The sequence below is a fragment of the Veillonella fallax genome, assembly GCF_020687175.1.
Classification (GTDB): domain Bacteria; phylum Bacillota; class Negativicutes; order Veillonellales; family Veillonellaceae; genus Veillonella; species Veillonella fallax.
Genome location: NZ_JAJEQD010000018.1, coordinates 1 through 42696, shown reverse-complemented (window position 1 = coordinate 42696; position 42696 = coordinate 1). Strand labels below are relative to the sequence as shown.

Genomic DNA, 42696 nt, shown 5'->3' with positions numbered 1-42696 from the left:
TTCCTTTTCTCTAAGAATTTTTACCAACCCCCAGTTTAACTGGGGGTTTAGTCATGCCTATTCGGCGTACAACAAAATGGATGCCCCCTGTAAAATACAGGGAAGCATCCATGTGTTTAGGCTAGTAAATAATATGTGTCCAGGAAAATGGGTACATATCACATAGCACGAGCTTTTTGTTACTTCATAGTAGGGAAGTTTTGTTTTTCATATTGTTGTTGATAAGCAGGTAGATTTCTTGTGTCTTCACCATAATTGAAGATCGTCTTAGTACGATATCCGCCTTGGGTAATGATAAGATCAATGGAGGATGGTACCTCTTGACCATTCTGTTGCAAATGGTTTACTAATTCTTGTAATGCTTCAACTTGTCGTAAAGAACCAGTCATATATTTGCCTTTGGATAGACCTGTATTTCTAATAACTTGGCCATTATATACTTGACCATTTTTATCTGTGTAATAGAAACGTACAGCCGCTTTATCTCCTGTAGGCACTGCTTTAATATAGATAGTCTTCCAATTCTTCTTAATCATCACTCTTGTAGCATCTGCTAACTTATTAGATAAACGTTGTGTCTCTTTATTGGTAGACTTGGATACACCATTAACCTGTTGAATTTCATCATTCATAGGCATTTCAATAGGTGATATTGCAGGATCTTGTTGTACCTTCTTCGCATCTGCAGGCTGAACCGCCAACACACCAACGGCCGCCATTACAGCTAATGTAGTAAGAGCAAATTTCTTCATTCTATCTCTCCTCATATGAGATTCCCTAAACAAATTATATTTTATACAATATATTATATTCACTTAGTGTATAATTTTCAAGTCAGTCTAACGTTTTAGAACTAGTATCCTTAATTACTTAGTTCCATCGCAACATAGAACCCCCTCTTAGACTTATAGTATAACTAAATCTATAGCCTAGTAAAAGAAAAGGCTTCAACCATTTCTTAGCGAAATATTTTCGTCGATGATTGGTTGAAGCCTTTATTTATATTCTATTAGTTACTGAAGTCTGTATCTACAATAGCAAATTGTACATAGTCAGGGCAGCGTTTTTGCATTTCTGCTTTAATTTTTTCTAATGTACCATGTGGATCTTCTTCGTCAAAGTCAAAGATAATATCGTAGTAGATAACTTTCTTCTCTTCGTGTACGTAAAAGGCATGTACTTGTACAACATGTGTATATAAGCTTACAACTTGGTCAAGAGCTTGTCTAATTTCAAGCACTTCCACACTTGGTTGGTTTTCAGCATAGACGCCAACGGTCATATTAATACCAAATTTTTTATAAAGATGAACAGCAATACCTTTTGTCAAAGGATGAATATCAGCCATAGTCATCGTATCTGGTACGGTAATATGTACAGAGCCAATTATTTCACCAGGTCCGTAGCTATTCAAAACCAAGTCATATACACCACCTACATTTGGATGTTGAGCGATGGTTTCTTTAATATCACGGATTAAGTTATCATCTGCACGAACACCAAGCAAGTGATTATACATTTCTTTTAAAATGTCATAAGCAGCTTTCAAAATCAAAACAGAAATCACTGCACCAACATAACCTTGAATATCAAAGTTAAAGAAGAATACTAAGCCTGCAGATACTAATGTGGCAAAGGTAATTACTGCATCAAAGAGCGCATCTATACCAGACGCTACAAGCGCATCAGATTTGTATTTCTCGCCTTGTGCCTTGATATAGCGGCCCATCACAACTTTCACCACAATAGCAACGGCGATGATAACGAGGCTTGGAATATCAAAGGTAGATACCTCAGGGTGAAGAATTTTATCAATAGATTCTTTAAGAGATCCGATACCTGCACCAAGGATGATGAAGGCAATTGCCATGGTAGTCATATATTCTATGCGACCATGTCCAAAAGGATGCTCCTTATCGGCCCCTTTAGCGGCTAATTTTGTACCAACGATGGTCAATACAGAGGACAATACATCCGTTAAGTTGTTCACCGCATCAAGGATGATAGCGATGGAGTTAGACGCAAGGCCTACAATCATTTTAAAGATAACGAGAACGACGTTACCTATAATACCTTTTATACTGGCAAGCGTAATTCCCCGATTACGTGCTGCACTATTTTCTTGCAAAATCATACTACACCTCTTACATTCATTTCACTAAGCTACAAATCGAAGCCTATCGATTTATCTATGTTCTTATTATAGCTTATCGATTATCATTTGTCATTATATTTTTTGAAAAATTTTTATAAAATCATTGTAATTACTGAATTATCAATAATTCTCAATTCTCAATTAGAATATTTGATGTATTATGACTTCACAATATATAGGACAGATATATTGTTAACAATAATATAATCAGATCAAATTACGCGGTAACCGTAATGCGTTCCCCTGTGCGCATATGTGTAAATACTACCTTCTGAGCCCGCAATTGGAAAGGCTGTCCTGTCGGTTGTGCACCGTATAATGTATCCCCTACAAGAGGGTGACCTATATGGCTGAAAGCTACACGAATTTGATGTGTTTTCCCTGTGTACAAACGAACTAAAACCTCAGTATATCCACATTTTGATGAGTTATGCACAGATTTGTCCACATTTACACCATGTTTATCCACATTTTGTAATTCTATATCCACATTTTCTTGAGCTATATCCACAGATTTTACCAACTTATGCACAGAGTTATCCACAGGCTGTGAAGAATGTCTACATAGGACGGAAAAATCGGTACGCGTTTCCTTCCCCTTTGGATTGACTTCATAATGAATACCATCAGTACTACGATCCATAGGTAATACTAAAGAGTCTTCATCAGCTTCTACAATACCTTCAACAGTGGCCATATACCACTTTTCAAAGGTATTATCGTCCATTTGCTGTTGATAAAGACTTTGGGCTAAACCGCTTTTAGCAATCACGATACAGCCCGTCGTATCTCTATCTAAGCGATTCAAGAAACGAACCTTCCGCTTAATACCATTCTCTTTAAAATAGTATGCTACACCATTAGCAAGAGATACTTGGTCTTTAGAGTTTACTGTCACACCAGCAGGCTTATCTACAATGAGGAGATCATCATCTTCATATAGGATATGTAGATCCATTTCAATTGGTTCGTAATCGATTTTTTCCTTCGCCATAGCAATCCAAATCTCGTCACATTCGGAGATAACATCCTTTGGCGTCGCCTTATGTCCGTTGATATGGATTAGTTTTTCCTCAAATAGCTTGACTAAGGACTTACGAGGATATCGAGTATCTAGTACTGCACCAAGTGTAATATCTTGTTTCTCACTATGTGCAGCCTCTACATCTGCGGCATTGACAGTCCACAAAATATCATCTGGACGATGTGTTTTTCGCGCCATTAGTATCTCCTTTCTACGAGCTCAGGGTCTCGTGGCATGTAGTTCAGTAGCGAGCTCGGTTGAACAGCTCGGCCACGTATATTCGTTTGTTCAAAGGTAATAGTCAGCTCTTGTTTAGGTCGTGTAATAGCCACATAGAACAAGCGCTTTTCTTCATCTTCACGACCTTCTGCAATAGCAAAAGGACTTGGGAAGGTACCTTCGTTAAGGCCTGCCAAGAACACGTGGTCAAACTCGCTCCCCTTCGCTTGGTGAATGGTAATGATTGGAATGCGATCTTCATTGCGTACCTGTTGAGCAGGCTCACCGGCTGTGAGGGCCGCCATCTGCAAGATTTGATTTAATCGAGCCAAACCAGCTGGCCCTTCATAAGCAGCATCAAGTTTCTCCATGATGCGATATAGATCCCGTATATGCTCTACCTTCGCCGATTCCCCATGAGATTTGTAGTACTCTAGAACCCCCATTTGGTTCATAATGTACGCCAATAACTTCGTAGGCAATTCCGTATAGGCCTTTCTACGCAAGGTCGCCATTTGAGACGCAATATTGGTAAAAGCCGCTTTATATTTGTTAATCGCCACCATACGGCCTGTTGTGGTAGGCACGATATTTTCTTTCACCGCATAGATTAAAAGCTGTGCAGTGGCCAAGATATCGTCCATCGCATTGTGCGTAGGCTCATGATGGATAGGGAACTCGGATGCTAGGAAGCCCAATTTATGATTTGGCAAATTAGGGTAAAAACGACGATAAATATCTAAGGTATCATAAATCGCCTTGAACTGAGGATTTCCTAAATTATGACGTGCCAATTCGTTGGTAAAGATAGTCACATCATAATTTACATTGTGACCTACGATGATAGCACCCTTGGAGAATTCCTTAAAGGCTTGTAGCACCGTAGCTGGGTCTTCGCCGTGTTCTTGTAAATACGCATTGGAGAAGCCATGCACCTCTTCGGATTGTCCCACAGGCACACCGGGGTTGATAAAGCGTTCAAAGGACTCTAACACTTGTCCATTTTCATCGATACGAATGGCTGCAATTTGAATGATGCGGTCTTGGGACGTATCGGTACCAGTACTTTCCACGTCGTATACTACAACCTCATGATTCTCTAAGCCACTAACGAGCTTAGCATAAGGCTCGGCTTCAAAGATAGGCATATCCATAAAGTCCGTCAATTTCAAGCCTACTTGACGCGTCTCAGGGCTTTCAATAGCGGCGATACGAGCGTCACCAATACCCGCAACATAACGTTTAATAATGCGCTTAGCACTGACGGAGTCATTCGGGTTCATGAGCAGTTTGAAGTAAGCCATAACGTCCTTAATTTCTTGGCGTCTAAAGAATTTAAACTCGTCAATAATCATGAAGTGACGGCGTTCCTCTTCAGGTTTTTCATTATTAAGTCGTTCAAAGGAGTCACTCAGCCGCTGTGCCTTTTTATTATCCCGTACTAAAACGCCAATGTTAGCATCCTTTGGCAAGGCACAGATGGCTTCGTAAATATATCGGCCCTCAAGATAGCTATTTTTACAACCTTTAATAAGAACGGGCTTGCCCTTTCTTTCACTATTGGCACGTGGCAATTCAGTATAGATAGAGCCTACAAGATCAGGAAACATATTCTGCAATGTTTTGAAAGCCATCGTAAAGAGCGTCCAGTTAGAACGGTAGTTTTCATAGAAGATAATTTTTAAAGGCTTGAAATCCGCATCAAACTGTTTGAGCAAGCGGAATGGATTGGACCCACGCCATTCGTATATGGTTTGGAAATAATCACCACATAAGAGAACGTGATTACCTTCCCAGAGCATTTCTAATACCTTATACTCTAGTACGCCCGTATCTTGCATTTCATCTACAGAGATATAACTGTAACGACTGCGCCAGCGCTCACGAACTACAGGATCTTGGAAGAGGCGATGAACACCGCAGATGAGGTCCGTAAAATCTAGACCATGTACAGAGGCTAAGCTTTCATCATAAGCAGCAATCCATTCGTGACCATGGTTCAAGAAATCATGGAGTTCACTATACAAAACATTGCCAAAACTAGAGAACTGTTGTTCAATTGCGGCACGTTGTTCCTTCTGCAAGCGCTCTATAGTTCGTTTATAATCGCCTACGAGATCATCAGAATAGAACCCATACAAGGAACGATATTCTTTTACCATGCCGATGATGTTGGCAAAGGACATTTCTCGCAACTTACCTGGACGATACGGTTCAGACAATTCCTTGCAATCCTCTTCATCAAAGATCGTTACATCCGTATACAAGGTTTCATTGCGCTTCCCCTCTTGTTGGAGTACGAAAAAGCAAAAGCTGTGGAATGTACTAATCTCCACAGCCTTTGCAGGACTGCCTACGAGCGATTGAATGCGGTCTTTCATCTCGTTTGCTGCCTTGTTCGTAAAGGTCATGCACAAGATATTCTCCGCCTTCGCATAGCCGCCCTCGATGAGGTGAGCCACTCGATAAGCAAGTGTATTCGTTTTTCCCGTCCCAGCGGACGCTAACAAGAGGATATTCTGTTCAACTTCATCAATAACGCGTTGTTGTTCACGATTGATAAGCATGAGGTCCTCCTATTTTAAAAAGCCGTACCATCCGGCAGCAATGAGCATTGGAATAGGGCCTAGAATTGCTGTTAAAGCCCATACGCCCAAACCAATATCCATAGGAATATTGAGGATATGAACGCATACTAAATACGTCAAAATACCAGTTACTGCATTCATAGCCACTCGCTTAATGGTGAAAAATGCTACTTTGAAAGCAATGTAGGCTACAGCAACGGATACAACCGCCGATATAATCGGTGATGCTAATAAAGCTCCCATATTATCCTTTCATTTCTTGGCGGTTCACTACAGCACCGCCTAATGTTAATTCATCGGCATATTCGATATCGCCACCCACAGGCACACCACGGGCAATACGCGTTACCTTAATGCCACTTGGGCTTAACAAGCGCGCCAAATACAGAGCGGTCGCTTCCCCTTCTACATCCGGGTCTGTAGCGAGGATAACCTCTTGAACGACACCATCGCGAAGGCGAGCAATCAATTCTTTTACGCGAATATCGTCAGCACCGATGCCCTCCATAGGGGACAAGGCGCCTTCCAATACGTGATATAAGCCCTTATAGTCACCACTGCGCTCGATAGCAATAACATCGCGAGATGTTTCAACGACCATAATCGTCGTTTGATCGCGATTAGGATTACTACAGAATTCACAAGGATCTTGAGCTGATAAGTTAAAGCAAATAGAACAGTGACGCGTAGCCCCCTTCGCTTCTACGATGGTTTCCACGAGACGGTCTACCTCTTCCTTCGGCATTTCTACCAAATGATAGGCCAAGCGTCTAGCCGACTTGGAGCCGATACCCGGCAAGCGGCGCAGCTGCTCTACGAGCCGTTCTAAAGCGTTTGTCATTTAGAATAAACCTGTTGGCAAGTTAAGACCACCAGTGACTTTGCCCATTTCTTGAGCCAAGAGGTCGTCTACTTTTTTGCTAGCTTCGTTTACAGCAGCCATTACTAAATCTTCTAACATTTCTACGTCTTCAGGATCAACTGCAGTTGGGTTCAATTTCAAAGACTCGATAATTTTTTCACCGTTCATTACAACTGTTACAGCACCGCCACCAACGGAAGCCTCTACTGTACGAGTTTTTAATTCTTCTTGCATTTTCTTCATATCTGCTTGCATTTTTTGAACTTTTTTCATCATGCCAGCCATATTGCCCATACCTTTACCAAACATTGTAATTCCTCCTTTTAGGACCTTGTCCTTACTAACTGTCTATGCTCATAACTCTAACATGCGACATAGATTTTAACATATGTGTCACCTAAAGGTCTTAGGACCAACAGGTATACTCAAAAATTTATTCTTCGATGACCTCGACAATAATGTCATGGTCTTCAGATAATTTCTCTAATGTTTCTGCCAAGAGAGGATTGTTCCGCTCCTCTTCTGTCATATGCTCTGGATCCCATGCGTATTCACGAGCTACCGTAACACTATCGATGGGTGTTACTTCAATAGGTACTTGTGAAAGCACAGTCTGATCATCACTTTGTGGGGTTCCCTGTTGTTCGCCCCCATCAGACTTTGGGACAGCTTCTACCTCAATATGGGCACCGCTATCCATAGGGCGTTCTAAGACCTCCCCATCTTCGCTAATAACAGTGACACTATCTAACGGATGTGGTGGCATATCATCTAAGGATGATACATAAGCTTCCTCCATATCGTCTACAGGCACATCATCAAAGGAATGAACAGGAATATCATCACCTTCAATAGAACCTGCTAGCGACTCGATAGGGATTTCTCCATCTGGAACTGATCCGGACGGACTGCCATCAAAGGATGTAATCGGCACATCTCCGCCAGATGTTTGACCTTCTACGGAAGCAACTGTTGTACCTGTATTCGTACTACTGCTAGCAGCATTGGTACCGCCCGTCTTCTTCGCTAAGAATGCCAAAGCCGCCGCCTTTGCTGCATCTACCGCTGCAGAATCAGGTTTACTAGATTGTTCTTCAGTAGTTGAACCGCCAACCTGCGCAGTAGGTTGTTGAGCTTGTGACGCACTACTACCTTGAGCGCTATTAGCTCCTGCTGAACTATTTCCCACTGATGCATTGTTAGTGCCTTGTGGTGCTGATGGATTTGTTAAATCCATTTGCGTCGGCTGGCCACCAGAGGTCTTCTGTACGTCAACCATCGGTTCTGGTGGACGTTGCGGCGCTTTTACTTGGTGCTGCGTCGTACTGCCAGAGGCCTTTTTATAATCTTTGTAAACTTGTGTAAGAGCGTCTACGATTTCCACATGTACTGGATAGCCCAGTGTATAGGTGAAAGCATCCGCCGCTTCCGCTAAGTTTACTTCATTGGTCATTACATTGAGGTGCAATGTATTTTTGAAGGCCATAACCGCCTTGCTTTGGTCTACGTAGACAAGCTGACCTTGACCGATAACGGTGGAGGTCATATTCCGATTGCTGTCCTTCAAGTATTTAATGACATTAGACTGTATATTTCGATACTCTTGAGCAGACAAGATTTGATCACTAATGATAGCTTGCGTGCTAATGCCTTTTTTACCACGACCTTTGGCTTGATTTCTAGCAGGTCGTTCTGGTGCACTACTTGTAGTTGGTGGTGGTGCCATACCAACGCCGCCCATTGGAGGCGGAGCCATACCTACTCCATTCATAGGAGGCGGTGTGCTACCTGGTAATCCCATCGGTGGAGGTGTCATGCCTACACCACTTGGAGGAGGCACTGTACCAACAGTAGTATTTTGAGCACTACTCAAAGGAGTACTCTGTGCAGTAGCCGTATTGTCTACAGGAACAAAGCTATTTGCATAGCCGCTAGGCGGACCAAATGCATTGGCACCATAAGCAGGCGTAGAAGCCACTGGACCTCGTTGTTCTAATTGAGCCATGCGGTTCAATAAGTCGTTTCGTTCAGATCGTTCTGAAGACTCTAATGCATACACACGGTCTTCTAAGCTTTCATCAACAGAGCCTAATTTAGCACAAAGCACTAAAAGGCCCATTTCGATGATGGTTCGTGGATTATCCACCTGTTTCGCATCATTCATAATGGATTGAGCACTGCGCACATATTGGTTAAGCTCATTAAAATCGATACTTTCAGCTTGAGCTAAAAACTCATCTTTAAAGGCATCATATACCTTGAGCTCATCCGCATCAGGAGCGACCTTGCCAACGAGCAAGGCACGTACGTGCTGAATGAGGGCTTCCATAATCTGCGTTGCATCGCGACCTTCTGATAACGCATCGTGAATATAGGACAGTAATTTGGGGCCATCCCCATTACGTAAGGCATCTAAGAAATGAATGATCCATTCCTTGCTAACAAGGCCAATCAATTCCTCTACGACTTGAGGTGTAATAGTACCTGTAGCCATACCGGCACATTGGTCTAATATACTCAACGCATCACGCAAACCGCCGTCTGCATGAACTGCGATAAGCTGTGCCGCTGCAGGATCTAAGCCAAAGCCTTCTTGTTCCGCTACATAGGATAAGCGCTGAGCGATATCGTCAGACGTAATCCGTCTAAAGGTGTATCGCTGACAGCGAGATACGATGGTAACAGGTAACTTTTCAATCTCTGTAGTAGCGAAGATAAACATAACATGAGCCGGTGGCTCTTCGATAGTTTTTAAGAGTGCATTCCACGCTTCGGTCGTAAGCATGTGCGCTTCGTCGATGATGAATACCTTTTTACGCCCTTCAACTGGCATGAATTTAACGCTTTCACGAAGGGCACGGACCTCATCGATACCACGATTGGATGCAGCATCGATCTCAAGAACGTCCATGGACTGACCGCTCAAAATCGATTTACAAGCACTACACTCGTTACAAGGATGATCCGTTGGCCCATGCTCACAGTTGATAGCGCGTGCAAAAATCTTGGCCATACTCGTCTTACCAGTCCCTCGCGGACCAGCAAACAAATACGCATGAGCCACCTTGTCCTCGCGGATAGCGCGCATCAACGTATCCGATACTTGATGCTGACCAACCACATCGGTAAAGGTCTGCGGACGGTACTTACGATATAACGCAATATATGCCATTGGAACACCCCCTTTTTCCGAAAATTACAATACTTTATTATACCATATTCAGGAAATTCTGACTTCCTTAATAAAGTTCTTTCCCCAATACGAAAGTAATATATTTACTTATAAATAATGCTGATATTGCCTAGTCAAAATTTCATCATATGGTTCACAATAAAACATCGTATAGTTCAAAATAAAGTATCATTTATCCTAAATTAGACATAAAAAAAGCGGCCCCATAGGCCGCCTTGCAATATTCGATCACGACAGCCCCCGGGTTCCCCGTGGCACATGAAGGTTACCGCTTAGTGCTGCTACCTCTCAGTCCTGACACGATTCACAGGCCCCCATTGCACAGGCCCGAGAACTGCCATGATCCAATATTGCAATACAAATATTATACATGAAAATACCTCTATAGTCAAAGCTATAGAGGCATTTCATATGTCTTATCTAAAGGATACAGTTAGATTAGAAATTATTTTGCATATTTTTCTTTGAATGCAGCTAATTGAGCTTCTTCCAAGGATAAACCTTGTTCTTTATAGCGTTCAATAGCAGCATGCATTTCTTCGTATGCTACAGGTACAACTTTTGTAAATCTGTTTACAAAGTTATTCCAGTTTTCAAGGATGTGACGGCCTTTAGCGGAATTAGTGTGCAATACATGTTGTTCTACTAATTCTTTAATGCGTTTAAGGTCATCATTATTAGCAGGGCGTAATTCTACGAGGCCTGTATTTACATAGCGTTCATCGCAATCGAGGATGTATGCATAGCCACCAGACATACCTGCTGCGAAGTTACGGCCGATTTTACCGAGTACAAGAACTTCGCCACCAGTCATGTATTCACAACCATGGTCACCTAAGCCTTCCACAACAGCAGTGATACCACTGTTACGAACAGCGAAACGTTCACCAGCTACACCATTGATGTAGGCTATACCAGATGTAGCACCGTAGAAGGCAACGTTACCGATAAGGATGTTTTCGTCCGCTTCGAAAATGGATTTCTTAGGCGGATATACAGTGATTGTACCACCGGACAAGCCTTTACCGAGGTAATCATTCGCATCACCTTCAAGTTCTAATGTCATGCCTTTAGGAATGAAAGCACCAAAGGATTGACCTGCAGAGCCTTCAAAGTTCAACTTGATTGTGTTATCTGGCAAACCGCTTTCACCATAACGACGTGTCACCTCAGAACCAACCAAGGTACCTACAACACGGTTAATGTTGTTGATAGCCAATTTAGCGCGAATTGGTTTTTGGTCCTCAATGGCAGGACGGCACATACGCAAGAGCTTGGACATATCCAATGTGCGTTCCAATTCATGATCTTGGTCAATCATGTGCATATGACCTACAGATGCATCGATGTATGGGTGGAACAATACGCGTTTAAGGTCAACGCGAGACAATTTGAAGTTATCGTCTTGAGATTTTTGACGAACGAGATCGATACGACCTACGAGTTCAGCTACGGAGCGAATGCCTAAGCGAGCCATGATTTCACGCAATTCACGAGCGATGAAGATCATCAAGTTTTCTACATACTCAGGTTTACCTGTGAAACGAGCACGCAATTTTTCGTCTTGTGTAGCAACGCCGTAAGGGCATGTGTTGAGGTTACATACACGAGCCATTTTACAGCCTACAGCAACGAGTGGCAATGTACCGAAACCGAATAACTCAGCACCAAGCATAGCAGCAACAGCTACGTCGAAACCAGTCATCAACTTGGAGTCTACTTCCAATTTAACGCGGTCACGCAATCTGTTGAGCATCAATGTTTGATGAGTTTCGGACAAACCTAATTCCCAAGGCACACCAGCGTATTTTACAGATGTACGACCTGCCGCACCTGTACCACCATCGTAACCAGAGATCAAGATATTATCTGCTTTTGCTTTTGCTACACCAGCAGCGATAGTACCAACGCCCGCTTCAGATGTTAATTTAACGGAAATACGAGCATCTTTGTTAACGCATTTCAAATCGTAAATCAACTCTGCCAAGTCTTCGATGGAGTAAATATCATGATGTGGTGGTGGGGATACGAGCTCTACGCCTGGAGTGGAGTGACGAGCTTTTGCAATTTCAGGGTATACTTTTTTACCTGGTAATTGACCACCTTCACCTGGTTTCGCACCTTGTGCACATTTGATTTGCAATTCTTTTGCATGAATGAGGTAGTTTGCAGTTACACCAAAACGACCAGATGCAATTTGTTTTACTTCGGAATTCATGCTGTCCCCATTTGGTAATGGTTTGAAACGAGCTACGTCTTCGCCACCTTCACCAGAGTTAGATGTAGAACCTAAGCGGTTCATAGCGATAGCGATAGCTTCATGGGCCTCTTTACTAATGGCACCATAACTCATAGCGCCCGCTTTAAAGCGTTTTACGATGGATTCTTCAGGTTCAACCTCTTCGATAGGAATACCGCCACCTACAGGGTAGTTTAATTCCATTAAGGAACGCAATGTTACATGGTAATCGTTGCGGATCGCTTTAGAGTATTCTTTATATTTTGCATAATCGCCGTTGATAAGGGATTCTTGTAAAAGATCGATTGTTTTAGGATTGAATAAATGCTCTTCCCCATCTTTTACAGGACCATACCAACCACCTGGTTCGAGTACGGATTCATCGGATTTGAAAGCGCGGTCAAAACGAGCCAATGCTTCGTTGGCAACGCCTACAAGGCCAATACCGCCAATACGTGTTGGTGTATTTACAAAGAATTTATTGATGAAGTTTGTATTCAAGCCCAAGGCTTCAAAGATTTGTGCACCATGGTAAGAACGAACTGTGGAGATACCCATTTTGGACATAACCTTCATAATACCGCCTACAGCAGCTTTGATGTAGTTCTTTTCTGCTTGTTCTGGTGTAATATCACCAAGGCGTTTACGAGCTTGTAAATCGCGTACAGTTTCAAGAGCCAAGTATGGGTTGATAGCTGTTACGCCATAACCGATCAATGTACAGAAGTGATGTACTTCGCGAGGTTCACCAGATTCGAGGATAAGGCCGATTTCTGTACGCAATACTTTTCTGATTAAGTGATTGTGAACAGCTGCTACAGCCAATAATGCAGGAATTGGTGCATGATTTTCATCGACACCACGGTCAGACAAAATCAATACATTTTGCTCTGTACGTGCTGCTTCTTCTGCTTTTTCGCATAATTCATTTAATGCATCGCGCAAACCATCAGCACCCTTAGTTGGATCGAAGAGGATTGGCAATGTAACAGATTTCATGCGACGGCAATCAAGAGCCTTAATGGACGCCAATTCTTGGTTAGTAAGGATTGGTGTACGCATGGATAATGCATAGGTACCAGCTTTGTTAGGATCTGTTAAGTTACCAGAGTTACCAAGCATAACGCGTGTAGATGTAACCATTTCCTCACGAATGGAGTCGATTGGAGGATTTGTTACTTGCGCGAACATTTGCTTGAAGTAGCTGTATAACAATTGTGGTTTATCGGACAAGATAGCAAGTGGAGCATCGGCACCCATGGCACCTACAGGGTCTTTACCATCTTTTGCCATAGGCACGATCATACGTACAAGATCTTCTTGAGTATAACCAAAGGCTTGTTGATTTTTGAATAAATCTTCAACTTTTGGAACGTCTTTTTCATCAGCTTGAGTAATTTCAGACAAGTGAATAACGTGTTCTTTTACCCATTCATCATATGGCAATTCAGTAGCAACGCGTTGTTTGATTTCTTCATCGGAAATGATACGTTGTTCTTCAGTATCGATGAGAAGCATTTTGCCTGGTTCCAAACGACCTTTAGCGCGAATATTTTCAGCGTTTTCGTTGACTACACCTACTTCAGATGCCATGATAACACGGTCATCAGTTGTTACATAATAACGAGCAGGACGCAAACCATTACGGTCAAGTACGCCACCGATAACAGTACCATCTGTGAAGCCCATAGCTGCAGGACCATCCCATGGTTCCATCATGAAACTATTGAACTCATAGAAATCATGTTTTTCTTGGCTCATGAGATTGTTGCGTTCCCAAGGTTCAGGAATCATCATCATAATCGCATGAGGCAAGGAACGACCTGTCATGTGCAAGAATTCCAATGTGTTATCGAACATAGCGGAGTCAGAACCGCTGTCATCAACTACAGGGAATACTTTTTTAATATCTGGGAATAATGGAGATTCTGCTTTGCCTTCACGAGCATTAATCCAGTTTACGTTACCACGGATTGTGTTAATTTCACCGTTATGAACTAAGAAACGGTTAGGATGCGCCCGAGCCCAGCTTGGGAATGTATTCGTACTGAAACGGGAGTGAACCATAGCCAATGCAGATGTAAAGTCAAGGTCACTCAAATCAAGATAGAAGTCACGTAATTGACCAGGTGTCAACATACCTTTATATACGATTGTTTTAGAGGACAAGGATGCAATATAGAAATCGCTAGATAATTCCTTGCTCAATGGAACAATACGTTTTTCCGCTAATTTACGAATAATATATAATTTGCGTTCAAATTCTTTATTATTCGTTACGTCTGGGCCTTTGCCGATAAGGATTTGAATCATCCAAGGACGGATAGCAGCCGCTTCTTTACCAACCTTTGTACCATCTACTGGTACTTCACGCCAGCCGAGAACTACTTGACCTTCTTCACGTACCACCTCTTCAAAAATGCGTTTTTGCTCGTTACGGAGGCTTTCATATTTATGGGCAAATATCATACCTACGCCGTACTCACCAGCTGCAGGCAAGTTGATACCAAGCACTTCGCATTCGCGTTTAAAGAACTCATGAGGAATTTGTACCAAAATACCGGCACCATCCCCTGTGTCCTTATCGGCACCAGCACCACCACGGTGTTCAAGGCGCTCTAAAATACGCAAGCCATCATCGATAATATCGTGGGATTTTTTACCTTTAATATTAACGACAAAGCCCATGCCGCACGCATCCTTTTCAAATTGGCTGCTGTACATACCATTAGCTTCTAGTCTAGCTTGATCTAGACGTTGTTGCTCGATTGTGCTCTGATTCCTATCCATAACGTGCACTCCTTCATATCACTTGATCAATCCAAGCTCTGCGGCATCGTTCCGTTCGGTCTTGGTGAAAGTATAAACTATAAACTACTTCTAAAGAATCCATTCTGTAGTGATATTATCGGCTGTAACCGTCCATAACCTCATCTAAATTTTAAATTCTATAGAATTTTTGTCTATACATAGTATACTCCTGTCCACTGTGAATTGAAAATATAAAAAAAACATAGTCCATGACTTTAAGTCATAGACTATGCATTTTTATCACTATTGTTTTTTGTATACACGAATACACAATCATCAATTGAGCTTTTTTTGTTTTACGTGGCACGCTCTGTGACCACATCTAGCAATTGAGTTTTCTTTATTTTACGTGGCATGCTCTATGACCACATCATCATATAAATTATAATTGATAAAAATTAGAAAAGCAATTATTACTTTTCATGTCCAAAGTCATCCCCTACTTCACAGTTTACCGTTATAGGCTCGTCCTTACCATAGGGTACAAAGGTGAGTTCTGACGCATGTAAGCATTGACGTGTATAGGGTTTATTACGTGCCCCATACATGGCGTCGCCAACGATAGGATGTCCGATGTGTTCCATGTGCACGCGGATTTGATGTGTTCTACCGGTTAATAATTTAAACTTCAATAGCGTATGTTCGCCTTCGTGACCAAGAACGGTATATTCCGTTTGAGCCGGTTGACCAAATTCATCGATGACACGGCGATTATCAAATACTGGGTCAATACCAATAGGTTCATCAACTACGCCATCTTCGTTAATACAGCCTTCTACTAAGCCTGTGTAGATACGGTCGATACGACCAGCTTGTAATTCATCAGTGTAATATTGCTGAGCTTCCTTTGTTTTACCAAAGAGAATACAACCAGATGTGTCTCGGTCAAGACGATGTACAGGGCGCACCTTGTGAACTACACCTTTTTTCGCATAATACCCAGCCACATAGTTACTCAATGTACCAGATTTAGTTTGTCCCGCTGGATGAACAAGCATGAATGGAGCTTTATCAACCACCAAGGTATGAGCATCTTCGTAGAGAACTGTAATAGGACCTTTTTCTACATCAACGCCATAGTCCTTATCCTGTGGTAATTCCAAAGTTAATACATCACCCTTTTTGAGGGAGCGCTGGGAATGGGCTACACGGCTATTTACTTTCACCCGTTTCTTGCGGAACATCATTTGAATATCTCGAGAGGATAATGAAAAGCGTTCCTTTACATATTTAGAGACTGTCAATTCTGTTGGTTCTTTCACTGTATACGTTTTCCAGCTCATATTACCACCATTCGTTAATATATGTTTTTTGTTCAGGATAGAGAATATCGAAGAATTCTAGCCATTCTTCATTAGCTGAAAGTTTACCTTCAAAGGCAAGATCACGAGCAGTTAATGTGCCCATTAAAAGTTGGCTCAAAGCGCCGATTTCAACAGAAATATCTATGTCCCCATCTAATGTGTCAGACACCTTTTTAACAGTTGGTGTCAATGCACCGCCATATTGGACTTCATAGCACCCTTCATTCCACTCACAAAGGCTATCTTTCACACCAAAGGTCATTGTAATAGGCATCATCAAAGCCTCTGGGTTTACAGGAATGGATTCGAAGGCAGCTTTCACATCCACAATACGGCTCATCATGTACGGCATTGTGGAATGTCCGCTTTTACCATCTGGATAGAAGCGATAGTATGTATCGTGAAGGCCCTCATTCCAACGAATAGTAGTGCCTTGAGAACGGTGATTATAGAAGTAGTTCAACAATGCTCGTTGGGCACGACGTGTAATATAAACTAATTCAGAAACAGGAATTTCAGGTTGACCTAAGCGATATACCGCATAGCCTTCGATAACACCTTCATCATTGCGCACTACAGCGATATTCACGCCTTCCGCAAAGAAGCTGCCGAGCAAGCGTTTCCATTCCTTTTCACCGCGCTCTGCATAACCAGAAAGACGGGCTGTATATGTTTTATATACAGGATCAAGCAATGTCCATTGGTCAACGCTATTAAGTAAACCAAAGCTCAAGGATTTATCAGTCATAGGGCGCAAGTCTTCAAGAGACATAGTGTTCACCCATTGATGTGCATAGAGTTCCCAACCATATTGTTGGTAGAATGCAGCCTTGGAAGGCATTAAAATTGTCAATGCTTGACCGCGGTTGCGAAGTTCTTCAAGAGAAGCCTTTAACAACGCACCACCTACGCCACCACGACGAGCCGCTGGATGTGTGGCTACGCCAACCATATAGCTTGTAGGCAATACAGCACCACGAACATTGATATTATATTGACGCAAATGAACGGTACTCAATAATTGATCTTGTTCAAGGCCAACCATTGTATTTTCTGGTTCATAGCAATTTGTAAAGTAATATTGGAAGAATGGATCTTCCTTTGGTTCAAAGCAGTACGCCCATAGATTTTCCACATGTGGCGTATCTTGAGCTGTTGCAATTCTATATTCCATAAGTCTATCCTCGTTATAGTATAAAAACCACTTTCTATCTGTTGCATCGTATCGTATCGCCATGATAATACAACATATACAATCAAATAGATAGGCTAACACCTCTATTATAACAAAAATGAGCTATGAAGCGCATCGACTTCATAGCTCAGATTTTTATTTACCGCCTGTTGCATTATCTGCTTCATTAGCATATACTGCGTCATATTTTTCAGCAAAATGATCTGGATTGTAAGATTCTTTTGCTTGGCGAAGACCAGGCAAGCCCATGTCTTCTTCACGGTTGATGAATTCTACTTCGCTAAATTCATGACGAATGAATTCATTATTGATTGCTTGATACAAACCACGGATATCTGGATTTGCTTTTTCAATGTGAATCAACGCCATTTTATCATTCAATAATTCACCGATACTGAAAGCTTCAACGCGGCCAAACAATTTGATGGCGCCACCTTTAAGGCCTAGTGTTTCCCAATTATCGAATAATAAGTTAATAGCAACCAATTCATCTTCGATACCTTCTTCATGATGAGTTTCTACCCAAGATGCTGCTGTTTCGCGGCACAATGGAATGATATCTTCAGTGATTGGCATATATTCATAGTTAGAATATTGCATACGGAATTGATTCAAATGGTTTTTCTTTTGACGGAATTTCTTACCAGATAAATTGATAAGATCTTCAGACTTATAAATGTATTCGTAGTTATCGCGGTCAGGTGTAAATTCATAACGACCAGGACATAACTCTTCCATCCGTTCTTTTACAACTTTGCTAACACCTTTGAAACGGAATGGCAAATTGTTTTCTACGAACCATTCTTTAGCGCGCAATAAACCATCAAGGAACTTTGCATCTTTACCGGCAAATGGAGGCAATAGGAACGGTTCACGTTTACCGCCACCTTGGATGTACAATACGCCATTTTCCTCAGCCCAACGAATGCCATATGCATCTTGCCACATAAACAATGTAGTAAAGCAGTTATCAGATGCTTCGTAATGATGTTGTTCAAAATATTTATCGATTAATGGTTTATCTCTTAGTTCAAAACGTTTAAATTCTAAAATAATAATCCCTCCTATCAAATTCCTCGGTCGAGGTATTTACCATGGGTACCTATAACCACATGGTTCTTCATTATAATTTAACAGATTCGCCTAATTCAAAGTTTCCGTCGGTTGTAATTACCTTATCGCCTTCGTTTAGGCCTGAAATAATTGCTACATTATCGTCTTCTGTCATACCGACCTCAACGACACGTACGTCAACCGTATTATTTTCAGTCAATACATATACGTATTTGCCGTCTTGGTTTTCGCGAACCGCTTTGCTTGGTACAGTGAGCATCTTCGCTTTAATATCTGACTCGATGATGAGCGTATAGAACTCGCCAGCCTTGATAAGGCCTTTGTCATTGTTGAAAGTAGCTTTCACAAGAACACTTGGTACATTTTCTGGCTGTGTTACATCTACATAGGTCAATTCGCCAGGTAATTCTTGGTCGCCTACCTTGAGGAGTACCTTAATCCCCTTTTTAGCGTCAGGTGTGCCTAACTTCATCGCCGCATCACGAGGAATGCTAAGGGATGCTACCATCGGTGTAGATTGTTGAATCATCATGAATGGACGATCTGCAATCGCCATTTGACGGTCTTCATTGTAAATAGCTGTTACCGTACCAGCTATAGGCGCTACAATTGTAGATGCTGCCATTTGTGCAGATACTTGAGCGATTTGAGCCTCAATAGCCGCCGTATTAGCACCACCGCCGCCACCGCCAGTTGTTACTGTCGTAGTTTGTGGCTGAGACCGCTCTACAATGCGATCATATTCTTTTTGAGTAATCATGCCCGCTTCGCGCATCTTCTGAGCTTGTGCCAATTGAGCACTATCTACAGACGCTGCTGTCGTAGTTGTCACAGACGTCGCATAGGACTGAGCTGAGGCTTGCGCTAACTGACCTTGTAAGGATGCTAGCTGTTGCTGTAAAGCCGATGTATCTACAGTGGCCAAGACTTGACCTTGTTGTACTTGGTCGCCTACTTTCACAGCATATGCGACCTGCCCCGTCAACGTCGGCGTTACCGTCGCCTTATTGAGAGCTGTTACATTGGCGTCATTATGGATCTGCAGTGGCATATCCTTGTATGTTACATCAGCAACGGATACCGTTTTCGTACCGCAACCAGCGATGGCCAAGGCCATCATCACAACACCAAGCATAGCAACTACAGAATAAATTCGTTTTAATTTCATTCTGTCACTTCCTGTCATATTGATTTTTATCAATACCTTAGTATATCATAAAATCAATTAGAATTGTATGAAAGCTAATTCCTTTAATTAATGGATATAACGGAGGTTCTCATGGAAGAACGGATGGATTTTAGAATTTTAAATAACGGTAGCTTTATTCCCTCTATCGGTTATGGTACCTACAAAACAGGTAGCGAAGGAGAAACAGAACAAGCCGTAACTAATGCATTAAACGTAGGTTATCGATTACTCGATACAGCTGCCTACTACGGCAACGAAGAGGCCGTTGGCAGAGGTATCAAAGCATCTGGCGTTAAACGTACTGACATCGTTATTACCACAAAAATTTGGCATACCGACGCAGGCTACGATAATACGATGCGTGCTGTTGAAAGCTCCTTGAAAAAATTAGACACTAATTATATCGATATTATGCTCGTACATCAACCCCTTGGCGACTATTACGGTTCTTGGCGCGCCATGGAAGAGTTATACGACCAAAACGTATTGCGCGGGTTAGGCCTATCTAACTTTTACGAAGATCGCTTAATCGACTTGCTATATCACTGCAATGTGAAACCTGTGGTGAACCAAATTGAATGTCATCCATTCAACCAACGCCAATCTCTTATTCAATTGATGAGAAAGCATCAAGTAGTGGGCATGGCTTGGTCTCCATTCACCCGTGACCGCCAACCTATTTTTGACCATCCTATCATCAAAAGCTTGGCTGAAAAATACGGCGTGTCTAAACATCAAATCATCTTGCGTTGGCACATCCAACGTGGCATCATTCCATTGCCAAAGGCAAATAACGTAAGCCATATGGAGGCTAACTTTGATGTATTCGATTTCAAGCTCACAAACATCGATATGGACGTTATGGAACTATTAGACCAACAAGACTTCTTAGAAGATCACCATACAGCACCAGGTCTTGAACGACTATTACAACTTAAATAGTCCATACTAACTCCTATTTGTAGTTAGCATCAATTATAATACACACTACAACTATGATGACAAAGTAAATAAAACAATATATGTAAAAAACCACTTATATCGAAGTTAGATAGATATAAGTGGTTTATTTTATTTTGGTACATTAAATACGGCTTGTACTAGTATCATATAAATTACTGTACCGGCAGCAATCGATATGAGCATGTTACGCTTCCATAGATGTAATCCTACCGTAACGACTAATGCTATGAGCTCAGGGATACCATAAGGATATGCTAGAACGACAGTCTCTTTAAAGGTATATACAACGAGCATGCCCATAACGGCAGCCGGCAAAGCCTTACCTAAAAAAAGTACAAAATCTGGCGCCTTTTTTCCTGGTGGAAATACGAGGAAGGCACCAAAACGAGTAAGTAATGTACCGGCTACAACAATAGCAACGGTGATGACCATTTCTGTACTAGTCAAGATGTACACCTCCCCACTTATACGCAATATAGCAGGCTACTAGCATACAGCTCATAGATAAAAGCATAAAGAGCGATTTGCCTACCAATAAGAGCATAACTATCGCCATAGCGGCACCAGCTACGCCAAAGGCTCTTATCTTGTTATTTTTTGCGTTGAGCAGCATTTCAAGGAATACCACAATGAATAGACCTGGTAATACAAAATCGATGCCCCGTAAATCTACGGTGGCCAAGAGATTGCCAAACAGACCGCCTACAAAGGTACTAAATACCCAGAACACATAGTTAAGCCAAGACACGTGGAAGTAAAACCACTTTTCATCCACATCATCCGGTAACTTAGTAGCCATATTGATGGCAAAACTTTCATCACACATCCAAGCAACCGTAGGAAACCATTTCCAACCCATATGTACATACCGTTGTAGTGCAGATAGTCCATAAAAGAAATGGCGTCCATTAACGAACATGGTCAGTATAAACGCATTAATCGGATCAAATCCGGCCATCAACATGCCAATCGTCACAAACTCCATGGATCCTGCAAAAATGGTAGCCGCTAAAACCGGTGCCGTCCACCAAGGGAACCCTTGGCTCGTTGCATATAAACCAAATCCTAAACCTATGAAAAAGAAGCTGATACCCATAGGAACCATAATAGGAAATGCAAAGGAAAATGCACTTCGATTTTTTATTTCATTCATAGGGCTCGCCTCCTTTCCACATCACATACATTTAAAGTGTTAATGTCATTTATTATAAAGCACGCGTTAAAATTTCGCGAGCTACTTCTGGTGTTACATCACCTTTTTCACCAAGTCGTGTCATACCATGGTCTTCTAATTGTTTCACAATTTTATCAACGGCTTCAACGCCAAGACCATAATCTTTCAAATGGGTAGATACGCCAAGGGACTCGAAGAATTCACGAGTTTTTGCAATAGCCTTATCTGCTTTTTCCTCTTTTGTACCTTCTGTAATATGCCATACACGTGTAGCATATTGGGCCAATTTATCAAGCTTATCGGATTTTTTCACTTCTAACAACGCAGGTAATACAATAGCCAATGTGATGCCGTGGTCAAGATGGTAAGCCGCCGTTAACTCATGACCGATAAGATGTGTTGCCCAGTCTTGTGGCACGCCGGTACCGATCAAGCCGTTTAATGCCAAGGTAGAGGCCCACACGTGATTAGCGCGAATGTCGTAGTTTTCTGGATTTTCTACTGTTTCTTTGCCGATTTCAATCATAGTTTTCAAAATACCTTCACTAAAACGATCTTGAATACGGCCGTCTACAGGATATGTTAAATATTGCTCTGTGGTATGCACGAATGTATCGATAACGCCATTCTTAACTTGTTTTTCTGGCAATGTGAAAGTCAATGTTGGATCGAGCATAGAGAACTTAGGGAATACTAAGCTACTGAACACAGGGAATTTACCATTACCATAGGTAATAACAGCACCATTATTCATTTCAGAACCTGTGGCAGGTAGTGTCATAACGGTACCAAATGGTAATGGATTTGGTACCATTTCTACCGGAACCTCTGGAACACCAGCTTTCATAACCTCAATAACAGGGCCATCATAGGTAGCACCCATAACGATGAGCTTTGTAGCATCTACTACAGAACCACCACCTACTGCAAGGACGAAATCTACGCCATGTTCTTTAATGAAAGCAACGGCACGTTCACATGTTTCAAGAGATGGGTTTGGTTCAATGCCGCCGAATTGCTCAACCTTACGATTGCCAAGAGCTGCAACAATGCGGTCAATAAGACCACTGCGTACTGCAGAGCCACCACCATACGTAATGAGCACCTTTGCATCCTTTGGCACTAATGTATCTAATTCGCTCAAACGATCTTTACCGAATACAATATGTGTAGGATTATAAAAATCAAAGTTAAACATAGTGACCTCCTATGTATATCATATAAAACCTATAAATCTAATTGTACGAAATTTATATCTATTATATCATTTTTTCGATATTCTTAGATATACTACACCCCTTATCATTAGCGAGCTCATAAAAGCCATAGCTTTAATCTATAGCTAACCGATATCTTTTGCTCTATATACAAAATCCCATTCACATGATAGGATATATATATTATATGTATATAGAAAGGAATGTTCACATGAAATTAAAAAAATTTATTGCCCCTCTTCTCGTTGGCGTTCTAGCATTCGCCATCGCAGGTTGCGGCACAGATACAAATCAATCTAGCCAAGCACCAAAAGAAATTAAAATCGGTGCTACTGCAGGTCCTCACGCTCAAGTAGCTGAAGCAGTTGCAAAAGAAGCTAAAAAACAAGGTATCGACCTTAAAGTTGTAGAGTTCTCCGATTATGTAACACCAGATAAAGCTCTTGCTGATGGCGACATTCAATTGAATGCGTACCAACACGTGCCATTTATGGAAAACTTTAACAAACAAAATGGTTCCAACTTAGTAGCAATCGGTAAAACCCTTTTAGTGCGTATGGGATTATATAGTAATAGTGTACATAGCGTACAAGATGTACCTGAAGGCGCTACGGTTTCTATTCCAAATGACCCTACTAATGGTGGTCGTGCATTAGTATTATTAGCTAAAGCTGGATTAATTACGTTAAAAGATGGTGTCGGCTTCAAAGCAACTGTTGCAGATATCACATCTAACCCGAAAAATATAAAGATTCAAGAATTAGAAGCAGCTCAATTACCTCGTAGTCTAGATGATGTAACAATTGCAGTTATTCCAATGAATTATGTACAAAGTGCTGGCCTTAGTGTAGAAAAACAAGGCTTCTTCTTCGAATCAAAAGATGAACCACTAACAGTCATCGTACTTGCGGTACGTAGTGAAGACAAAGACAACGAAACTTACAAAAAAATTGCAGACATTTACAAATCTGATGCAATTAAACAATTCATCAACGATACTTTCAAAGGTAGCATTACATCTGCAAACTAACCAAAAGACCGACCTCAATACGAGGCCGGTCTTTTTGATAAACAATCTTTTATAGATCTATAAATACGACTATCACCATAACAAATGTAGTAACTACAGCAAAATATGTATAATGCCAAAAAGCGATACCCTAACTGTTTAGAGTATCGCTTTTATTTTATTCTTTAGTATCAATCACTATTATTAGTAATCAATCACTACTATTCTTCAGTATCGAATGTTACGTCCAATGGTTGGCGTTCCACGATGTTACGGTAACGAACCTTTGGATAGCCCATCAAGATACCACCAGCAATGATTTTATCCTCTGGTACACCTAATAGTTCCAATAGTGGTTTATACTCTGCTTCGCCTGCATGTTCAAAGAAGCCAGCCCAACAAGTGCCTAAACCTAATGTTGGTGCATACAACTCTGCATAAGACAAGCAGGAATGCCCGCTATCGTGAGTACGGTGAATATCTTTTTTAGAACCGATGGCCACTACTAACGCAGGCGCATCGCGCAAGATGTATTCCTTACCCTTATCGACCTCAGCTTGTGCTGCACGAGCATAAAGACGCATAATCGGCACAGTTTTCGCAGCCAAATGCATCCACTCAAGAACGAGATCTGCAATGCGACGCAACTTTTGTTTGTCCCGAATAACAATATAGGAAATACCTTGTGTATTTGTTGCTGTTGGAGCCATTCTTGCAACGTTTAAGACCTTGCGAATAAGCTCAGCAGGAACTGGTTTATTTTGATAATTACGAATAGAGCGACGGCTGCGTAAAAATAACTCAGCTTGCTCTGGCGTTAATTTTTGTTCTTTTGTGATATCGATTTGCTCTTTACGTGGTGTCATATCACTATCAAGAGCAAGCGTTGGGCATACGGAAATACAATGCCCACAGGAGATACAACCTCCCTTGCCAGTTACAGGCCCATTTTCGGACATCACTAGCAAGCCTGTTGGACAGTCAGCTACGCAAAGGCCGCATCGTGTACAGACTTCTGTATTGACGGTAAATAACATCTGATAAATCCTCCAAACACTACTATAAAGCCTATTATAACACAATCAATCAAGGGTTATCTAGGCAACATATGCTTTTCAAGGTTATTCTCCCTATTTTGATGGGGCCCCATTTCAGTTCTACAACCTAGTTAAAAAAGTACAAATATACTTGCTTGCTCCGTCCTTCGCAAAGTCGCTGCACAAGTATATTTGTACTTTTTTATAACTATATTCATAAAGGCGTCCCATCAAAATAGAACTACACACATAAAACACATAATACCTAGATAACCTGATTGATCTATATAAAAAGGCTTTAGACTAATGGCGCCACGCCCTCCATCTGGAAGAAGCTAGCCTGCGACTAGGCTTTATAGTAGTGGTGCCATGCCCACCGTAGAGGAAGGACTAGCCTGCGGCTAGTCCTTCCCTTCCCCTATCACATAAAAGCATATTGAGTAAAGATCAGATGTAGCTTGTGATGGGACTAGTTAATAGCAGACGCTCAAATAATAAAAAGAGGTCCCTATGCAGCGACTTTGCGAAGGACGGAGCAAAGAGGGACCTCTTTTTATTATTTATTGAGTTGTCGCAATCAAACGGGGACCCATCACAAGCGGAGAAGGAATTTACTCAAATGCTTTTATAAGTTCCATGTATTCCGCTTTGTGTGTCATTCTCCATGTACCAAAGTCTGGTTCTGGAGATTGGTTCAGAATGTTTGCCAAGGCTTCTAGGAATTCTGGAATTTTTGTGGCTACGATATTACCTGCCATTTTACCGAAGTTTTCGGAGCCCATGTGTTCTGAGCCACCGTCTACGAGGATAAAGGCTACGGTAGGTTTCTTGTCTACTAATTTTACAGCTCCGTGGAAACCAATTTCACCGATTTGGTGTGTACCACAGGAGTGTGGACAGCCCGAGATGTGTAGACGAGGTAGTTTACTTGTGTCTACCCCTTTTTCTTCAAGGTGTCCGAAGATATCTTTCAAAAGGCTATTAGAGTCTTGCATGCCGATTTGACATACTGTGGAGCCTACACAGGACACGGAACGACGGAAATCATTTTCAGCACTGTCGTCTGTTAACTCTGCGATTTTACGAGCCTCATCAGCAGTGAGGTTGATGAAGAACAATGCTTGGTCTGGCGCAATACGCGCTTCTACTTGATCAAGCGTTACAGCATAATCAAGAGCAGCCAATAGGTGTTCTACATTAGCATCGCCACCTGCCGGATGGTATTCTACGTAGTATAAACCTTCTTGTTTTTGACGGTGAATACGATCGTTTTCCACAGACTTATCACGCTTACCAGTTTTTGTAATTTCATAAGCATAGTCAGCTGGATTAATGGTTAATTGTTCCACTTCTTTCACCATCGCCAATGTTTCTTCATAGGTCTTGATGAAAGCTTCAGCTCCACCCATTTCCGCAGGCATATAGCGAGTACGAGCCTTGCCACGGTTTTTGAAATTTCCATGGTTAGCAAAGACCATAAGCATAGCTTTCACATGGTATAAAACATCCTCAGGCGCCACATCGTGCGCTACAGGAATACCAATACGAGGATTTGGGCCAATACCACCACAAGCGTATACATCAAAGGTATTGTGTTTCGTTAAATTGAAACCAAGGTCCTTGAACGTAGCATGCGGCGTACTATCAAAGCCATTATCGATACCCATTTTAAATTTGCGAGGAATTTTGATGTAGAACATTTGCTCTAGAAGGAACTCGCTAATAGCCGTTGCATATGGCGTAATATCTAAGGTTTCACGAGGATCAATACCGCGTAAAATACTAGCTACCACATTTGGATTGTCGCCACCAGCACCGCGGTTATAGATACCATGATCATAACATTCTTTATAGAGATTTAGAATTGTATCACCATCGAGGCCATGCATTTGCAAGCATTGGCCGGTAGTAAAATGTACGTGTTGTAAGTTATATTTACGGATAGAGTCAGCTAAGAACTGCATGTGCTGACGAGTCATGCGTCCCCCATTGAAGCGCCAACGGCTCATACCGGAGTTAGCACCGCGCTCAGCGTAACTACCATAGGCACCGGATTGCCCTTTATAGTCTGCAATAGACATTTCTTTCTTATAGAACTTATGCGTCATATCTTCAAACTTTGGATAATCTGCAATTAATCGATCTTTCAACTCTTGTGTAATCATATTAGTACCCTCTTGGCTTATATTTATTAAGCATAATACAGAACTTTTCATAGGCTAGTATACCATACACGCATACGTATGTTAGTAGCCAAGCTCACAATTTTAATATCAATTACAAATAATATGCTTTACAATCTGTAATAATAATTACTTTTAATAAGAGTCAAATCAGTATGGAGTAAATTTTAAAATAAAAAAGAACAGTCCGAAGACTGTTCTTTTCATATGATTAGTTCTGATTTTAATGACTATATTATAACGTCAATGTTTAGTACGAGAATTATACTCGACCTTCATTAGGGTTATTATATGCGTCTTTATCGATAGTACCCATAATCTTATCTACTACGAGAGCATTTGTTAAGGAACCAGATACGTTCAAGCATGTACGACCCATGTCGATCAATGGATCGATAGCAAGAATTGGGCTGATGGATGTGAAGTACGCACCAAGACCTGTACCGCTAAGGGATACAGATGCAGCCATTGTAGCTGTACCAGGAACGCCTGCGATACCAACAGAACCGATAGCAATAACGATAACGCTCATAATGTACATAGTCAAATCAAATGGAATACCCGCTACGTTAGAGATGTACACAACAACAAGCGCTGGGAACACGCCAGCACAACCTTGCATACCTGCAGTAGTACCGAAGGATGCTACTGTATTTGCTGTTGTAGCATTTACGCCAAGACGTTTTGTCAATGTTTCAACAGTTAATGGCAATACGCCCATAGAGGAACGGGATGTGAAAGCTAACAAGAGTGGAGCTTTTGCTTTTTTGAAGTATGTAAGCGGATTGTACCCGAAGCTAGCAATCAAGATAGCTTGAACAACGAACATAATCAAAAGACCAACATAAAGCAATACTACGAATAGGCCCATGTCTAAGATAGCTTGTAAGCCACGTGTTGCCAATGTAGATGCCAATAAAGCAACTACGCCGTACGGCATGAGACCAATGATGAAGTCTGCAACCCAGGAGATTAATTGGTGAAGTTCATCAAATAGTTTAGTAAAGATTTCCATGCTATTTGTGCCAGTTTTCTTCAACAAACGAGCAACACTGCCCAAGATGATTGCAAATACTACGATACCGATAACATTTGTTTCCGCTGCAGCTTGAATTGGGTTACTTGGAATCAACGCACGGAATGTATCAACCATCGGTTTGATTTCACGAATCTTTTTACCAGATTCAACAATATCAAAACCTTGTCCTAAACCAAAGGCATTTCCCAAGATAAGACCAACGATAGCAGCAACCGCTACCATGCCTAAATTTGTAGAAACCATGGCAACTACTAATTTCTTAAGGTTTGCACCTGCTTCCATGTGCAAGATAACATGTACAATGGAAATAAATACAATAGGAATAACAAGCATGCGGATCAAATCAATAAAGCCGCCACCCACAAGGGAGAACCACTTTGTACTTTCCTTGATGTAAACCACTTTAGATGGATCATCTGGGAAGCCTGCAATAATTTGAATAGCAATACCAAGTACGGCACCAACAATAGTACCAATAATAACGAGATTACCAAAGGATGTACCCTTGCGTTGCAAAGCATAAATACCGATTAACGCAAGTACAAACACTACGATAATACCGATACTTAATGGATTGCTTAGCATGAGGTAATCTGTAAAGAATGGAATATTCATAATACACCTCTTTTAATTCATATCACAATAATAGGTTATGAACTCAGTATATCATATATCGAAAAATTTACAAGTAAAATAATTCAAATTATATAAGTTTTTCTATGCGGATTCTGCAAGTTTTATAAATATGTTAATCTCCATAGATGTAGCGATACCTCTACCTTTTCAAGATACTCTATATCATAATAGAAAGTTACGCATATAAAAAGGTGACCTTCCATAGGAAGATCACCTTTAAGCTTATTTAGTTATAACACTACCTAGATGTAGAATTATCGCTTAACTAAAACATAAGTTACTTGGATAGGACCATGAGCACCATCTACAGTAACCAACTCAATATCAGCTGTACGGGATGGACCAGAAATCAAGCAGATATTTGTAGGGAATTTAGATGGATCGTTGTGATAACGTTCAGCCAAATGTTCCATTGTTTGAGTCATGCGTGGGTTGATTGTATCAGTGTACAATACAGCGATATGTGTAGTAGGCAACAAGCTGATAGCACGGCCAGATTCTTCACCAGACGCTTGTACTACAGTAGCAGTTTCAGCAATACCGCAATATGGGAATGTAATACCGATATCTGCATTGGCAGTATTGGAGATACATTCTTCACGGCCTTTAGCTGGATCCCATTGGAAGTATGTACGAGTGCCACCATTGTTAGCTGCATCTTGTTCAAATAATTCTTTTAATTTATATTCGTCTACTTCTGGAGTGCTTGGGAATACAACTTTACCATCGCCCCAGTCTTCGATCGCTGCCAAAATTGTTTCACCTAATTTATCAGGTGTAGTTTCAACGAATTTTGTACCAACACGTTGACATTGTTCCTTAAACATTGTCAAAATTTGATCTTTATTCAAATCTTTGAACATAGTTTCTTGAGGACCATGGCTGTAATCAAAACCCTCTACGAATGCAGGGCACATTTCTTGATCACGGCCTAATGCACGAGATAAACGTGCAATAAATTGTTTACGTTTAGCTTCATCCATTATTTTTTCTCCTTCTTCTTGTTCTTTTCATGTTCAGCATATAAGTCACGGAATTTTTTGAACTTCAATGTACCCATTTCTTTGGATTTAGTCCAGCCGTTCATAACTGGAACAGCTTGAGTCCATGTAGGCATATTGCCTTCTTTGTTACTAATTAAGTTCATACCGATAGCGCCAGCTTTTGTGCCAAGGTCGAATAATGTGGAGTTACCAAACATCTTAGCTGCTGCAGTAAAGATTGCTTCTTCTGCTTTTGGACGAGTTTTTTCGATGTCAGCCATAATATGACGGTGTTCCATCAATAATTCATGCAATGGAATAGCTACTGGACAGTTTTCTGTACATGCACCGCACAATGTAGACGCATATGGAAGATCGCCTGCTACTTCGTAACCTTTGAACAATGGTGTCAATACAGCACCCATTGGACCTGGATATACGGAGCCATAACCGTGACCAGAGATGTGACGGTATACAGGACAAATATTCATACATGCACCACAACGGATACAACGTAACATTTCTTGGAATGTACCACCTAAGATACCGGAACGACCGTTATCAATAATGATGATATGAGTTTCTTCAGGACCGTCTGCTTCACCAGCACGACCAGGGCCAGTCATCATGGAGAAGTAGTTGGAAATTTTAGCACCTACTGCAGAGCGGTTCAACATTTCCATCATAACGTCAAGAGCTTTGAAGTCAGGAACGATACGTTCTGTACCTAAGAAGATCAATTGAGTCTTAGGAATGGAGCTAGACATACGACCGTTACCTTCGTTGGAAACGATAGTACAAGTACCGGATGCCGCTACCGCAAAGTTACAACCATTAACACCTACGTCAGCTTTCAAGAAGCGCTCACGTACATAACCACGTACGAAGTGAGTCATTTCTGTAGGGTTTTCAGTACCAGTGTAACCTAATTTTTCAGCGAAAATTTCGCGGATTTTGTTACGTTCGAAGTGAAGGCCTGGTACAACGATATGAGATGGTGGGCTCACTGCTGTTTGCAAAATGAATTCAGCCAAGTCAGTTTCGTTTACTTCGATACCAGCTTCTTCAAGAACTTCGTTCAAACCAATTTCTTCAGTTAAGATAGTTTTGGATTTAACGATCATTTTAGCTTCGCGTTCACGAAGGATATCTAAAGCGATTTGAGTCGCTTCTTTATCGTCGAATGCAAAGTGAACTTTAGAACCAGCTTTTTCTGCGTTTTCAGCGAATTGGTTTACATAGTAATCCAAATTGTTAAGAACGTGATCACGAAGTTTAGCTGCTTCTGCGCGGAAATCTAACCATTCAGGAACGTCCGCAACTACTGTATTACGTTTATCATAAAACACGTCTTGTGCTTTTTTGATAGCTGCAACTTTGAAATCGTCAGCCAAACATTCTTTTATACGTGTTTTATAGGGGCGATTGTCATATATAAGTGCCATGTCGTCTCCTCCTTAACGGCAGTTTAAGATTTCAGCAATATGCATTACTTTGATACGGCGATCGATTTCGCCTTCTTTATGAAGACGGTCAAGCATACCAGCGATGTTCATCAAGCACGCTTGGTCAGAACCAGAAATAACGTTAGCACCTGTGCCAGCGATTTCCAAGGCTTTTTCGCGTGTCATAACTTCACTAATTTCAGGGTTCTTAACGGAGAATGTACCGCCGAAACCACAGCAACGGTCTGCACGTGGTAATTCAATCAAGTTGATATCTTTAACATTTCTAAGGAGTTTGAATGGAGGTTCTTTAATGCCCATCAAACGAGTTACGTGGCAAGATGTATGATATGTAACGGATTCGTTGAAACGAGCGCCCACATCTTCAACACCTAATACGTCAGTAATGAATTGAGTGAACTCATAAATTTTGCCGCTCAATTTTTCTGCACGTGCCAACCACTCAGGTTGATCTTTCAAGAAATGATGATATTCATCGCGGATTGCAAATGCGCAAGAGCCGGACATGCTGACTACATATTCAGCGTTCTCGAAGCATTCGATTGTGTTCTTAATTGCATCCATAGCTGCATCATTGTAACCAGAGTTAGTGAACATTTGGCCACAACATACTTGTTTCTTAGGCACTACGAGCTCGCAGCCTAATCTTTCAAGTACTTCTACACCAGCCATGCCTACATGTGGGTAGAACATGTCAATCAAACACTGTTGGAAAAGATGAATTTTCATATTATCGTCCTCGTCTTTTCTAGTACTTAACCTAATAAAAAATTTTGATATGTATGTGTTATGGCAAGAATTCTAGTGAAAGTTTTTCAATAATTTTCCGCCCGAAACATTACTTATGCTTTCAAATAAATATTCAAAAGCTTTATCGATATAATTATAAATTAATCATATAGAAAATGTCCAAAGGATTGCTATATTCGTATGTACCCTTTTATTTCCTATATCGTTATGACTTTTTGTAATAACAAATATTGAATTTTATCACATATGCTACGTTATTTATCAATTTTTCTTTTGAAAGCCACATAAAATCTGCATTTTGGGAATGTTTATCATTTCGCATATTTTAGAGTAACTTATATCGTAATTTACCTATAATTCATTGAATATTTATATAAACAACAGAGAAATAGCAAATTCATGTAATTTTTATCCTCATATATTACATTTTCTTATAGTAGAGTATAAATTTAAAAAGTGTTATAATTTATTTTATATAAGTATAGTTTGAAAGGAGCCTTTTCAATGAAACTAAATAAATTATCCTTATCCTTAGCTATTACATTAGCCCTCGGTTCCACATTCGGCATGGCTCACGCTGAAACAACTGCGGCTCATGTAAAATCTGAAATATCTGCTACAGCTAATAAAGCTGAAGTAGCTGCTAAAGCTGATGAACACCGTGTAGATACATCTGTTAAAAATGATGCTAAACGCGTAGATACTTCTGTAAAAAACGATGCTAAACGCGTTGATACATCTGTTAAAAATGACGCTAAACGCGTTGATACATCCGTAAAAAATGATGCTAAACATGGCACTACAGTTGTAAAACATGATGCAAAACATGCTAATACATCCGCTAAAGCCGATGCTAAGCGTGTAGATACATCTGTGAAAAACGATGCAAAACGTGTTGACACTTCTGTAAAAAATGACGCTAAACGCGTTGATACATCTGTTAAAAATAATGTAAAAGAAGATGCTGCTAAGGTAGAAGGTAAAAAAGCTGTAAAAGCTAAAGAAAACTTACCTGCTGGCGTTTACCCTGACACAAAAGATAACTGGGCTCGCGATGCTATCCAAGCAATGACACAAGCTGGTTACCTTTCTGGTTATGCTGATAATACATTCAAACCTAGTGCACAAATCACTCGTGAACAAGCTGCGGCTATTTACGGTAAAGTATTACAACATAACTTAAACGAACAAGAATTAGCTGATATTGTAACTAAAGAGGCCTCTACTTCTTACTCTGATGTAGAAGCAGATCGTTGGTCTAGCTCTGCTATCAAATTAGTAAGTGCTGCAGGCGTAATGGAAGGCACATCTAAAACAGCTTTCACACCTAGCAAAACTATGGACCGCGAACAATTCGTTGCTTCCGCAGCTAGCCTAGCTAAAAAATTGAATCTTTCCACACCTGTAAAAACAGAAAAAGTAACATTCAAAGACGAAGCTAGCATCTCCTCTGCTTACTTGGCAGATATCCAATACATGGCACAACGTGGCATCGTAGCATCTGGAGCAACTGAAAACTTCAACCCTAAACAACCTGTAACAAGAGCACAAGCGGCAACAATCTTGAACCGCATGCTTAATGGTGCTGGCCTTGCAACACCAAAACATACTACAACTGAAGCTAAAGCTGAAACAGCTGTAAAAGAAGATGTAAAAAAAGCTGATACAGCAGCAGAAAAAGATGCGTCCAAAGTAAGCAAAGATGCTAAAAAAGATGTAGCTAAAGCTGACAAAGCCGTAAAAGCTGATGCAAAAAAAGTTGAAAAAGACGTAAAAGGCAATAAAAATGCCGCAGTAGCTCAAAAAACTGAACCTACTCGCACAGTTCGCCCTGTTCGTCGCAGCACGTTAAAAGCACTTGATCAAAAACAACAAGCTGCTTTGGAAGATAAAGTATTTGCTGAATTGAATAAAACATACAAAACAGAAGATGCTTTCCAAGATTACGGTGTAATGTACTGGCGTGACAATCAATTGCACGTAGCATTGAAAACAGATAGCGATATTTCCACAGTTAAAGCAAACCTTGCAGCACGTGGTGATTCCACTGTAAATAACTACGTTGTAGTTGAACCATCCCAATACAGCCAAACTGAATACGATGCAATCGATGCGAACTTCCGCAACTATTACAACAAAAACGAAAAAGCTGGTACAATTCTAGCTACATTCCCAGATGTAGAAAACAACCAACTTTACGCTGTTGTAACAACTGCATCTAAAGCAACTCAACAAGGAATCTCAAAATTATTCGGTTCCAAAGTAAAAATGACAGTTAAACGCTAATCGGCGTTCACTCAACTAGCCAAGGCAGCGTATACGCTTAGTATTACGCTGCTTTGTTTATATCACTATGCATGCCTTATTATTCGCTATATAATGAATATAGATTTTATTGTTGGTGAAAGTTTATATTCTAGGCTATCTAGTCTTGGCCTTTACCATAATTAGGAAGGATTTTTATGTACAAGAATACCCCTTACCCATTACGTGCCCTTGTTCTTGGCACATTATTAGCCGCAACAAGTTTCGGTTTTGCTTCTGCAAATACTACAACTCATGCTCCTGCAACTACAGCAGCATCCACAAAGGTTGAAGCGCCTACAGTGGCCTCTACGCAAGCAGTTACTATAAACACAGCTGCTCCTAATATAGCAACAACTAAAGCAGAGGCTCATAAATTTGATGCCGCTAAAGCTGCTACACCTGTAGTTGTGAATACATCTATTGGTACGCCTCAAGACATTCAAAAAATCCGTGCCCACATCTTCTCTGATGTTCCTAGCGATTTTTGGGCTGCCAATTCTATCAGTACGGTAACAAAAGCAAATCTAATGAAAGGTTATTCTGACGGTACATTCCGACCTAATCAACCTATGACTCGTGAAGAAGTAGCTGCGCTCTTCAACAACATCACTGATGATGGTACAGCAGCATTCTTATCTAGCAAATTTAAAGATATTACATCCGATCGTTGGTCTGCCCTCGCTATCGAATCTGTAGCGCGTAAAAACATCATCAGCGGTTATGGCGATAACACATACAAACCAGAAAAATATATGTCTCGCCAAGAATTTGCAGTAGTAGCTGACAACTACATTCACTACTTAGGATACACAACAGAAGATCCAACAGCACTTGATAATATTGCTTATGGAGACCAAAAATTTGTAGCTCCTTGGGCTCAAGATGCAGTTCGTGAACTTGCATACCTGGGCTTCACAAACTACGCTCCTGGCACATTATTTAACCCTGAAAAATATGTAACCCGTGCTGAAGCAGCTGAAATTGCATATCGCATGACGCAAACAGAACAAGCTCTTGCGTTCCACAACACATTGTTCAAGCAACAAGTAGAAAGCAAAACAGCTACTATCATCGACAAAACATTAGGCTATGGCAACGACTTCACAAAATTCCGTCAAGACGGTGCCCTCTTCTGGGATGGTGGCAAGTTACATGCGACTTTAACAGATAAGAAAAAAGCAGAGGCTGTTGCTCATGCAATCTCTGAAGCGCAAGATCCACAACTTGAAAGTGCCCTTGTTGTATCTCAAGGCAAGTTAAATCAAGCACAACTTGAAGATTACCAATCTGACGCTATTGATTTATACAAAGCTAAAGAGCCAAAAGGTAATATCATTTCTATCCGTCCTAACGACGATACAAGCGCTCTTATCATTACAGCAGACTCCGTTCAAAAAGATACGGTGAAAGCTTTCAAAAAGAAATTCAAAAATAATGTAGTCGTAGAATTACCTCAACCTGAGACAGTAAAACCGGATGCAGCAATTCAATTCCCATTACCTCCACGCGTAAACTACTACGACACAACAAATAAATAATCTCAACGATAAAAAGCCGTGTAACTACACGGCTTTTTGTTTTACCCTCATTCCAATATCTTATAAACAAATTAGTAAGCTTATAAGATATTTCTCATTCAAATCTAAATAGTAATCGCCTTTTATATTTAATTGCTATAATACAAAAAAAGAACCGCCCCCGAAGGAGCGGTTCTTCTCACAATTAAACAGCTGTTACTATACACACATAATCGAATTCACACAGTTCGATTATTTTTTTGTTACATCATTTTGGCGGTCACGTAAGTTACCAACTGGTACATATACGGTACCTGCACTGTGGATTGTATCCACGTCTTGTTGTAAAACCATTACAACGGAATAATCATCAGTTGTGTAGAATTCAGTAGGCATTTTATCGATATTTACTTCGCCGCCTAATTGATTTTTCACATCTTGATTATTGTCGATAGCATTCACTAATTCTTTTTTATTAAGACCACCAAGGTCATACAAGGATAATTGACGACCTGTTGTAGTGTTGAATGTGAAGCCTTTTACATAGTTGACGCCATTAGCATCACGGTCACGCATTGTGTACGTATGGATCAATACACTGAAGATACCATTTTTATCTGTTTTAACATCGTAGTACATAACTACATTTGTTTTATCAGCTTCTTTGGCATTCAATTTTTCTACGTCATTTTGTACTTTAGCAACGTATTTTTTGATAGTGTTATTGATTGCTTTTTCTACAGTTGGGCTAACAGATTTAACTGTTGGGAACACTAGATCAAGATGATCTGTAGTAGATTCCACTGGAGATACAGCCACCTCTTTACGGTCCATATAGCGGTCCGCATTTGGTGCTACTACTTCAACTGCATTGCGATCAACTTTAGTTGCTACAGAGCGTAACGCACGGTTTTGCTCTGGTGTAGCAGTGCTAGAGATACGGTATGTTAAATCATTGCGATTTACTTTATTCGTATCAGCTTGCACTGTAGCAGTGTCTTTAGTTACAGGAATTTCGCTTGCTGCGAAGGATACTACTGGCAATGCAGCAGCCATCATGATGAGTACAGACTGTTTTAATTTCATTGTTTACCTCTTATTGTTGTTCTTGCTCAGCTTTCATTGCTAAAGCTTCTTCTTTATTGAATTTGTGAGTTACAACGCGGCGAACAAGGTATAAACCAGAGAAGATGAATGCAAGCAATCCTAACCATTGTGCTGTGCTTTCAAAATCAGGGCCTACTAGTTCAAGTGGAGATTCACCACCACCAGTTGTAACGGACAATACAATAATAACAGCTATGATTACACCAATCAAGCTTTCACCAACAATCAAACCAGAAGCGAAGAGAACGCCACGGCGGTTAGATTGTTCAACATCGTACTCAGCAAGTTCGCCAGCACGCATTTTAGCACGAGCTACTAGGTAACGACCTACGAAATAGCTAATGAAAGAACCTAAGATAAGAGGTACTTCCAATGTTGGAGGTAAGTAGATACCCATACCAACTGCCAATGGAGGCAATGTTAAAGAAGCTGTTGTGCTCTTAAGAATTAAGTTAACGATAATTGCTACTACGCCAACACCAACGCCGATCAAGATGTAGTTCCAATCCATGCTAGAACTAAAGATACCTTGAGCAATTGTAGTCATCAAAGTTGCTTGTGGAGCGGATAATGCAGCATTAGGATCCATTTCAGCACGTGGTAACGCACCTGTGAAGCCATATGCTTGGTAAAGCAAGTTAAGAACAGGAGCGATTGCAATCGCACCAGCTACGGAGCCAAGTAACAACGCAATTTGTTGACGCCAAGGTGTAGCACCAACGAGTTGACCTGTTTTCAAGTCTTGCAAGTTATCGTTAGAGATAGATGCAATCGCGATAACTACGGATGTCATGAAGATAGCCATAGCTGTAGCGAATTGTACGCCTGCTTCTGTAGCAAACAAGTTATTTTCAGAAGCGATGAAGTATACCACTAGAGAAGAAATAATAGTCGCCAAGATACCAATACCAGAGATTGGAGATGCAGATGTACCGATAAGGCCTGCCATGTAACCACATGCAGCAGCTACGAAGAAGCCGATTAGCAATGCTACGAGAACACCTACGATAACAAGTGTCCACATTAAGCCTGCGCTAATAGGTACTGCAGATACGAAGTCCCAGAATGTAAGAACTAAGCCTAAAAGGATAATACCGAATACGATAATAACAGATTTTGTGCTCATATCTGTATCCATACGATGCAATTCACGTTCAGAGGAACTGCTATTCATGGATTTAACAGAAATTTTCATACCTTCGATGATAGGTTTGATCAATGTAATCAAAGTCCAAATCGCTGCGATACCAATAGCACCAGCACCAATAAAACGAACTTTAGATTTCCAAACAGCCATTGCAAATTTAGCTGTAGCACCACCATCTGGAGCAAGCATGTTAGTCAAGTAAGGTACGAAGCCAGCCCAAGCGATGAGTACACCAACTAGGATAGCGATACCGGAAGCGATACCGATAAGGTAACCAGCACCTAACAACGCTGTAGAGAAGCCCAATGGAATTTGAGTAATACCTTTGGTACCTACAGGAAGCCAGAAGCTCATGCTGTCGCCAAGCACTTTGAAGCCATTCGCACAAAGACTGATAATACCAGCTACAAGACCACCGGATACGATATCTCCCATACCGGAGCTAGATTGAGGACCTTGGCCACCATTATGGGAACCAACCTTCAAGATTTCTGCTGCTGCACGGCCTTCTGGATATGGTAGATCACTATTTACTACCATAGCACGACGCAATGGGATAGTGAATAACACACCAAGGGAACCACCGCATGCGCAGAGCAAGAATGTTTGCCAGAATGGGAAGCCATTCCAATAACCAAGCATTAATAGACCTGGCAAGATAAAGATAATTGCGGACAAAGTACCGGCTGCAGAAGCCTGTGTTTGTACCATGTTGTTTTCAAGAACGTTAGAATCCTTGAAGAAACGTAAAATTGCCATTGAAATAATGGCTGCCGGAATGGATGACGAGAATGTCAAACCAACCTTCAAACCGAGATATACGTTAGATGCTGTAAAAATTACAGTAATCAATGCACCAAGTAGCATCCCACGTAGTGTCAGTTCCGGCAGATGAAGGTCATGGCTCATAAAGTCATGTTTCATAAGTACTTACCTCCTCTGTGAAACTAGAGCTTACAACATATAATAAGCTACTTCCATTTTATCGTGTTAAAGCGCTGATTTCAATATATATGCGATATTTATAATGTATACATGTTTCATTAGACCATTAACTATGTAGAAAAAGGCAACAGTCCAAAAGCCTCCAAAGCCACCTACCTCGCTACGCGGGGCCGCTAAGTCGTTTTTGGACTGTCGCCTTTTCCCTCTCAAATTAGCCCTCTATGAAACATGTATACAAATTAAATATAAATCATCGCATATATATTGGGAGAGGAGAAAAGGTGTATATGCACAAATCGCATATACACCTTTCCTCTATATGAAAATAGAAATCATTATCTTTTATTCTGTACAAATATACAGGATTTTATATAATTAAATTACCGACGATAAGGTCGGCATGTCTTTTAAGGAGGTTGTAAACATTATGGAAACAAGAATTGAATATGATTCAATGGGACCAGTCGAAGTCGACGCTAGACGAATTTACGGACCTCAAACGCAACGCTCGTTCAATAACTTTAAGATCGGTGACCACCGCATCCCTATTGAACAAATCAAAGCGCTTGCGCTTGTAAAAAAAGCATGTGCTTTAACCAATGCAAAATGTGGAGCAGTAACTGAGGAAAAAGCAAAACTCATCGCTCAAGTAGTAGATGAGATCGTAGATGGCAAATGGGATGATGAATTCCCATTAACAGTATTCCAAACAGGTTCTGGCACACAAACTAACATGAATGTGAACGAGGTAATCGCTCACCGGGCTAAACAATTAGATGAAAGCAACCCGCTCCATCCTAACGACGATGTAAACCGCGGCCAAAGTACAAACGATACATTCCCTACGGCAATGCATATCTGTGCGTACTTTGAAATTACTAAACGCGTAATTCCTGCATTGGACGGCCTTATCCAATCCTTTGAAAAATTGCAAGAAAAAGGTAAAGGCTTGCAAAAAGTTGGTCGTACTCATTTACAAGATGCTACTTTCATCATGGTGGACCAAGAAATCAGTGCCTTTGTAGACGGCCTAAAAACTGCCAAAGCTATGCTTGTTCAAAACGCTGACTACCTACTCGACGTAGCTCTCGGTGGCACTGCCGTTGGTACTGGTGTAAACACACCTAAAGGCTATCTAGATGTTATGGAAACTGTATTGCCAGAGGTAACAGGTGCTCCATTCCGCGTTAAGAATAACAAATTCCAAGGCCTATCTTTGAAAGATGCTTTCATGATGGCTCACGGTGCACTCAATACGTTGGCTACTACACTATTCAAAATCGCTAACGACGTCCGTTTCTTAGGATCTGGCCCTCGCTGCGGCTATGGCGAATGGCATCTTCCTGAAAATGAACCGGGCTCCTCCATCATGCCAGGCAAGGTAAATCCTACACAATGTGAAGCCTTGGCCATGGTATGCGCCCAAGTATTCGGTCATAATACGACTATGACACTCTGTGCAGGCAGCGGTGCGTTCCAATTGAACGTGTACATGCCTATCATGATCTATGATTTTGTTGAAAGCTGTCACCTCCTCTCAGACGCTATGAACTCTTTCACAACACACTGCATCGACGGCGTAGAATTTGTACCTGAAAAACTCAACTTCTTCGTAGAACAATCCCTCATGATTGCCACATCCTTAACACCATACATCGGCTACGACAAGAGCGCTAAGGTTGTAAAAGAAGCATACAAACGCGGCTGCTCTATCAAAGAAATCATCTTGGAAGAAAAACTTATGACTGAAGACGAATTTGCTGAAGCAGTTCGCATGAAATAAAATCTCTCTCATCTCTATGATATATCTGTAACATCCTCTCATACCTCAAATGAACGGAAAATAAAAGGACGTAATAGTCTTGAAATCTTCAATAATACTTATTACTGAAGAATAGACTATTACGTCCTTTTTGTTTTATATGTCTTATAGCAATATTTTATTTAATTTAATGAAATTCTATAATAATGTACCTTTAAAAGCATCATTTTAAGCATAAAATATACTCCAATCAAAAAAATACCTTATGCTATCCGCATTCATTATAATGATTTAAATATAATTCTATCCTCTTCACTAATTTGGCTCAGATCATCTTTTATAGATATAGATTTACCATAAATACGTTTTAAGTTATTAATGCTATCAATATCCTCTATTATACTAGCAGTATCATAAAATGAGTAATTGGGTATCTTTAAAATATCTGTACCTATTGGTGTTAATAAAACCCTAGTATAACCCGATTCCCCTTTTACATATAAATATGGAAATACAACCTTATGAGAAATTTTAGAAAATTCCAATCTAGTTTTATATGTGCTATCCTCTAGCATTCCACCAAATACAATTCGATAACGACCTAAACTATAAGAATCTACTAGTTCGGTATGTATCCCATAAAAATTTAAATAAATTATACTAAGTCCCACTAAAAAACATATGGCTAATATTTTATATATTGGAATCCTTATGTTATTCATGATATCTTACCTCATAAGTCTTATAGCTATTAATATCATAAAAAATACGATTAGAAAAACATATTTCATATTGAATAGATTATTAATCTCTCTAAATCCATTTCGCTTAAATGCTTGTATTAACAGCTTTACTTGTTTACGACTTAATATATATAAAATTATATGCAATACTATCCCCGCTAGTATTGCTGCTTTTAGATTTCCTTCGTATCCACCAGTTATCATTGAGCAGATAAGAGCTATATCCATAAGAATAATTGGAATAGTACATATAATAACTCTGTAGATAAAAAATTTACTATACATTAATCTGCACCTATAAAGTAGCCCTACAATATCAAATGCTTCAATCTAATCAATCATTCAGTTAAATATCATCCACAATAATATAGCTGTTATGAAATATAAATAATACCGAAAAACCTTTGCATTAGAATAGCTTTTTGAGGATTTAAGTTTAAATGTTGCAATGATTTCAACAATAACTAAGATACCCATATTTACATAGAGTAAACTAAGATAATCAACTAAATCGGGAATAAAAAATGTCTGCACTATAAGAAAGAGACTGACCGGAATCCCTAAACCTAAAAAAAGACCATATAGAGTTGGGAATTTCAACTCCATATTACTTTTTAATATATATAGAGTCTAAACAACCTATATAAATAATAAGCCAAAAGACCTATAGGTAAACCAATTTTATAAATAGACAACGACACCATTTTTTAATACACTCTCGTCATTAATCAACACAACTAAAAATTTTAACTCTAATATATCACAATTTTTATATAAGTTCATATAATCATAACCACCCGTAGAACGGGTGGTTTGCTCTGACCCTATAAGGGTCTTTCTCTAGTGGCGGCCCTCTAA

Annotated in this window: 30 protein-coding genes and 1 other RNA gene; 5 read left to right on the top strand and 26 right to left on the bottom strand. The window is 40.5% G+C overall.

Annotation, left to right across the window (positions count from 1 at the left end; translation table 11 throughout):
* Positions 1 to 179: 179 nt before the first annotated feature.
* From LKD20_RS08300 to LKD20_RS08235, 14 genes are all read right to left on the bottom strand, one after another.
* Positions 180 to 752: an immunity protein YezG family protein gene (locus LKD20_RS08300; protein WP_005385230.1), complete on the bottom strand. Its 573-nt coding sequence runs from the start codon at positions 750 to 752 to the stop codon at positions 180 to 182.
* Positions 753 to 1009: 257 nt separating this feature from the next.
* Positions 1010 to 2134 carry a cation diffusion facilitator family transporter gene (locus tag LKD20_RS08295; RefSeq protein ID WP_227721453.1) on the bottom strand — a complete coding sequence of 375 codons (1125 nt, stop codon included), beginning with the start codon at positions 2132 to 2134 and terminating at the stop codon, positions 1010 to 1012.
* Between the two features lie 238 nt (positions 2135 to 2372).
* Positions 2373 to 3377: an RluA family pseudouridine synthase gene (locus tag LKD20_RS08290; RefSeq protein ID WP_227721452.1), complete on the bottom strand. Its 1005-nt coding sequence runs from the start codon at positions 3375 to 3377 to the stop codon at positions 2373 to 2375.
* Positions 3377 to 5965, bottom strand: coding sequence for a 3'-5' exonuclease (locus LKD20_RS08285; RefSeq protein ID WP_227721451.1), 2589 nt, complete (start codon positions 5963 to 5965; stop codon positions 3377 to 3379). The genes LKD20_RS08290 and LKD20_RS08285 overlap by 1 nt, the downstream gene beginning before the upstream one ends.
* 9 nt (positions 5966 to 5974) lie before the next feature.
* On the bottom strand, positions 5975 to 6229 hold the full coding sequence (locus LKD20_RS08280; protein ID WP_005385224.1) for a hypothetical protein: 255 nt from the start codon (positions 6227 to 6229) through the stop codon (positions 5975 to 5977).
* A gap of 1 nt (position 6230) precedes the next feature.
* Entirely contained in the window at positions 6231 to 6827 is a 597-nt protein-coding gene (gene recR / locus LKD20_RS08275; protein ID WP_004694915.1) for a recombination mediator RecR, read from the bottom strand.
* Complete coding sequence (locus LKD20_RS08270; protein ID WP_008602262.1) at positions 6828 to 7157, bottom strand: YbaB/EbfC family nucleoid-associated protein; 330 nt, start codon at positions 7155 to 7157, stop codon at positions 6828 to 6830.
* Between the two features lie 124 nt (positions 7158 to 7281).
* Positions 7282 to 10020 (bottom strand): DNA polymerase III subunit gamma/tau, encoded by a 2739-nt coding sequence (dnaX, locus tag LKD20_RS08265; protein ID WP_227721450.1) that lies wholly within the window; start codon positions 10018 to 10020, stop codon positions 7282 to 7284.
* A gap of 255 nt (positions 10021 to 10275) precedes the next feature.
* Positions 10276 to 10375, bottom strand: an RNA gene (gene ffs / locus LKD20_RS08260) — signal recognition particle sRNA small type.
* Between the two features lie 111 nt (positions 10376 to 10486).
* Positions 10487 to 15070, bottom strand: a complete 4584-nt coding sequence (gene gltB, locus LKD20_RS08255; protein WP_227721449.1) for a glutamate synthase large subunit — start codon at positions 15068 to 15070, stop codon at positions 10487 to 10489.
* Between the two features lie 434 nt (positions 15071 to 15504).
* On the bottom strand, positions 15505 to 16374 hold the full coding sequence (locus tag LKD20_RS08250) for an RluA family pseudouridine synthase (RefSeq protein WP_129823375.1): 870 nt from the start codon (positions 16372 to 16374) through the stop codon (positions 15505 to 15507).
* Position 16375: 1 nt separating this feature from the next.
* Positions 16376 to 17569, bottom strand: coding sequence for a GNAT family N-acetyltransferase (locus LKD20_RS08245; RefSeq protein WP_227721448.1), 1194 nt, complete (start codon positions 17567 to 17569; stop codon positions 16376 to 16378).
* A gap of 156 nt (positions 17570 to 17725) precedes the next feature.
* On the bottom strand, positions 17726 to 18661 hold the full coding sequence (locus tag LKD20_RS08240) for a DUF2156 domain-containing protein (RefSeq protein WP_227721447.1): 936 nt from the start codon (positions 18659 to 18661) through the stop codon (positions 17726 to 17728).
* 52 nt (positions 18662 to 18713) lie between these two features.
* Positions 18714 to 19850 carry an efflux RND transporter periplasmic adaptor subunit gene (locus LKD20_RS08235; RefSeq protein WP_432049331.1) on the bottom strand — a complete coding sequence of 379 codons (1137 nt, stop codon included), beginning with the start codon at positions 19848 to 19850 and terminating at the stop codon, positions 18714 to 18716.
* Between the two features lie 93 nt (positions 19851 to 19943).
* Here LKD20_RS08235 and LKD20_RS08230 point away from each other — a divergent pair, with 93 nt between their 5' ends.
* Complete coding sequence (locus tag LKD20_RS08230; protein ID WP_227721445.1) at positions 19944 to 20795, top strand: aldo/keto reductase; 852 nt, start codon at positions 19944 to 19946, stop codon at positions 20793 to 20795.
* A gap of 129 nt (positions 20796 to 20924) precedes the next feature.
* Here LKD20_RS08230 and LKD20_RS08225 read toward each other — a convergent pair whose 3' ends face one another.
* The 3 genes from LKD20_RS08225 to LKD20_RS08215 all read right to left on the bottom strand — a co-directional run bounded on the left by LKD20_RS08225 (position 20925) and on the right by LKD20_RS08215 (position 23188).
* Complete coding sequence (locus LKD20_RS08225; protein ID WP_295794594.1) at positions 20925 to 21263, bottom strand: branched-chain amino acid transporter permease; 339 nt, start codon at positions 21261 to 21263, stop codon at positions 20925 to 20927.
* Positions 21256 to 21921 (bottom strand): AzlC family ABC transporter permease, encoded by a 666-nt coding sequence (locus LKD20_RS08220; protein WP_369819991.1) that lies wholly within the window; start codon positions 21919 to 21921, stop codon positions 21256 to 21258. The genes LKD20_RS08225 and LKD20_RS08220 overlap by 8 nt, the downstream gene beginning before the upstream one ends.
* A 100-nt stretch (positions 21922 to 22021) precedes the next feature.
* Complete coding sequence (locus tag LKD20_RS08215; RefSeq protein WP_227721443.1) at positions 22022 to 23188, bottom strand: iron-containing alcohol dehydrogenase; 1167 nt, start codon at positions 23186 to 23188, stop codon at positions 22022 to 22024.
* A 230-nt stretch (positions 23189 to 23418) separates the two neighbouring features.
* Between LKD20_RS08215 and LKD20_RS08210 the strand changes: the two genes are divergently transcribed.
* Positions 23419 to 24237, top strand: coding sequence for a MetQ/NlpA family ABC transporter substrate-binding protein (locus LKD20_RS08210; RefSeq protein WP_105089831.1), 819 nt, complete (start codon positions 23419 to 23421; stop codon positions 24235 to 24237).
* A gap of 200 nt (positions 24238 to 24437) precedes the next feature.
* Here the strand turns inward: LKD20_RS08210 and LKD20_RS08205 are convergent, their stop codons facing one another.
* The 6 genes from LKD20_RS08205 to LKD20_RS08180 all read right to left on the bottom strand — a co-directional run bounded on the left by LKD20_RS08205 (position 24438) and on the right by LKD20_RS08180 (position 32289).
* Positions 24438 to 25253, bottom strand: a complete 816-nt coding sequence (locus tag LKD20_RS08205; protein ID WP_105089832.1) for a nitroreductase family protein — start codon at positions 25251 to 25253, stop codon at positions 24438 to 24440.
* 611 nt (positions 25254 to 25864) lie between these two features.
* Positions 25865 to 27418 carry a nitrite/sulfite reductase gene (locus tag LKD20_RS08200; RefSeq protein ID WP_227721442.1) on the bottom strand — a complete coding sequence of 518 codons (1554 nt, stop codon included), beginning with the start codon at positions 27416 to 27418 and terminating at the stop codon, positions 25865 to 25867.
* A gap of 280 nt (positions 27419 to 27698) precedes the next feature.
* On the bottom strand, positions 27699 to 29090 hold the full coding sequence (locus LKD20_RS08195; protein ID WP_227721441.1) for a cation:dicarboxylate symporter family transporter: 1392 nt from the start codon (positions 29088 to 29090) through the stop codon (positions 27699 to 27701).
* A 275-nt stretch (positions 29091 to 29365) separates the two neighbouring features.
* Positions 29366 to 30094: a LutC/YkgG family protein gene (locus LKD20_RS08190; protein ID WP_227721440.1), complete on the bottom strand. Its 729-nt coding sequence runs from the start codon at positions 30092 to 30094 to the stop codon at positions 29366 to 29368.
* Positions 30094 to 31539, bottom strand: coding sequence for a LutB/LldF family L-lactate oxidation iron-sulfur protein (locus LKD20_RS08185; RefSeq protein ID WP_105089836.1), 1446 nt, complete (start codon positions 31537 to 31539; stop codon positions 30094 to 30096). Before LKD20_RS08185 ends, LKD20_RS08190 begins: the two co-directional genes overlap by 1 nt.
* Before the next feature lie 12 nt (positions 31540 to 31551).
* Positions 31552 to 32289, bottom strand: a complete 738-nt coding sequence (locus tag LKD20_RS08180; RefSeq protein ID WP_105089837.1) for a (Fe-S)-binding protein — start codon at positions 32287 to 32289, stop codon at positions 31552 to 31554.
* A 525-nt stretch (positions 32290 to 32814) separates the two neighbouring features.
* Between LKD20_RS08180 and LKD20_RS08175 the strand changes: the two genes are divergently transcribed.
* Together LKD20_RS08175 and LKD20_RS08170 are read left to right on the top strand one after the other, a co-directional pair.
* Positions 32815 to 34596 carry an S-layer homology domain-containing protein gene (locus LKD20_RS08175; RefSeq protein ID WP_227721439.1) on the top strand — a complete coding sequence of 594 codons (1782 nt, stop codon included), beginning with the start codon at positions 32815 to 32817 and terminating at the stop codon, positions 34594 to 34596.
* Between the two features lie 176 nt (positions 34597 to 34772).
* Positions 34773 to 36155, top strand: a complete 1383-nt coding sequence (locus tag LKD20_RS08170) for an S-layer homology domain-containing protein (protein WP_227721438.1) — start codon at positions 34773 to 34775, stop codon at positions 36153 to 36155.
* A 231-nt stretch (positions 36156 to 36386) separates the two neighbouring features.
* Here the strand turns inward: LKD20_RS08170 and LKD20_RS08165 are convergent, their stop codons facing one another.
* Both LKD20_RS08165 and LKD20_RS08160 read right to left on the bottom strand, forming a co-directional pair.
* Positions 36387 to 37220: a polysaccharide deacetylase family protein gene (locus LKD20_RS08165; protein WP_227721437.1), complete on the bottom strand. Its 834-nt coding sequence runs from the start codon at positions 37218 to 37220 to the stop codon at positions 36387 to 36389.
* Between the two features lie 10 nt (positions 37221 to 37230).
* Positions 37231 to 39312 carry an OPT family oligopeptide transporter gene (locus tag LKD20_RS08160; RefSeq protein WP_227721436.1) on the bottom strand — a complete coding sequence of 694 codons (2082 nt, stop codon included), beginning with the start codon at positions 39310 to 39312 and terminating at the stop codon, positions 37231 to 37233.
* Positions 39313 to 39760: 448 nt separating this feature from the next.
* Between LKD20_RS08160 and LKD20_RS08155 the strand changes: the two genes are divergently transcribed.
* On the top strand, positions 39761 to 41116 hold the full coding sequence (locus tag LKD20_RS08155) for a class II fumarate hydratase (protein WP_227721435.1): 1356 nt from the start codon (positions 39761 to 39763) through the stop codon (positions 41114 to 41116).
* A gap of 260 nt (positions 41117 to 41376) precedes the next feature.
* Here LKD20_RS08155 and LKD20_RS08150 read toward each other — a convergent pair whose 3' ends face one another.
* Positions 41377 to 41817 carry a hypothetical protein gene (locus LKD20_RS08150; protein WP_227721434.1) on the bottom strand — a complete coding sequence of 147 codons (441 nt, stop codon included), beginning with the start codon at positions 41815 to 41817 and terminating at the stop codon, positions 41377 to 41379.
* Between the last annotated feature and the right edge of the window lie 879 nt (positions 41818 to 42696).

What these genes read in the sequence shown, in the direction of transcription:
- LKD20_RS08210 (WP_105089831.1), top strand. Translation starts at nt 23,419, where the DNA reads ATGAAATTAAAAAAATTTATTGCCCCTCTTCTCGTTGGCGTTCTAGCA.
- LKD20_RS08160 (WP_227721436.1), bottom strand. Translation starts at nt 39,312, where the DNA reads ATGAAACATGACTTTATGAGCCATGACCTTCATCTGCCGGAACTGACA.
- LKD20_RS08235 (WP_432049331.1), bottom strand. Translation starts at nt 19,850, where the DNA reads ATGACAGGAAGTGACAGAATGAAATTAAAACGAATTTATTCTGTAGTT.
- LKD20_RS08290 (WP_227721452.1), bottom strand. Translation starts at nt 3,377, where the DNA reads ATGGCGCGAAAAACACATCGTCCAGATGATATTTTGTGGACTGTCAAT.
- LKD20_RS08245 (WP_227721448.1), bottom strand. Translation starts at nt 17,569, where the DNA reads ATGGAATATAGAATTGCAACAGCTCAAGATACGCCACATGTGGAAAAT.
- LKD20_RS08155 (WP_227721435.1), top strand. Translation starts at nt 39,761, where the DNA reads ATGGAAACAAGAATTGAATATGATTCAATGGGACCAGTCGAAGTCGAC.
- LKD20_RS08295 (WP_227721453.1), bottom strand. Translation starts at nt 2,134, where the DNA reads ATGATTTTGCAAGAAAATAGTGCAGCACGTAATCGGGGAATTACGCTT.
- LKD20_RS08180 (WP_105089837.1), bottom strand. Translation starts at nt 32,289, where the DNA reads ATGAAAATTCATCTTTTCCAACAGTGTTTGATTGACATGTTCTACCCA.
- LKD20_RS08175 (WP_227721439.1), top strand. Translation starts at nt 32,815, where the DNA reads ATGAAACTAAATAAATTATCCTTATCCTTAGCTATTACATTAGCCCTC.
- gltB (WP_227721449.1), bottom strand. Translation starts at nt 15,070, where the DNA reads ATGGATAGGAATCAGAGCACAATCGAGCAACAACGTCTAGATCAAGCT.
- LKD20_RS08205 (WP_105089832.1), bottom strand. Translation starts at nt 25,253, where the DNA reads ATGTTATTTACCGTCAATACAGAAGTCTGTACACGATGCGGCCTTTGC.
- LKD20_RS08250 (WP_129823375.1), bottom strand. Translation starts at nt 16,374, where the DNA reads ATGAGCTGGAAAACGTATACAGTGAAAGAACCAACAGAATTGACAGTC.
- LKD20_RS08150 (WP_227721434.1), bottom strand. Translation starts at nt 41,817, where the DNA reads ATGAATAACATAAGGATTCCAATATATAAAATATTAGCCATATGTTTT.
- LKD20_RS08230 (WP_227721445.1), top strand. Translation starts at nt 19,944, where the DNA reads ATGGAAGAACGGATGGATTTTAGAATTTTAAATAACGGTAGCTTTATT.
- LKD20_RS08215 (WP_227721443.1), bottom strand. Translation starts at nt 23,188, where the DNA reads ATGTTTAACTTTGATTTTTATAATCCTACACATATTGTATTCGGTAAA.
- recR (WP_004694915.1), bottom strand. Translation starts at nt 6,827, where the DNA reads ATGACAAACGCTTTAGAACGGCTCGTAGAGCAGCTGCGCCGCTTGCCG.
- LKD20_RS08280 (WP_005385224.1), bottom strand. Translation starts at nt 6,229, where the DNA reads ATGGGAGCTTTATTAGCATCACCGATTATATCGGCGGTTGTATCCGTT.
- LKD20_RS08285 (WP_227721451.1), bottom strand. Translation starts at nt 5,965, where the DNA reads ATGCTTATCAATCGTGAACAACAACGCGTTATTGATGAAGTTGAACAG.
- LKD20_RS08200 (WP_227721442.1), bottom strand. Translation starts at nt 27,418, where the DNA reads ATGATTACACAAGAGTTGAAAGATCGATTAATTGCAGATTATCCAAAG.
- LKD20_RS08185 (WP_105089836.1), bottom strand. Translation starts at nt 31,539, where the DNA reads ATGGCACTTATATATGACAATCGCCCCTATAAAACACGTATAAAAGAA.
- LKD20_RS08170 (WP_227721438.1), top strand. Translation starts at nt 34,773, where the DNA reads ATGTACAAGAATACCCCTTACCCATTACGTGCCCTTGTTCTTGGCACA.
- LKD20_RS08220 (WP_369819991.1), bottom strand. Translation starts at nt 21,921, where the DNA reads ATGGTTCCTATGGGTATCAGCTTCTTTTTCATAGGTTTAGGATTTGGT.
- LKD20_RS08195 (WP_227721441.1), bottom strand. Translation starts at nt 29,090, where the DNA reads ATGAATATTCCATTCTTTACAGATTACCTCATGCTAAGCAATCCATTA.
- LKD20_RS08300 (WP_005385230.1), bottom strand. Translation starts at nt 752, where the DNA reads ATGAAGAAATTTGCTCTTACTACATTAGCTGTAATGGCGGCCGTTGGT.
- dnaX (WP_227721450.1), bottom strand. Translation starts at nt 10,020, where the DNA reads ATGGCATATATTGCGTTATATCGTAAGTACCGTCCGCAGACCTTTACC.
- LKD20_RS08270 (WP_008602262.1), bottom strand. Translation starts at nt 7,157, where the DNA reads ATGTTTGGTAAAGGTATGGGCAATATGGCTGGCATGATGAAAAAAGTT.
- LKD20_RS08165 (WP_227721437.1), bottom strand. Translation starts at nt 37,220, where the DNA reads ATGAAATTAAAACAGTCTGTACTCATCATGATGGCTGCTGCATTGCCA.
- LKD20_RS08190 (WP_227721440.1), bottom strand. Translation starts at nt 30,094, where the DNA reads ATGGATGAAGCTAAACGTAAACAATTTATTGCACGTTTATCTCGTGCA.